The following is a 53,499-nucleotide window of genomic DNA, read 5'->3' as shown; positions in this document are numbered from 1 at the left end:
AGGCGGGGGCCGCAGTCAGCCTTGCGTTACATCGATAGCGGCCCCGCCTTCGCGGGGGCGACGATCTCTACCCGGCCGGCTCGTCAACCGCTCGCCCCGCCGCCCAGCGTTCCTTTATCATCGCGCTCGTCGCGCGGCTGCCGTCGTGGCTCCAGCCGGGCTCGCGCCACATATAGGAGAGCTTGTGCTTCCACGGCGCGTGCCAGACGTCCTTGGCGATCCCGACCCACTCATGGACCGCGGCCCAGAGGATGTTGAAGCTGCCGAGTTGCTTGACGATCCCGTAACGCACCGGCTCATCGTCGCGTTCGGGAACGAAGCTGCCGAACATCTTGTCCCAGATGATGAAAACCCCGGCATAATTGGCGTCGAGATAGCGCGGGTTCACCCCGTGATGGACACGATGATGCGACGGGGTGTTCATCACCGCCTCGAACCATTTGGGCAGCCGCCCGATCGCCTCGGTATGGATCCAGAACTGATAGATCAGGTTCAGGCCCGCGCAGAAGAACACCATCGCGGGCGGAAAGCCGATCAGGAACAAGGGCAGGCGGAACAGGAAGGTCAGGCTGAAGAAGCCCGTCCATGTCTGCCGGAGCGCGGTCGACAGATTATAATGCTGGCTCGAATGATGGATGACATGGCTCGCCCAGAACCAGCGCACGCGGTGTGCGCTGCGGTGAAAGGCGTAATAGGCGAGATCGTCGAGGAAGAAGCAGAGGATCCACGCCCACCACCAGGTGCGGAATGCGATGCCGATGTCGAACAGCCGGAACTGATAGACCCACACCGACATGCCGATCACCGCCGCGCCGACGAATGCGCCCGCGACCTGGCTGCCGGTGCCGAGCATCAGCGAGGTCAGCGTGTCGCGCGCCTCGTAGCGGCTCCTGTCGCGGCGCAGCGAGACGATCATCTCGACGATCAGCAGCAGGATGAAACCCGGCACCGCATAGACGACGGGATCGGGCAGCTCAGCCACGAACAATCTCCCGCATTCGCGATGCCCACATCCCCGCATCCTTCCCCAGCTGCAACGTCACCGCGCCGAACGTCTTCTCCGGCATCGTCAATGTCAGGAATTCCTTGTCGAGCCGGCCGATCACGCTGGCATCGACCGGCCGCGCCGCGAAATGATTGCCGTGCGCGCGCACCAGCAGCATCCGCCCCTCGGCATTGCGGACGATCGCGGCAAAGCCCGCGCGGTCGCGCCCGACCTCGATCCCGCGAAACCCCGCCTCGGCCTCTTCGGCGAGCCGGATTGCCTGGGCGTCGTCCGCGATCCGCGGATCGGCGCCGAGCCCCATCCGGCCGACCAGCCAGGCGACGAACAGCACCGCGGCGAGCGACGCGCCCGTCTGGACGAGCACCGCCGTCATCTTTCCCCCGAAAGCGCGTCCAGCATCGGCCGCAGCCCCGTCAGGTCATAGCCCGCCTTCGCCGCCGCCTCGACGATCCCGCCGACATCGTCGCCCGCGCGCGCGCGGGCCAGCGCCCATAGATGCGTCGAGCGCGTGCCCGAGCGGCAATAGGCGAGGATCGGCCCCGTTGCGCCCGCCAGCAATTTGTCGAGCGCGTCGATCTGCGCATGGCTGAACCCCGCATGGCCGATCGGGATCGCGGCATAGGCGAGCCCTTCGGCGGCGCAGGCGGTGGAGATATGCTCGCCCTGCGGCGCCCCCGGTTCCTCGCCGTCGGGCCGGTTGTTCACCACCATCGCAAAGCCCTGCGCCTTGGCCTCGGCGACATCTTCGATGCCGATCTGCGGCGCGACGCTGAACTGGGCGGACAGGGGACGAAAATCGCTCATACCGACGATCTACTCCCGACGCCCGCTTGCTGACAAGCGTGAAGGTGCGAATGCGGCCGGGGATGGCGGCTTTGGGGTGGGGAGCGGCCGTTGGGATTCATCAAGCCCCTCCCCTTCAGGGGAGGGGTTGGGGTGGGGGGTGGGGGCTATCGGCCTTGCGCGAGGCCGATAGCCCCCACCCCACTGCGACTAGGCAGCAAGCTGCCAAGTCTTCGTTGCCCCTCCCCTGAAGGGGAGGGGCTTGACTAGGAGACGTCCGCTTCCAGCCGAAACCGGACCATCAATACTGCCGGATCACGTTCAGAAACGCATCGCCCCACGCCTCGAGCTTCTTGCCGCCAACGCCCGGAATATCCGCGAGCGCGCTTCGCGTCGCGGGCCGGTCGCTCGCCATCGCGCGCAGCACCGCGTCGTGGAAGATCACATAGGGCGGCACCCCGGCCTCGGCCGCAAGCTCGCGCCGCATCGCGCGCAGCGCCTCGAACAGCGGATCGCCGACCGGGTTCGCCGCCGCGCGATCGGCGCGACTCGCCCGCTGCGTCCGCTTCACGGGCGGCTCGGCCATCAGCACCGGCACCTCGCCCTTCATCACCGCGCGCGCCGCGGGACCGAACATCAGCCCGCCATGCTCGGTCGTCTCGAGCGCCTCGCGCGCGACGAGCGTGCGGACGAGCGGCCGGAGCAGCCGCGCCTCCTCGCCCCCGACGATCCCGAACACCGACAATTTGTCGTGGCCGCGGCTTTCGATGCGCGCGTCGCTCCGCCCCGTCAGCACCGCCTCGACATGCCCGGCGCCGAAGCTCTGCCCGGTGCGATAGACCGCGCTCAGCAATTTCTGCGCCAGCACGCTCGCATCGACCTGCTTCGGCGGTTCGAGGCAGGTGTCGCAATTGCCGCAGCGTCCGGGCGGGTTTTCCCCGAAATGCCGCAGCAGCAAGGCGCGGCGGCACTCGACCGTCTCGACCAGCGCCGCGAGCGCGTTGAGCCGCGCGCGTTCGCTCGCTTGCCGGCCCTCGGGCAGCTCGCCGAGCCGCATCCGCGCGCGCGCGAAATCCTCCGCGCCCCACAGCATCAGCGCCTCGGCGGGGTCGCCGTCGCGCCCCGCACGCCCCGTCTCCTGATAATAGCTCTCGATCGACTTCGGCAGCCCGGCATGCGCGACGAAGCGCACGTCGGGCTTGTCGATCCCCATGCCGAAGGCGACCGTCGCGGTGACGATGCCGTCCTCCGACGCGACGAAGTCGTGCTGCACCCGCGCGCGCCGCTCGGGATCGAGCCCGGCGTGATAGGCGGCAACGCTGCGCCCCGTTGCCGCGGCGAGCTTTTCCGCCATCCGCTCGGTGCCGTCGCGCGTCGGGCAATAGACGATCCCCGGCCCCGGATTGGCGGCGATGAAATCGGTGAGCTGCTTCGCCGGGCTCACGCGCGGCGTCACCCGGTAACGGATATTCGGCCGGTCGAACCCCGCGAGCACCAATCCCTCGGCCGGAATGCCGAGCTGGAGGAGAATATCCTCGCGCGTATGCTTGTCCGCCGTTGCCGTCAGGGCAAGCCGCGGCACCGAGGGAAAGGCGTCGAGCAAAGGCCGGAGCAAGCGATAGTCGGGCCGGAAATCATGCCCCCATTCGCTGACGCAATGCGCTTCGTCGATCGCGAACAGCGCGGGGCTGCGCGCCTCCATCAGCGCGCGGAAGCCTTCGCCGGTGGCACGTTCGGGCGCGATATAGAGGAGGTCGAGCGCGCCATCGCGATACGCCTGCCGCGTGTCGGCGAAATCGGCGTCGACGCTGGTCAGCGAGGCGGCGCGAATCCCCGCCGCGCGCGCGCCGCGCAGCTGGTCGTGCATCAGCGCGATCAGCGGCGACACGACCACGACGCAGCCGTCGAGCGCCACCGCGGGCAATTGATAGGTCAGCGACTTGCCCGCCCCCGTCGGCATCACCGCCAGCGTGCGCTCGCCCGCCATCACCCGCGCGACGACGTCGCCCTGCTTTCCGCGGAAGGCGTCGAAACCGAAGGTGGACTTGAGCAGCGGGAGGAGCGCGTCGGCGGACATTGGAGAGGGCGATAGGGCGGAATCAGGACAAAACTCAAGCCCTCCCCTTCAGGGGAGGGCAGGGAGACTTGGCAGCTTGCTGCCTAGTCGCAGCGGGTGGGGGCCATCGGCCTTGCACAAGGCCGATGGCCCCCACCCCAACCCCTCCCCTGAAGGGGAGGGGCTTAAGATACCCGCGTCAGCATCGCCCGCTCGGCCATGCGCGACGCGGTCTCGCGCTCGGCCATCACGACATGGTCGGCGCCGCGCCGCACCAGATCGGCGACTTCCTCGTCCGAATGCGCGCGCGCGACGATGACGAGCCTGGGGTTGATCGCGCGCGCGCGCCGCACGATCGCGCCCGCCTCGACCCCTTCGGGAATCGCGATCAGCAGGGTCGATGCCGCATCGAGCCCGGCCTGGCGCAGGATGCTCTCCTTCGTCGCGTCGCCGACGATCACCGTCGCGCCCGCGGCCTCGGCGGCGGCGGCCATGTCCTTCTGGTCCTCGATCACCGTCAGCCCCTCGCCGCGTCCGCAGATCATGCCGCCGATGTGGCTGCCGACGCGGCCATAGCCGATGAGCACGACGCCGGCGTTGCATGGCTCGGGCGTTTCGGCCGCCGCTTCGGCGGGCTGCTCGGCAAGCGGCTCGTCGGAGCGGATGCGTTTCACCGCCAGCGTGAAGAGGATCGGGTTGAATAGGATCGACAGCATCGACCCCGCGAGGATCAGGTCGCGCCCGGTTTCGGGGAGCACCTTCAGCCCCACGCCCAACCCGGCGAGGATGAACGAGAATTCGCCGATCTGCGCAAGGCTGACCGAGATCGTCAGCGCGGTCTGCGACTTGTGGCCGAAGGCACGGACCAGCGCAAAAGCGGCGAGCGACTTGCCGACGACGATGATCGCCACCGTCGCGATCACCGGCCCCGGCTGCTCGGTGAGCACCTCGGGATTGAAGAGCATCCCCACCGACACGAAGAAGAGCACGGCAAAGGCGTCGCGCAGCGGCAGCGTTTCCTCGGCCGCGCGCCGCGACAATTGCGTCTCGCCGAGGATCATGCCCGCGAAGAAGGCGCCGAGCGCAAAGGACACGTCGAAGATCACCGCCGCGCCGAACGCGACCCCGAGCGCGATCGCCAGCACCGCGAGCCGGAACAGCTCGCGCGACCCCGAATGCGCGACCCAGTGGAGCACCGCGGGCAGTACGCGCCGCGCGATCAGGAACATGAAGGCGGCGAAACCGACCACCTTGACGAGCACGATCCCCGCCGAACGCAACACCGCCGCGCCGCCGCCCCCAAGGCCACCCTCGTCGCCGCGGTCGCCGAACATCGCGGGCAGCAGCACCAGCGCGAGCACCATCGCGAGATCCTCGACGATCAGCCAGCCGACCGCGATGCGGCCCCTCTCGGTCTCGATCATGTCGCGCGCCTGCAGCGCGCGCAGCAGCACGACGGTCGAGGCGACCGACAGCGCCAGCCCGAACACGACGCTCCCTTCGACCGGCCAGCCGAGCCCAAGGCCGAGCATCATGCCGAGCGCGGTCGCGACCGCGATCTGCGCGATCGCCCCCGGCACCGCGATCTTGCGCACCGCCAGCAGGTCCTTGAGCGAAAAATGGAGCCCGACCCCGAACATCAGCAGAATGACGCCGATCTCGGCGAGCTGCATCGCCAGCCCCGTGTCGGCGACGAACCCCGGGGTGAAGGGGCCGACAAGGATGCCCGCGAGCAGATAGCCCGCGATCGGCGAGATTTTGAGCCGATGCGCGAGCGCGCCCATCAGGAAGGCGACGCCGAGCCCGGCGACGACGGTCCCGATCAGAGTGGTGTCATGCGGCATGAAGTCCTGCGTAACGGGCGCGGACGCGCGGGGTCAACCCAACCCAAGTATTTTTGTTGCGAATGCCGCGGCACGGCCCCGGTAACCGGCTGTAACCGGAACGCCGGGCCGCACGAACTGCGTTCGACCAAGGCCTTTTCTTCCCCCCGGACAAACCATCGAGGACCGCCGCCGTGACCATCCCCCGCCCGCCCCTCGCCACCGTCGCCGCGATCGCCGCAGCGCCGATCCTGCTGCTGTCCGGTTTCGCCTGGGCCGCGGGCTGGATCGGCCCGCCCCGCATCGGCGGCGGAACGATCGCCAGCGTAATCGAGGCAAATGCGGGCCGGCACGAAGGCTATCGCCGCGCCCATGCGAAGGGGGTCTGCTTCACCGGTTATTTCGAGGCGAGCGGCGGGGCGGGCGCGCTATCGCGGACGCCGCTGCTGCGTTCGGGCCGCCACGCGGCGATCGGCCGCTTCTCGACCGGCGGCGGCGATCCCTTCGCGACCGACGGGCGCAACGTCTTTCGCGCGATGGCGCTGCAACTGACCGGGCCCGATGGCGAGATATGGCGGCTGGCGATGGACCATACCCCGATCTTCCCCGTCGCGACCCCCGAAGCTTTCGTCGCGCTCCAGCGCGCCTCGCGCCCCGATCCCGCGACCGGCAAGCCCGATCCCGCCGCGATGAAGACCTATCTCGCGCGCCATCCCGAAACCCGCGCCTATCAGGACTATATCGCCGCCGCGCCGCTCCCCGACAGTTTCGCCAACAGCATTTATTACAGCATCAACGCCTTTCGCTTCATCGACGGCGCGGGCGCTTCGCACGCGGTCCGCTGGGCCTTCGAGCCCGAGGCCGCGTTCGGCGCGCTCGACAAGGCAAAGCTCGCGGAGCTGCCCACCGACCATCTGTTCACCGATCTCGGCGCCCGCCTCGCCAAGGGGCCGCTGCGCTGGCGCATGACCGTCACCGTCGCCGCGCCCGGCGACGCCACGAACGATGCGACGATCCTGTGGCCCGCGGACCGGCAAAAGCTTCAGGTAGGCACGCTCACCATCACCGCCGCCGAGCCCGAAGAGCGGGGCGCCTGCCGCGACATCACCTTCGACCCGACGATATTGCCCGACGGGGTCGCGCTGTCCGACGACCCGCTGCTGCCCGCGCGGTCGGCGGCCTATTCCTCCTCCTTCCAGCGCCGCGCGCTGGAGGTGCCGGGGCCCAGCGCCGTCGGCAAGACGCTCGCGGTGAAGGAGGCGCGCTGACATGCCCGGCCGCTTCCATCTCGCGATCCGCCTCCTGCACTGGACGATGGCGCTGCTGATTCTCGCGATGCTGTTCATCGGCGCCGCCATGGTCTCGACCGCAGGGCCCGCCTACGCAGCGCTGATCGCGCTGCACCGACCGCTCGGGATCGCGATCCTGCTGCTCGCCGCGCTCCGTCTCGCCATCCGCGTCGCCACCGGCGCGCCGCCGCTCCCCGCCGATCTGCCGCGCGTCCAGCAACGCGCGGCGCGCGGCGCGCATATCCTCCTCTATCTCGCGATGATCGGACTGCCGCTGATCGGCTGGGCGATGCTGTCGGCGGGCGGCTATCCGGTGCGCCTGACGGCCGGTTTCGTACTGCCGCCGATCGTGCCGCAAAACGCGCCCGCCTATGGCCTGCTGCGCCGCGCGCACGGCCTGATCGCCTTCGCCTTCTTCGCGCTGATCCTCGGTCATCTCACCATCGCGCTCATCCACGGCTTCGTGCGCCGCGACGGCGTGCTCGAGACGATGGGCTTTGCGCGCGCACCGGCGTTGAACCCCGAACTCCCGGAGCCGGAGGAAGCCGGCGAGCCGGACACGGACCCCGCCGAAACGCCCCGGCCCTAAACCGTCCCCTCTTCCTTCTCTGCCTGCTGCCGCGCCCACATGTCGGCGTAGAGCCCGCGCATGCCGAGCAGCTGGTCGTGCGTCCCCGTCTCGGCGACGCGGCCCTTCTCGAGCACGATGATGCGGTCTGCGTTGGTCACCGTCGACAGGCGGTGCGCGATCACCAGCGTCGTGCGCCGCGCGGCGATGCGGTCGAGCGTCGACTGGATCGCCGCTTCGGTGCGGCTGTCGAGCGCGCTCGTCGCTTCGTCCAAAATCAGCAACGGCGGATTCTTGAGCAAAGTGCGCGCGATCGCGACGCGCTGCTTCTCGCCTCCCGACAGTTTGAGCCCGCGCTCGCCGACCTCGGTCTCATAGCCCTGCGGCAGCAGCGCGATAAAGCCGTCGATCGCCGCGCCCTCAGCCGCCGCCGCGATCTCCGCGGCGCTCGCGCCTTCGCGGCCATAGGCGATATTGTAGCCGATCGAATCGTTGAACAGCACCGTATCCTGCGGAACGATGCCGATCTCGGCGCGCAGGCTTTTCTGGGTGACCTGCGATATGTCCTGGTCGTCGATCAGGATACGCCCGCCCTGCGGATCATAGAAGCGGAAGAGCAGCCGCGCGATCGTCGACTTGCCCGCGCCCGACGGACCGACGATCGCCAGCGTCTCGCCCGCGCCGACCGCGAAGCTCACACCGTTCAAAATCGTCCGGTCGGGCTCATAGCCGAAGACGACATTGTCGAACGTCACCGCACCGCCGTTCACGACGAGCGGCCAGGCATCGGGCGCATCGGCGATCTCGGGCGGCGTATCGATCAGGCGGAACATCGCCTCCATGTCGATCAGCCCCTGCCGGATCACGCGATAGACCATGCCGAGCATGTCGAGCGGGCGGAAGAGCTGCGCGAGCAAAGTGTTCACCAGCACGACGTCGCCGACCTGGAACTGCCCCTTCGACCAGCCCCACACCGTATAGCCCATCGCGCCCGCGAGCGCGGCGTTGGTGATCAGGCTCTGCCCGATGTTGAGCCAGGCAAGGCTGTTCTCGCTCTTCACCGCCGCGCGGGCATATTGATCGGCGACGTCGCGGTAGCGCGCCTCCTCGCGCTCCTCGGCGCCGAAATATTTGACCGTCTCGTAATTGAGCAGGCTGTCGACGCTGCGCCCGATCGTCAGCGTGTCGAGATCGTTCATCCGCGTCCTGAGCGCGTTGCGCCAGTCGGTCACCTTGCGCGTGAAGATGATGTAGAGAACGACCATCAGCGCGGTCGCGCTCGCGAGGCCGAAGCTGAACTTGGTCCAGAAGATCACCAGCACCGCGGCGAGTTCGACGATCGTCGGCGCGATGTTGAAGAGCAGGAAGTAAAGCATCGTGTCGATGCTCTTGGTGCCGCGCTCGATCACCTTGGTGACCTCGCCCGTCCGCCGCGCGAGGTGGAAGCGCAGGCTCAGCGCGTGGAGATGCGAAAAGGTTGCAATCGCGAGTTCGCGCGTCGCATCCTGTCCGACGCGCTCGAAAACGACGTTGCGGAGATTGTCGAACAGCACCCCGGCAAAGCGCGCGCCGGCATAGGCGAGCACCAGCCCGATCGCGAGCGCGACGCCCTCCTCCATTCCCGGCGCCATGCGGTCGATCGCGGCGCCGTAGAGAAAACCCATCGACAGCTGCACGCCCTTCGACGCGAGCACGATGAGCCCGGCAAGAACGATGCGCAGCTTCGCTTCCGCCTGCCCCGCCGGCCACAGATAGGGGAGAAAGCGCCGCAGCGTCGCAAGGACGGGCGGTTCGCGGCTGGCGTCGGCGGAGGTTGCGGTATCGGGAGGCATGGACGCCCCATGTAGGGGCGCGGGGGCTCAACGCCAAGCTCCGGCTTCCGCTCCGTGGGCGGTCAGGATTTTCTCACACAAATGCACGAAGGCACGAAGCTCCCCTCAAGTCCGTTCGCGCTGAGCTTGTCGAAGCACCGTTCTTCTTTTCGACCTCGCAAACGAAGAACGGCCCTTCGACAAGCTCAGGGCAAACGGGTTTGCAGAGGCCTTCGTGCCTTCGTGTGAGAAATTCTGCCCTAGCGCGACTCGCGCGGCCCCGCATGACGGATGATTCGGTCGATCAGCCGCCGGTCTTCGGAGGTCGGCGCCGGCACGGTCGGGAGGATCGGTTCCCGGCGGCGGCCGAACAGCGGGCGGCGCGGCGGGACGAGGGAGGAAAAGCGCATGGGGGCTGCTTTCGCTTGCGCGGCGTTACCCCCCGGCACCGCTGGGGTCTGGTCCCCGGCACCGATGGTGAAGCCGCATGGTTGCGGCCCGGTAAAGCGGCGTGGTTACTGCTTTCTTTCCGGTACCGTGAAGGTGCCGGTGACGCGCCCCTCGGTGCCGCCCTGCACCGGATTGCCGTCGGGCCCGCGCGCCGCGCCGCGCCCGTCGACCGTCGCGCGCCCGCTGTTCAAGTCGATGACGAGGCGCCCGCCGCGCAGATTGTTGCCGCGCTGGCGCAGCTCGACATTGCCGACCATCGTGATCAGCCGCCGGTCGAGGTCGTATATGGCGACATTGCCTTTCGCCATCTCGTCGCCCTTGGTGACCACTACTCCGCCGGTCGCGTCGATCCGGTTGATGTCGGTGCCGCCGCTGCGCGTATAGGCGATGGTCATCCGCGGCGCGGTCAGCGTCATCCCCGCCTGCGTGACCCGGACATTGCCCGTCACGATGACGCGGTCGGCGCGGTCCTGCACCTCGATGGCGTTCGCGGCCATATCGACCGGGGCATTGCCGTTGTGGTTGGCGAGCGCCTGCGCCTGCGCGCGGTCGCCGCCGCCGGCCGACAGGAAGGCCAGGCTGGTCAGGGCAAAGCTCGCGCCCGCAAGCGCCATGCTCCGCATGGTCCAAAGCCGGTTCATTCGAGCACTCCCTGATTGATCCTGAGCCGCGCATTGCCCTCAAGGCGCACGATCCGCCTGTCGAGGTCGGCCGACAGCTGATTGGCCGAAAAATGGCCGATGTTCAACGTGCCGTCGACGCCGCCCTCGCCCAAGAGCGTACGGGTGTTGAGGTCGACCGCGACATTGCTCGCGTCGATGCGATAGCCGTTCGCGCTCTTGACCTGCACCGTTCCCGGCACCGCGACCTTTTCGGTCTCCATATTATAGGCGCCCGTCTTCGCGACGATCGTCGCGGGGCCGTCGGCGAGCTTGATCGCGCCCGACAGGTCGGTCATCCGCACGATCGGCTCGGCCGAGCTTTTCTGCACCGCGCTGCCCGCGAGCAGCGCGAAGGGCTGCCCCTTCGCATCCTGCCCGCGATATTCGGCGCGCGTCACCTTCATCCGCTCGCTCGCCATGTCGACCTTGTCCTTGGCGAGCAGAAAGCTGATCTCGGCGCGCTGGGTGAAGGGCGAGAAGACGAGCACCGCCGCGACGACGCCGATGACGAGCGGCAGGCCGAAGCGCAGGATGCGCACCACCCGGTCGTGGCTCGACCCGCTCGCCGCCCACATGCGGCGCATCGTGCGATCGAGATCGGCGCGTTCGGACATAGTCAGATCAAATCCCGATCCGTATCCCCGAGCGAAGACGAGGGGCTCGTTCGAGCGCAGCGAGAACAGCAACACCGCAGCCTCGACTTCGCTCGGCATAGTCCCTCGTCTTCGCTCGGGAAAACGGATTCTCAAAAAAACGCATCGGAGGACCGACGAATCGCTCGTCAGCTATGCGCGAAAATATCGACTTCGGGCCAGCCCGCAAGGTCGAGCGCGGCGCGCGTTGGCAGGAAATCGAAACAGGCCTGCGCAAGCGCCGTGCGTCCCTCGCGCGCCAGCCGCGCGTCGAGCACGTCCTTCATCGCGTGCAGGAAGCGCACGTCGCTCGCCGCATAGTCGCGCTGCGCGTCGCTGAGCTCGGCGGCGCCCCAGTCGCTCGACTGCTGCTGCTTCGACACCTCCTGCCCGAGCAGTTCGCGCACCAGTTCCTTGAGCCCGTGGCGATCGGTATAGGTGCGCACCAGCTTCGAGGCGATCTTGGTGCAATAGACGGGCGCGGTCACCACGCCGAGCGCCTGCTGCAGCGCCGCGATGTCGAAACGCGCGAAATGGAACAGCTTCAGCCGCGCGGGATCGGTCAGGATCGCCTTCAGCACCGGCGCGTCATAGGCGCTGCCGGGCTTGAAGCGCACCAGATGCTCGTCGCCCGACCCGTCGCTGATCTGGACGAGGCAGAGCCGGTCGCGCAGCGGGTTCAGACCCATGGTCTCGGTATCGATCGCGACCGGGCCCGGGCGCAGCACGCCCTCGGGCAGGTCTTCTTCGTGGAAATGGACTGTCATAGGCCCCCGCCTTAGGCCAAGCGGCCCTGCCGCTCAATGGCTGGTTTGCGGACCCGCCCCGACGCCCCCCAAGCCCGCGGCAAAGCGTGCGATATTCGGCACCATCTTTCTGAAATTTTCTGTTCGCAGCCTGTGGATAATTAGGCTATATCTTGCGCTCTTGGAGGCATGGGGCGAGTCCGTGCCCGTGGTGAACTGCGTCCCCGTCCGGCGCAAGGAGCCGGTTGAATGGGGTGTGGACGACCGAAAGCGACTACTAAGCAATGAGTTTCAACAAGGATCGCCGCGGCCATCGCGGGCGCGGCAAGCGCGATGATTTCGGCAATTTCGACAGCTTCGAACCGGCCCCCTACGGCGGCGACAGCTATGGCGGCGGTCGTGGCGGTTTCGGCGATCGTGATCGCGGCGGCTTCGGCGGCGGCGATCGCGGCGGCTTCGGTGGCGGCGACCGCGGTGGCGGCTTCGGCGGCGGACGCGGCGGCGGCATGCCGGCGCAGGTCGTCGGCGAGGGCCAGGGCACGGTGAAATTCTTCAACGCATCGAAGGGCTTCGGCTTCGTCGCCCGCGACGATGGCGGCGAAGACGTGTTCGTCCACATCAGTGCGGTCGAACAGGCGGGCCTCCAGGGCCTCGCCTCGGGCCAGCCGCTCGGCTTCACGCTCGTCGAGCGCAACGGCAAGGTGTCGGCGATCGACCTCAAGATCGAGGGCGAGCCGCTCCCGATCGAGGAATTCGCTCCGCGCCAGCGCGACGGCGACCGTCCGGGCGGCGCGCGCGGCCGGCGCCAGCTGACCGGTGAGCGGACCTCGGGCACCGTCAAATTCTTCAACACGACGAAGGGCTTCGGCTTCATCGCGCGCGACGACGGACAGGCCGACGCCTTCGTCCACATCAGCGCGGTGCAGCGCGCCGGCATGGCGGGCCTCGACGAAGGCGACCGCGTCGCTTTCGACATCGAAGTCGACGACCGCGGCAAGTTCGCCGCGGTGAACCTCCAGCCGCATCAGGACTGATCGGCGGGACAGGCAAACGGAAAGGGCGGCCGCGGGGCCGCCCTTTTTGCTTGTGAGGAAGAGCGTCTGCTTTCGACCGATTGCTGCCGTCTCTTTATTCGTCACCCCGGACTTGATCCGGGGTCCCGCTTGATGCCGAAGACCGGTCGATGCCCCAAAAAGCGGGATCCCGGGTCAAGCCCGGGATGACGAAGGGCTGAAACCGACCGGCAGCTGCCATGATCCTCCCTGTCGCGCAGCGATGGGGAGGTGGCAGCGCGAAGCGCTGACGGAGGGGCTATGACGCAACGTCGCTGCCCCTCCACCATTCGCTTCGCGAACGGTCCCCCTCCCCATGGCTTCGCCACAGGGAGGATCGGGAATGGCGGCTCGCCACCCCAAAACCGTCGCTGCCGGAATCGCCGGCCTCAATAACCCAGCGTCGCTTCCAGAAACCAGATGCGCTGCTGCGTCTCGTCGGCCCAGCCGTCGACAAGCCCGCTGGTCGCGATGTCGCCGCCCGCTTCGGCGGCGGCCTTCACCTCCTTGAGCTGGCCGAGCAGCAGCTTGTTGTCGTCGGCCAGATTGCGGATCATCGCTTCGGCATCGACCCCGGCGGCGTCATCGTCGCGAATCGACGCGCGGCGGCCGACATCGCCGATCGAGCGCAGCGTCGGCGCGCCATTCTTGCGCACCCGCTCGGCGATCAGATCGGTCGTCGCGAAGATCTGCGCCGCCTGCTCGTCGAACAGCAGGTGCAGTTCGCGAAAGCGCGGGCCCTGGATGTGCCAATGATAATTTTTGGTCTTGAGATAAAGCGCGAAACTGTCGGCGAGAAGCGCGTTGAGCGCGTCGGCGACGGCGGGAGTGTTGCCGTTTTTATCGGACATGGGAGCATCCTTTCTGTTGTCCCGCCGATATAGCGAAGGAGCACGACATTTTCCCATTGAAGCTTTGGCTAAGCATCATCGATAAAAACGATGAAGCGCATTCCAATCCGTCAATCAGCCGATCAATCCGAACGCGCCGAACGCGGTGCGCAGCCCCCATATCACGAGGATCGCGGCGGCCGCCCAGCGCAGATTTCGCGCCGCGCGCCGCCCGGCCAGCGCGGGACCGAATGCGAGGAACGGCAGCATCGACAGCGTCCAGCCGACCAGTCCGCCCGCCGCCGCCCATTGCCCGGCGCCGCTGGTCGCGGCGAGCGCCCCGATCAGGAAATGGCTGCGGTCGCCGAACTGGTTCGCGAGCATCCGGCCCGCCAGCGCGGCGGGCGGCGCATCCTCGGGGCAGGCGCCGGCTTCGACCTTCATCGGCCACAGCAACGCGACCGCCGCCGACAGCATCGCGAGCGTGACGAGCAGGGCGGCGACGCCCTGCCCGATCATCCGGTTCGCGATTGCCCCGGCGATCGCGGCGACGACCGCATGGACGATGAAGGCGCCGAAAAAAATGCCGATCGTGACGCGCCGGTCGCGGCGCGCGCCGATGAGCCGCGACAGCGCGATCCCGCTGCGCCCGTCGGCATTGGCGAGCAGCACCGCCACCAGCGCGAGCATGATTGCATCCATGATGCCGGACCTGAAGGCTTAGCTCGCCCAGGTCAATGCCCGAGCCGGCTCGCCACCGACGCCAGCCACGCCTCGTGCGCGGCCGCCGGCATCGGCCCGCGCGGCGCCTGCACCGCGTCGCTCATCGCGTCGAGATAGGTCAGGATCGCGGCGCGGTAGCCGCCGCCCGCCACCGCCGATTCGAGCCGGCTCGCCAGCGTCTCGACCGCGGCAAAGCCATTGTCGCGCGCGAGGCAGCGAATATCGTCGATCCCCCGCACGATCTCGGCGAACGCACAGCGCGGCAACGCCTCGGCGAGCGCGCCGATCTGGCCGATGATCCGGTTCTGCACGTCGAGATATGGGTCGGTCTGGTCTCGCATCGTCCACCCCCTGTTCCTGCCGGAGACGATGCGCCTCTTTGGTTAATGCGCGGTTAGCGGTGTCCGGGAAGCCCGCCGAGGCTCTGCTTGCTGCGATACATATCGCGGTCGGCGGCCGCCAATATGTCCGATTCGTTCATTCCCGTCTGGAGCATCGCGACCCCGAAACAGGCCGACAGGGCGATCTCGTGCCCGTCATAATGCGCGGGCGCCGCAGCCAGCACGTCGCCCAGCCGCTTCACCTGCACGCGCGCGCCCTCCTCGCTCGACTGGTCGAGGATCAGCCCGAACTCGTCGCCGCCGATACGCGCCGCGACGTCGGTCGCGCGGATCGAGCCCGCAAGCCGCTTGGCGATTTCCATCAGCGCGAAATCGCCCGCGGCATGGCCGAAGCTGTCGTTGATATATTTGAGCTGATTGACATCGACGAACACGACCGCGGCGCGCTCGGCATGACGCTCGAACCGTGCCATGCGGTGGTGGATCGCGGTCAGGAAATAACGGCGGTTGAACAGCGGGGTCAGCGTGTCGCGCTCGGACACGCGTTCCAGCTCGGCGACGGCGATCTTCAATACGCGGTTCTCGCGGCGCAAGGCGTCGCGTTCCCGGCGTATCTCCCGCAGCTGGTCCTCGATGGAGTCAACGGAAACGGCGGCGAACTGGTCGACCGCGATTCGTGCCCCCCCTATGCTATCCATGCCTCGTCCCCGGCGCGCCCTACCCTCCGCCGGCCGGATGCCAGCGGATATGTTGCGGCAACCCTAGCCGCGACTTGATACCAATCGGTAAACGCGGAAGACATCAATTGCGCGACGTTGCCCGCGCGCCAAGCAGTCGCTAGGGGGAGGGCGGCGGCGATTCATCGGCGTCCGCAGGAGGGATAGGGTGATGGGCGACAGCGCGCCGCAGATCGGTGTCATCATGGGCAGCCAGTCGGACTGGCCGACGATGGCGCACGCGGTCCAGATCCTCGAGGAATTCAGCATCGCGCACGAGGTGCAGATCGTCTCGGCGCACCGCACCCCCGACCGCCTCGTCGCCTATGCCAAGAGCGCGGCGGAGCGCGGGCTCAAGGCGATCATCGCGGGCGCCGGCGGCGCGGCGCACCTGCCCGGCATGGTCGCCTCGATGACGCGCGTCCCCGTGCTCGGCGTCCCCGTCCAGTCGGCCGCCCTCTCCGGCGTCGACAGCCTCTATTCGATCGTCCAGATGCCCGGCGGCATTCCCGTCGCGACCTTCGCGATCGGCAGGGCGGGCGCGACCAACGCCGCCCTCTTCGCCGCGGCGCTGCTCGCGAACGAGGACGCGGTCCTCGCCGACAAGCTCATGGCGTGGCGCGAGACGCAGACGAACAGCGTCGCCCCCGTTCCCGTTCGCGAAGGCTGACCTTCTTGCTCCCTCCCGGTTCGACGATCGGCATATTGGGCGGCGGCCAGCTCGGCCGCATGCTCGGCCTCGCTGCCGCGCAGCTCGGTTACAAGGTCCATATCTACGCCCCCGACGCCGAAAGCGTCGCGGCCGAGGTCACCGCGCACCACAGCCAGGCGGCGTGGGACGACGAACCGCGCCTCGCCGCCTTCGCCGCGGCCTGCGACGTCGTGACCTATGAATTCGAAAATGTGCCGGTCGACACGGTGCGCTTCCTGTCGGGCCATGTCGCGGTGCGCCCTGGCGCGGCGGGGCTCGAGATTGCGCAGGACCGGCTCGCCGAAAAGACTTTCGTCGCCGGGCTCGGCGGCCGCCCCGCCCCCTTCGCCGCGGTGTCCGACCGCGCCGCGCTCGATGTCGCGATCGAGCAGATGGGCGCCCCCGCGATCCTCAAAACGGTGCGCATGGGTTATGACGGCAAGGGGCAGGCGCGGCTCGCCTCGCCCGCCGACGCCGATGCGGCATGGGATGCGATCGGCCGCCACGCGGCAGTGCTCGAAGGCTTCGTGACCTTCGCCCACGAATTTTCGGTGATCCTCGTGCGCGGCATCGACGGCGAGGTCCGCTTCTGGGATTCGCCGGTCAATGTCCACGAGGGCGGCATTCTCGCGACCTCCAGCCTGCCGCCGCCGCAGATCGTCACCGACCAGCAGGACGAAGCGCGCGCGCTGATGGCGAAGATCGCCGCCGAGCTCGACTATGCCGGCGTCCTCACCGGCGAATTTTTTGCGACGGATAATGGTCCGGTGTTCAACGAGATGGCGCCGCGCGTTCACAACAGCGGCCACTGGACGATCGAGGGCGCGGCGACCAGCCAGTTCGAAAATCATATCCGCGCGGTCGCGGGCCTGCCGCTCGGCAGCACCGCTTGCGGGCCGCTGCCCGTCACGATGCGCAACCTGATCGGCGCCGGCATCGCCGACGTCCCCGCGCTGCTCGCCGACGAAAATTGCCACGTCCATCACTACAGCAAGACCGAGGTGCGCGAGGGGCGCAAGCTCGGTCACGCGACCTGGGCCGGAGCCTCCCCCGCATGAATCGTCCTGAAATCACGCTGATCCTCGCGCGTGCGGCCAATGGCGTGATCGGCGCCGGCGGCAAGATGGCGTGGCACCTCCCCGCCGACCTCCGCCGCTTCAAGCAGCTCACCATGGGCCGCCCGATGATCATGGGGCGCAAGACCTTCGACAGCCTGCCCGCGATCCTCGAAGGCCGCCGCCACATCGTGCTGACGCGCGATCCCGACTGGCAGGACGAGGGCGCCGAGCCGGTGGCGACGGTCGAGGAGGCGCTGCGCCTCGCCAACGCGCCGCACGTGATGGTGATCGGCGGCGCCGAAATCTACCGCCTGTTCCTCCCCATCGCCGACCGCATCGAGCTCACCGAAGTCGCGCTCGAACCTGCGGGCGACGCGGCGATCGACTATCCCGCCGCCGCCGAATGGCGCGAGGTCGCGCGCGAGGACCATCCCGCCGACGAGGCCGGCCGCCCGGCCTACAGCTTCGTCACGCTGACAAGGAAATAGGCTGATGCGCCGCTGGATCCTGAGTATCCTGATCATCGTCGCGCTCGCCGCGGGCGCTTTCTTCGCGCTCGCCCCGGCGATGATCGAGAACGACCTCAACAAGATCGACGGCAAGCCGCTACCCAAGGTCTCGGCGCGCGCCGAGGCGCTCCACAAGACGCTGACGATCGTCGATCTGCACAGCGACACCCTGCTCTGGAAACGCAGCATCCTCGACCGCGCCGATCGCGGTCATATGGACCTCCCGCGGCTCGAGGACGGCCATGTCGCGTTGCAAGTGCTCGCCAGCACGACCAAGTCGCCCAAGGGGCAAAATTACGACGCGAACAGCGGCGACACCGACAATATCACCGGCCTCGTGATCGCGCAGCTCCAGCCGGTGCGGACGTGGAACTCGCTGCTCGAACGCTCGCTCTGGCACGCCGAAAAGCTGCACCGCGCCGTCGCCAGTTCGGCCGGCAAGCTGCGCGCGGTCGCGGCGCCCGGGGACATCGACACATTGCTCGCCGCGCGCCGGGGCAAGGCGGCGCCCGTCGGCGCGATGCTCAGCATCGAAGGGCTGCATGGCCTCGAAGGCAAGCTCGCCAACCTCGACAAGCTCTATGCCGCGGGCTTCCGCATGGCGGGGCTCACCCATTTCTTCGACAACGACCTCGCGGGATCGATGCACGGGCTCAAAAAGGGCGGCCTCACCCCGCTCGGGCGGCAGGTCGTCTCCGAGATGGAGGCGAAGGGCATGATCGTCGACATCGCGCATTGCTCGGCCGCCTGCGTCGCCGACATCCTCAAGATCGCCCGCCGCCCCGTCGTCTCCAGCCACGGCGGGGTGCAGGCGACGTGCAAGGTCAACCGCAACCTTTCCGACGAGCAAATTCGCGGCGTCGCCGCGACCGGCGGGCTGATCGGCATCGGCTATTGGGATGCCGCCGTCTGCGATACCTCGCCCGCGAGCATCGCGAAGGCGATGAAACATGTCCGCGACCTCGTCGGGGTCCGGCATGTGGCGCTCGGCAGCGACTATGACGGTGCCACCACCGTGCGCTTCGACACGTCGAAGCTCGTGCAGGTCACGCAGGCATTGATCGACGCGGGCTTTTCCGACGACGAAATCCGCGCCGTCATGGGCGGCAACGCGATCCGCGTGCTCAAGGCGGGGCTCGTCCCGCTGACGCCGCCGCCCTCGATTTCGGCGCCATGATCCGCCTCGACGGCCACGACCGCATCGAAGGGCGCTTGCGCGGCGGGGTGATCGCGCTCGGCAATTTCGACGGCTTTCACGCCGGGCATCAGGCGGTCGTCGGCCGCGCGGTCCATCATGCGAAGGACGAGGGATTGCCCGCGATCGTCGCGACCTTCGATCCGCATCCGGTGCGCTTCTTCAAGCCCGACGTCCCGCCCTTCCGCCTCACCACGCTCGATCAGCGGCAGGAACTCTTTGCCGAAGCGGGCGCCGACGCGATGCTCGTCCTCCCCTTCGACGCGGCGCTCGCGGGCACGACGGCGGAAGATTTCATCACCGCGCTCCTGCTCGATCGCTACGGCGCCGCGGGGGTCGTCACCGGCGCCGACTTCGTCTTCGGCAAGGGCCGCGGCGGCGATGTCGTGACGCTCGCCGACCATGCGCGGCGCCTCGGCTTCTTCACCGAGATGGTCGCCCCCGTCGACGATGCCGCGGAAGTCATCTCGTCGAGCCGCATCCGCGAGGCGCTGCAAGCGGGCGATTGCGCCACCGCGACGCGCCTCCTCACGCGGCCTTTCACCGTGCGCGGGCGGGTCCAGCACGGCGACAAGAACGGCCGCCTCCTCGGCTTTCCGACCGCGAACCTCGAAATGGGCCAATATCTCCGCCCGCGCTACGGCATCTACGCCGTCACCGGAAAGCTGCCCGACGGCCGCATCCTGAAGGGCGCCGCCAACCTCGGCATCCGCCCCAGCTTCGACCCGCCGAAAGAGCTGCTCGAACCGCATTTCTTCGACTTCGAGGGCGATCTCTACGGCCAGCTAATCGACGTCGCCTTCCACGCCTTCCTCCGCGCGGAAGCGAAGTTCGACAGCATGGACGCCCTGATGGCGCAGATCGCGGCCGACTGCGACGAGGCGCGCAGGCTATTGGCCGACATCTGACATCTTCGTCACCCCGGACTTGATCCGGGGTCCCGCTCGTCAACGTCGCTGGACCCCGGATCAAGTCCGGGGTGACGAGGTGGGTATCTCCTGCTCCCAAATTCTTTGCGCTGCCGCAAATCTGCGCTAAGCGCCGCGACCATGACCGACAGCGCACCAGACTATCGCGACACCGTCTTCCTGCCCAAGACCGACTTCCCGATGAAGGCCGGCCTGCCGCAGAAGGAGCCGCTGATTCTCGCCAAATGGCTCGAAGGCGATCTCGAGGGGCAGATTCGCGAAAGCCGCAAGGGCCGTGACCAATTCATCCTCCACGACGGCCCGCCCTACGCCAATGGCGACATGCACATCGGCCATGCGCTCAACCATATCCTGAAGGACATGGTCGTCCGCACCCAGACGCTGAAGGGCAAGGATGCTCCTTATGTGCCCGGCTGGGACTGCCACGGCCTCCCCATCGAGTGGAAGGTCGAGGAGCAATATCGCAAGAAAAAGCTCAACAAGGACGAGGTTCCGGTCGAGGAATTCCGGGCCGAATGCCGCGCCTATGCGCAGCATTGGGTCGACACCCAAAGGGAGCAGCTGAAGCGCCTCGGCATCGGCGGCGACTGGGACCATCCCTACCTCACGATGGATTATGCGGCCGAGGCCACGATCGTGCGCGAACTGCTCAAATTCGCCGCCAACGACATGCTCTATCGCGGCGCCAAGCCGGTGATGTGGTCGCCGGTCGAAAAGACCGCGCTCGCCGAGGCCGAGGTCGAATATGAGGATATCGTCTCGACCCAGATCGACGTGGCATTCAAGATCGTCGAGAGTCCGATTGCCGAGCTAGTCGGCGCGCATGCGGTGATCTGGACGACCACGCCGTGGACGATCCCGGTCAACCAGGCTTTGGCCTATGGGCCGGCGGTGGAGTATGAGCTTGTTAAGCTACAGTGTCGCAATAGCGAAAAGGGCTGGCCACTTTCGAGCATGAAGTGTCTGGTTGCCGTTCCGCTTGTGGAAGCCTTTACGGCGAGAGTACGAACCGCAGGCATATCCAGCTCTAATCTCGACACATATTGGGACGTTGAGCGGAAAAATCAGCAGACGATCAAAGGCTCCGACCTCGCCGGCACCATCGCCCGTCACCCGATGCACGCGCTCGGCGGCTTCTTCGCGCGCCCGCGCCCGTTCCTCGCGGGCGATTTCGTCACCACCGACAGCGGCACCGGGCTCGTCCATATGTCGCCCGACCATGGCGAGGACGACTTCGACCTCTGCAAGGCGAACGGGCTCGACCCCGTGTTCGCGGTCGAGGGCGACGGCAAATATCGCGCCGACTGGGCCTGGCTCGGCGGTCAGGGCAGCGTCATCAACCCCAAGTTCAACGCGCCCGACGGCCCGATCTGCTCGGACCTGCGCGAAGCGGGCGCATTGCTCGCCGCGTCGGCCGATTACCAGCACAGCTATCCGCATAGCTGGCGCTCGAAAGCCAAGGTCATCTTCCGCTGCACGCCGCAATGGTTCGTGCCGATGGACAAGGTGATGACGCATATCGAGCCCAAGACCCCGCGCGAGAAGCGCTGGGAGAATGAGGGCGGCGCGCTCAACCCGCATGAAGAGGATCTTTGCGACGCCCCGACCTTGCGGCAGGCGGCGATGCAGGCGATCGACGACACGCGCTTCGTCCCCGCCAAGGGCCGCAACCGCATCGGATCGATGGTCGAGGGGCGTCCCGACTGGGTGCTGAGTCGCCAGCGCGCATGGGGTGTGCCGATCACGCTCTTCGTCGACCGCAAGACCGGCCACTATCTCAACGACCCGGTCGTCAACGACCGCATCGTCGCCGCGGTGCGCAAGGGCGGCGTCGATGCGTGGAGCGACGCGCGCGCGCAGGACTATCTCGGCGATCAGTACGACGCAGCCGACTACGAGCGCATCACCGACATTCTCGACGTCTGGTTCGATTCGGGCTGCACCCACGCCTTCGTGCTCGAAAGTGGCAAATGGCCCGCGCTGATCCGCCACGACGGCTCGACGCACAGCGCCGACCTCTATCTCGAAGGCAGCGACCAGCATCGCGGCTGGTTCCAGTCGTCGCTGCTCGAGTCGTGCGGGACGCGCGGACAGGCGCCGTACAAGGCGGTGCTGACGCACGGCTTCACGATGGACGCCAAGGGCTTCAAAATGTCGAAGTCGCTCGGCAACACGATCAGCCCGATCGACCTGATGCGCGATTATGGCGCCGACATCCTGCGTCTCTGGGCGCTGTCAGTCGATTTCACCGAGGATCACCGCATCGGCAAGGAAATCCTGACCGGGGTCGCCGACCAGTATCGCAAGCTGCGCAACACCTTCCGCTACCTGCTCGGCGCGCTCGACGGGTTTACGGAGGAAGAACGCGTCACCGACGTCGCGGCGATGCCCGAGCTCGAACGCTATATGCTCTCGCTGCTCGCCGATCTCGACGCGAAGATGGCGCAGGCGGTCGATGATTTCGACTACAACACATACACCCGCCTGCTCGCCGATTTCTGCAACGAGGATCTGTCGGCCTTCTATTTCGACATCCGCAAGGACGTCCTCTACTGCGACCTCGGCCCCGCCGCCCCGCTCGGCACCGACACGCGCCGCGCATACCGCAGCGTGCTCGATGTGCTGTTCCACGCGCTCGTCCGCTACGCGGCGCCGGTGCTGGTGTTCACCAGCGAGGAAGTGTGGGGCACGCGCTATCCGGAAGCCGGCAGCGTCCACCTCCTCGAATGGCCCAACCTCCCCCCGCTCACCAACCTTCGTCATCCCCGCGAAAGCGGGGACCCAGAGCGTGCGTCGGCTGATCCCACACTGGGTTCCCGCGTCCGCGGGAATGACGAGTTGGTGAAGCGTTGGGATCGTCTGCGCGAAGTCCGTTCGCAAGTCACCGAAGCGATCGAACCCTATCGCCGTGAGAAGACGGTTCGCTCCTCGCTGGAAGCCGAAGTTTCGGTTCGCACCAAGGACGCGGCGTTGGCGAACATTCTCGCCGACGTGGGGGCCGAAGAGCTCGCCGAACTGCTCATCGTATCGGCGGCAAGCACGACGGGGTTCACCGACGATACAGTTGCCGACATCACAATGGTGGACGTGACCCCGACCCAGAACCACAAATGCGGCCGCTGCTGGCGCCACCTGCCCGAGGTCGAGACCGACGGCAGCTTGTGCAATCGCTGCGACGCGCTATTGACCTCGGCATGACCAGCGCCCGTTCCCCCTATCTGCGCTTCGGCCTGATTTTCGCGGCCGCCGCCTTCATCCTCGACCAGATCGTCAAATGGGTCGTCACCGTCCCCCTGTCGCTCGAGCCCAAGGGGCAGATCGAGATCACGAGCTTCTTCAACCTGACCTGGGCGGAGAATTGCGGCATTTCGCTGTCGATGTTCGCGAGCTGCACCGACACGACGCGCTGGACGCTCGTCGCGGTCACCGGGATCGTCGCCGCCGCGGTCGCCTTCTGGATGACGCGCGAACAGGCGAAGGGCGACGTGATCGCGCTCGCGATGATCCTCGGCGGCGCGCTCGGCAATATCGTCGACCGCGTGCGTTTCGGCTATGTCGTCGATTTCGCCGACCTGCATTTCGGCGATTTCCGCCCCTTCATGATCTTCAACGTCGCCGATGCGTGCATCACGCTCGGCGTGCTTTTGCTGGTTGCGCGCGCGCTGCTCTTGGGCGAAAAGACCCCAGCCGCGGACGCCCGACCGTCCGCCGAGTAAACGGGGCGCATAGGAGTTTTTTGACGTGAACCGGACCACCGCCATCCTGGCAGCCTCGATATTTGCCACCACCCTGTCGGCCTGCGGGTCGAACAGCCTGTTCAGCCGCGACCGGCCCGACGAGATGATGGTGTCGCGTCAGGCGCCGCTCGTCGTGCCGCCCGACTTCTCGCTCACCCCGCCCGCGCCCGGCACTGCGCGCCCCGGCGGCGAATCGACCGCCGAACAGACGCTGCGCGCGCTCTTCGGCGGCGCGTCGCAGCGCAGCGCGAGCGAGACGCAGATCATCGGCGCCGCCGACGGCCAGCGCGCCGACCCTGGCATCCGCAGCGCGGTCGGCAGCCCCGGCACGCAGGTCGTCGACAAGGGGCTTGTCGTCCGCGACATCCTGGCCGCCCCCGAAGGCGACGGCCGCGACGCACAGGCTTCGATTCCGGGGGCGTAATCCCTCAATCCTGCAAGGGAATCGGGCGGCTTCGGCCGCCCTTTTTCATGCCCTGCGCGTGACCGGCACGCGGCGATGCCGCATGGCCGCGCCCTCTTTGCGTCTTCGTGCGAGAAACCTGGGGCAGCGCTTCCCTCGCAATCTCACACAAAGACACAAAGCGGGCAGCTTCCTTCTTCGCGCCTTTGCGTGAGATTATTTCAGCCTCAGGCCCGCGCGCCCGCCTCCTCGACCCCCGCGCTGTTGTGGCGCAGGGCCTTCAGCACGGTATCGACGATCTGCGGCGCGTTGAGCCCCGCGGCGTCATATTGCAGTTCGGGTTTGTCCTGATCCTGGAAGACGTCGGGCAGACGCATCGTGCGCAGCTTGAGCCCCGCGTCGATCAGCCCCTCGTCGCTCGCGAGCGTCAGCACATGCGCGCCGAGCCCGCCGATGCTGCCTTCCTCGATCGTCACGCAGACCTCGTGGCTCGCCAGCGTCTTGCGGATCAGCTCCTCGTCGAGCGGTTTCGCGAAGCGGAGGTCGATCACGCTCGTCGAAAGCCCGCGCGCTTCGAGCGTGTCGGCGGCCTTGAGCGCCTCGGCGAGCCGCGTGCCGAGCGACAGGATCGCGACGGTCTTGCCGCTGCGCACGACGCGGCCCTTGCCGATCGGAAGCTTCTCGGGAACCGCGGGCAGCGCCACCCCGGTGCCGCCCCCGCGCGGATAGCGGAAGGCGATCGGGCCGGCGTCATATTCGGCCGCGGTATAGGTCATATGGACGAGCTCGGCCTCGTCGGCCGCCGCCATCACCACCATGTTCGGCAAGGTCGCGAGATAGGTGACGTCGAACGAGCCCGCGTGCGTCGAGCCGTCGGCGCCCACAAGCCCCGCGCGGTCGATCGCGAAGCGCACCGGCAGATTCTGGATCGCGACGTCGTGGACGACCTGATCGTAAGCGCGCTGGAGGAAAGTCGAATAGATCGCCGCGAACGGCCGCATTCCCTGCGCCGCGAGCCCCGCGGCGAAGGTCACCGCATGCTGCTCGGCGATCCCGACGTCAAAGCTGCGCTCGGGATGCGCCTTCGCGAATTTGTCGACCCCGGTGCCCGACGGCATCGCGGCGGTGATCGCGACGATCCGCTTGTCGCGCTCGGCGAGCTTGGCGAGCGTTTCGCCGAAGACATTCTGGTAGGCGGGCGGGCCCGGCGGCGCCTTCGCCTGCTCGCCAGTGATGACGTCGAATTTCTGCACGCCATGATATTTGTCGGCGGCGGCCTCGGCGGGCGCATAGCCCTTGCCCTTCTTGGTCACCGCGTGGATCAGCACCGGGCCATGCTCGCTGTCGCGGACATTTTCGAGCACCGGGATCAGATGCTCGAGATTATGCCCGTCGATCGGCCCGACATAGTAAAAGCCGAGTTCCTCGAACAAGGTCCCGCCCATCGCCATGCCGCGCGCGAATTCGTCGGTCTTTCTCGCCGCCTTGTGCAGCGGCTCGGGCAATTTGCGCGCGAAGCGCCGCGCGATCTCGCGCAGCTCGACGAAGGGGCGCGACGACACGAGCTTCGCCAGATAGGCAGAAAGTCCGCCCACCGGCGGCGCGATCGACATGTCGTTGTCGTTGAGGATCACGATCAGCCGGTTGCCCGCCTGCTGGGCATTGTTCATCGCCTCATAGGCCATGCCCGCCGACATCGATCCGTCGCCGATCACCGCAATCGCGCGCCCGGGTTCGTCCTTGAGCTTGTTGGCGATCGCAAAGCCCAGCGCCGCGCTGATCGAGGTCGACGAATGCGCCGCACCGAACGGATCATATTCGCTTTCGCTGCGCTTGGTGAAGCCCGAAAGCCCGCCGCCGGTCCTGAGCGTGCGGATGCGGTCGCGGCGCCCGGTGATGATCTTGTGCGGATAGCATTGGTGGCCGACGTCCCACACGATCTTGTCGCGCGGCGTGTCGAACACATAATGGAGCGCGGTCGTCAGCTCGACGACGCCGAGCCCCGAGCCGAGATGCCCGCCCGTCGTCCCCACCGCCGAAATCATCTCGGCGCGCAGTTCGTCGGCGAACTGGCGGAGGTCTTCGGGCTTCAGCTTGCGGAGGTCGGCGGGGACATCCACCGTGTCGAGCAGCGGCGTATGCGGACGATCGGTCATCGCGCGGTCATACTGCCAAGCGGATAGGGTGTCGAACGAAAAGGGATCAGTCGCCGCCCTCTTCCTCGCGCCGCTTCGCCGCATCGATCTGCGCGTAAAGCCCGCGCACCATCAGGTCGGTGAATACCAGCATCACCCCGACCATGCCGAGGAACAGCGCGACCGCGATGGCGGGCAGCGGCCCGATCGTCTCGACGCCTTCCTTCTTCATCACCGCGGCCAGCAGCGCCGCCGCCGCCATGAAGCCATAGCCGATCAGGCGCGGAATTCGGGTCATGCGCGCCGACGCCGGGGTAGCCCAGTGGAACCAATGGCGCTTCGGGGGCATATGAAAGCGGCGAAGGAGCGTCGTGACATGAAAGCCACATGCGGCGAAATGCGTCCCTCCGCAAGACGAAGACGTTGCAAAGGCGCGTTGTTTACTTACACCCCCGTAAAGAGGGGTATAGACAAAGAAAATATAGGCGGATGTTTATGCCCGATTTGACCTTGTTGTTCCGCTTGGCCCGTCCGGTTCGCTCGCTCCCTCTTCTTGCCGTCTTCACTGTCGCCGGCCTCGCCGCGCCCGCCGCCGCCGAGGATGCCGCGCTTCCCTATGACCTGCCGGCGATCGGCGACGCCATGCTCGCCACCGGCGACGACGAACAGGCGGTCGCCTATTTCCAGAACACCGAGATAGACGAGACTATCCTGCTGCCTCCCGCGCGGCCGCAGGACGACGATCCCGAACGCAAATGGTCGCGCGACTATTTCGCGGTCGCTGTGGGGGTTTTGAACACGCCGAAATATAACGGCTCGGACGATCGGCGCACCCTGCCGGCCTTTTATTTCCGCGGGCGGGTCAGCGGCTTTTCCTTTTCGACGCGCGGCACCAATTTGGTGGTCGACCTGATCCGCCAGCGGCGGGGGCAAAGGACCGACTTCAAATTCGGCCCGACGATCAGCCTGCGCGGCGACCGCAGCGGCAAGATCGACGATCCGCAGGTCGCGGCGCTCGGCAAGCGCAAGGTCGCGGTCGAGCTCGGGCTGTTCGCCGGGGTCACCCAGACCGGCGTTCTGACCAGCAAATATGACCAACTCGGCTTTCGCATGTCGGCGTCGAAGGATGTCTCGGGCCGCCACGGCAGCTGGACCGCTTCGCCGACGATCGATTATGGCACGCCGCTGTCGAAACGCGCCTATATCGGTGTCTCGGCCTCGGTGAACTTCTACGGCAAGGGTTTCGGCCGCTATTATTACGACATCGACGCCGAAGACAGCGCCGCGAGCGGGCTGCCCGTCTATGACGGCGCGGGGCGCAAGGCGACCGCGGGCAAATATACGCTGGGCATCGCGGGCGCCTATTCGCTGTCGGGCGACCTTCGAAAGGGGTTCACGCTGATCGGCGGCGCGCAATATGGCCGCATCGCCTCGCGCTTCGCCAGATCGCCGATCGTGGCCGACGCCGGCAGCGCCGACCAATGGCTTTTCGGCGCCGGGCTGGCTTATCAATTCTGAGGGGGTTTCGGCCGAAACTAGCCGTCGCCCCCGCGAAGGCGGGGGCCGCTGTCGGTTTACGCGGGCGCCGCTGATTAAGGCCGCTGGCGGCCCCCGCCTTCGCGGGGGCGACGGTTATAGGCAACGGCGGTTCACCACCCCAAAGCCGCCCATGCCGAGCACGCAAAAAAGGGCGGCACGCGGCCGCCCTGGATCCCCGCCTTCGCGGGGATGACGCATTCCTTACCCACGCGCTTTCAGCGCGTGGAGAAATGCGTCACTTGATCTTGGCTTCCTTGAACTCGACATGCTTGCGCGCACGCGGGTCATATTTGCGCACCGACATTTTCTCGGTCATCGTGCGCGGGTTCTTCTTGGTGACATAGAAAAAGCCCGTGTCGGCGGTGCTCACCAGCTTGATCTTGACGGTCGTCGGCTTAGCCATGGCCCTATTCCTCGAAGTAACTGCACATCCGCCGGAGATCCGATGGATGCGGCGGGACTAGGGGCCCCGACGTTGGTGTGAAAAACATGAAAGGGCCGCGCGACGCCGCGCCGCCCTCCAATATCCGGGCGCCTTTGGCGGGATTCGGCCTTTCTGTCAAGCGAAAGCGAAGGGCGGGCGGCAAGATCGGCCGCCCGCCCAGGAGGGGTCTGCTCGCGCCCTCAGGCGTTCTCTATCTCGAAGCGGACGGTCATCACCTTCCAGCTTTCCTCGGGCACTCCGCCGCGCGTCGCGGGCTTGAAACGCCATCTGGCGAGCGCGCGGCGTTTCGTCGCCTCGAAAAAGGCCGGGCTGTCGGCGCTGATCAGCTCGACCGCCTTGACGCGCCCGTCGGTGCCGATGAGCACGCGGACCTTCGCCGCGCCTTCGATCCCGCCGCGCTGCTCGCGCGCCGGATATTCGGGCTGGAAGGCATCGGCGAAGCGCGGATCGATGTCGGCGAGCACGAGCTTCGGCTTGGGCGGCGCGACGGGCGGATCGAGCGGGACCGATGGCCCGCTGCCCGTCCCCGCGGGCGGGACATAGGGCGGAAGCGGCGGCGCCTCGGGCGGGTCCTGCGCCACCGGCGGCAGCGGGCTCGGCGGCGCCGTAACCCGTTGCTGCGGCGGCTGCGTCTGCGGCTTGGGGTCGGGCTGCGGTTCGGGCGGTTTCGGTTTGGGCAGAAGGATGCTTTTCCACGGCGGCGTGGCGGTCACGGGTTCGTCGACGATAATCATCGGCGACAGCGCCACCGCGGTCACCAGTGCTGCGGGGAGCCCTATCGCCAGCAGCGCGGCAACGGGCCGGTGGCGGTTGCCCGCGCCATAGCTGTTGCGGGGTTGAAGCGCCGGGGCGCCCGTAGGAACCGCCGCCCTCTCGGGCGCGGCTACAATCGCCGAAATCAGGGGTATCAGGGTCATGGCATCTCTCCTTGCCTGTCGACCCGGCCCCGGCGGCTGTCGACCGCCGCCATCAGCCCGGTCACGCAACAATGATGTTATAACATAACCTATTTGTCAAGCTGATCGCTTGGGTCTGCTTCCCGCTGCGCCCCTGCGAAGGCAGGGGCCCATCACCCGGGTTTGCGGCCAAGAAACCGCTCTAGAGCGCGTTCGGTTTTGATCGAATCAAAACCGGCACTCTAGATTCTTGTTTTACCGCGTTTTCCGAGTCGTCAGGTGATTCCACCTGACTTGAAAACGCTCTAAAGGTCGGCGGCAGGAGGTGGGCCCCTGCCTTCGCAGGGGCGCTACGGCGGCTTTCGTTATGAGCCCCCGGCCGCCGCCAGCCGCGCGACCGCCTCGCCCTTGTCGATCAGCGGCAGCAGTTCCGCCATGTCGGGGCCATGATCACGCGCCGTGAGCGCGCGGCGCAGCGGCAGGAAGAGCGCGCGGCCCTTGGCCCCCGTCGCCTCCTTCGCCGCGCCGGTCAGCGCGTGCCACGGGTCGCCCGCCCAGTCGATGCCCGGCGCGGCGGCGGCGGCGGCGGCGAGCACGGCGCGGTCGGCGTCCTCGACGGGCGGCGGCGCAAAGGGCCCGTCGAACACCGCCACCCACTCGGCCGCCTCGGCGACCGTCGCCAGGTTCGGGCGAATCGCGTTCCAGCGCGCTTCGCCGATCGCGGCGGGCAGGCGGTCGGCGACCGCGGCGTGGGGCGTGTGATGCAGGATTTTCTGGTTGAGCAGCGCGAGCTCCGCCTCGTCGAAGCGCGCGGGGGCGCGTCCGAAACGCGCGAAATCAATGCTTTCGATCAACGGCACCGCATCGGTCACCGGCTCGACCGGATCGCTGGTGCCGAGCCGCGCGAGCAGCGCGACGAGCGCGATCGGTTCGATCCCTTCCTCGCGCAGGCGCTCCATGCCGAGCGAGCCCAGCCGCTTCGACAATTTGCCCTCGGTCCCGACGAGCAAGGCTTCGTGCGCGAACTGAGGCGGCCGCGCCCCGAGCGCATCGAACATCTGGATCTGCGCCGCGGTGTTCGACACATGATCCTCGCCGCGCACGACGTGGGAAATGCCCATCGCGATGTCGTCGATCACGCTCGGCAGCAGATAGAGCCAGCTGCCGTCGGCGCGCCGTACGACGGGGTCGGACATCGTCTTCGGCTCGAAATGCTGCGGACCGCGGACCATGTCGGTCCATTCGATCGCGGCGTCATGGTCGAGCCGGAAACGCCAGTGCGGCGCCACGCCCTCGGGCACCGGCGCCCCCTCGGGCTTGCGCTCGTAAACCGGGGGCAGCCCGCGCGAGAGCAGCACCTTGCGGCGAATCTCGAGTTCCTCGGGCGTCTCGTAACAGGCATAGACGCGCCCCGCCGCCTTCAATTTCTCGAACTCACCCTCGTAAAGCGCAAAGCGCGCCGACTGCCGCTCCTCGCCGTCGACGTCGAGCCCGAGCCACGCGAGGTCGGCGCGAATGCCCTCGACATATTCCTCCTTCGACCGCTCGAGGTCGGTATCATCGATGCGCAGCAGGAAGCGCCCACCATGCTTGCGCGCCCACAGCCAGTTATGGAGCGCGGTGCGGACATTGCCGACATGAAGGCTGCCGGTCGGCGAAGGAGCGAAGCGGGTAACAACGGTCATAGGCGGCGCCTATAGCCTGTTTCGCACGCGACGCGAGTCCGGCGGATGTCAGGCAGTGCGAAAACCATGCGTGATCGGATAGCGCCGGTCGCGGCCGAAATTGCGCGTCGACAGCTTGACCCCCGGGGGCGCTTGGCGGCGCTTATATTCGGCGAGCATCAGCAGCCGCTCGATCCGCGCCACCGCGTCGCGATCGAAGCCGTAACGCGCGACGACATCGTCGACGCTCGCTTCCTCCTCGACCAGCATGTGGAGCATGCGGTCAAGATCGGCATAGGGCGGCAGGCTGTCTTCGTCCTTCTGGTCGGGGCGCAGTTCGGCGCTCGGCGGCTTGGTGACGATATTGTCGGGCATCACCGGGGTCACCGGGTTGCGCGACAGGCGCGGGACATTTTCGTTGCGCCATTTGGCGATCGCAAAGACCGTCATCTTGTACGCGTCCTTCAGCGGATTATAGCCGCCCGCCATATCGCCATAGATGGTCGCATAGCCGACGCTCATCTCGCTCTTGTTGCCCGTCGTCAGCAGCATCGGCCCGAACTTGTTGCTGAGCGCCATCAAGGTGACGCCGCGGATGCGCGACTGAACATTCTCCTCGGTGATGTCGACGTCGCGGTCGGCGAAGCTGTCCGCGAGCATCTGGTCGAAGGCCTCGACCGCGGGGACGATCGGGATCGTGTCGAGCCGGCAGCCGATCATCTTCGCGCAGTCCGCGGCGTCGGACAGGCTCTCCTCGCTGGTGAAGCGGCTCGGCAGCATCACGCACCAGACCTTGTCCGGCCCGAGCGCGTCGGCGGCGATCGCGGCGCAGATCGCCGAATCGATCCCGCCCGACAGGCCGAGCACGACGCCGGGGAAGCGGTTGCGTGTCACATAGTCGCGCAAGCTGAGGATCATCGCGCTATAGATGTCGGCGGGGTGCGCCTCCCATTCGGCGATCGCGCCGGGCTCGCAGACCCAGCGCCCGTCGTCCGCCTTCGTCCAGCGCGTGACGCGCTCCTCGGCCTCCCAGTCGGTCAACCGGTGCGCGGTCGTCCCATCGTCATTGAGGACGAACGAACAGCCGTCGAACACCAGCTCGTCCTGCCCGCCGATACGGTTGAGGAAGATCAGCGGCAATTTCGTTTCGGCGACGCGGCTTCGGAACACCTGCGTCAGCCGCCGCTCGTCCTTGTCGATTTCATAGGGGCTGCCGTTGACCGAGATCAGCAGTTCGGCGCCCTGCGCGGCAAGATGCCGGCACACCGTCGGCAGCCAGCCGTCCTCGCAGATCGGCAGCCCGAGCTTGACCCCGCGCCATTCGACGATGTCCGGCAGCGGGCCGGGCGCGAAGATGCGCTTCTCGTCGAAAGTGCCGTAATTGGGCAGTTCGTGCTTGCGCCGCGTCGCGACGATTTTCCCGCCGTCGAGCAGCGCGACGATATTATAGAGATCCGCGCCCTCCCGTTCGACCGACCCAACGAGCATCGCCGGACCGCCGTCGGCGGTTTCGGCCGCAAGCTCGGCGAGCAGCGTCGCCGCGCGCTCGGCGAGCGCGGGCTTCAGCACCAGATCCTCGGGCGGATAACCGATCAGCTGGAACTCGGGGTAGAGGATGAGGTCGGCGTCGCGGTGGCGGGCGCGAACCCTACGCATCGCATCGGCGTTGGCCGCGAGGTCACCGACCGCCTGGGTCATCTGTGAAAGGACGATGGAGAGCGTTTCGGTCATGTCAGCGGTTTAGGCGCAAGTCGGGCGATTTCAACCGAAGACCGATGCCCGGGACGGCTTTGGGGTGGGGAACGGGCGTTCGAGCTGCAAACTATTCTCCCCTCCCGCAGGCGGGAGGGGCAGCGAGACTTACGAACTTTGTTCGTTAGTCGCAGCGGGGTGGGCCATCGCAACGCTGCTGGCCCACCCCCGGCCCCTCCCGCCTGCGGGAGGGGAGAAAATGGCCTCTGTCAGCCGCTCTCCGCCCGTCCTTCCTTCGCCCTTCGTGTTCCCTCCCCTTTGCGCAAAACCAAAGGACGCGCCGCGGCGCCTTTACCCCTTCCCCTTCGCGCCCGCGCTGGCTAAGGGGGCGCGCAATCCCACCCCGCGCGAAAGGGCTTCGCAACCCATGAAACTCATCTCCGGCAACAGCAACCTGCCGCTGGCCCGCGCGATCGCGGACTATCTCGAACTGCCGCTCACCGATACGAGCGTGCGCCGCTTCGCCGACGAGGAAGTTTTCGTCGAGATCCACGAGAATGTCCGCGGGCAGGATGTGTTCGTCGTCCAGCCGACGAATTTCCCCGCGAACGACAATCTGATGGAACTGCTGATCATCAACGACGCGCTGCGCCGCGCGTCGGCAAAGCGCATCACCGCGGTCGTTCCCTATTTCGGCTATGCCCGCCAGGACCGCAAGCCCGGCCCGCGCACGCCGATCTCGGCCAAGCTTGTCGCGAACCTGATCACCACCTCGGGCGCCGACCGCGTGCTCGCGATCGACCTCCACGCGGGGCAGATCCAGGGCTTTTTCGACATCCCGACCGACAATCTCTATGCCGCGCCGGTGATGAGCGCCGACATCCAGGCGCGCTTCGGCGGCAAGAATCTGATGGTCGTGTCGCCCGACGTCGGCGGCGTCGTGCGCGCGCGCGCGCTCGCCAAGCGGCTCGACAACGCTCCGCTCGCGATCGTCGACAAGCGCCGCGAGCGCGCCGGCGAATCGGAGGTGATGAACATCATCGGCGATGTTTCGGGCCGCTTCTGCATCCTGATCGACGACATCGTCGATTCGGCGGGCACGCTCTGCAACGCCGCCGCGGCATTGAAGGCCGCGGGCGCCGAGGGCGTCGTCGCCTATTGCACGCATGGCGTGCTGTCGGGCGGCGCGGTCGCGCGCGTCGATGCGAGCGAGCTCACCGAACTCGTCATCACCGATTCGATCATGCCGACCGACGCGGTGAACGACAGCAGCAAGGTCCGCGCGCTCACCGTCGCGCCTTTGCTCGGCGAAGCGATCAAACGCATCGCCGACGAAACCAGCGTCTCGAGCCTGTTCGATTGAGCATAATCCCCTTTGGTTAAAGCCGTGTGCTCCCGCGAAGGCGGGAGCCCATCTCGGATCGGTGCTATTTCGAGCCGACAGGAGATGGACCCCCGCCTTCGCGGGGGCACGCCAATTTTCGCAAGTACCTCATCCAAGTCGACCACGCTTTAAGTCAGGTCAGCGCGCGACGAGCGCGCCGACGATATGGTCGAGCTGGCGCCGGAAGGCGGCATGATCGGGCACCGCATGGACCAGCCCGCGCGTCGTCCAGCATAAGGCCTGCGCCATGCTCCCCGCGCGCGACACCGCCGAGCCGGGGCCGCTGAGGCGGATCGCCTCGGCCATCGCCGCGACCAGCCGCCGTTCCGCCGCACGCGCTGCCTCGGGCGGATCGCGCTGAAGCATCGCGATGATTTCCGCCCCATGCGGCGAAGCATGAAGCGCCCCCATATGCCGGCCCACCCACGCATCGAGCGCGTCGGCCAGCCGCTCGGCGAGCGTCTTCGCGGGCTGCTCGATACCGGCAAGCGCGGCCGTGAGCGACGTATCGACCACGCCCTCGGTCGCCCATTCGACCAGCGCGCCCTTCGATCCGAAGCGCATATAAAGCGCCTGCCGCGACACGCCGAGCGCCGCCGCGACATCCTCCATCGACGCCTTGCGCAGCCCGTAGCGCGCGAAGGTCGCGACGATCGGATCGAGAGGAAAATCGCCCGGCATGACGCTGATTTTACAATTTAGATCATATTTGTAAAATCGATAAAATCGGGCTGTTCGGGATGCAATAGCTTTGCATGGACTGGCGGCGCAGCCCGGGCTGGGCTAGCGCGAAGCCATGTCGATCACCTCTGACCTCGCCCTCGCCAACCGCCTCGCCGACGCCGCCGGCGAAGCGATCCGTCCGCTCTTTCGTTCGAACTGGGTCCACGAGGCCAAGGCCGATGCCTCGCCCGTGACCGAAGCCGACCGCGCCGCCGAAGCCGCGATGCGCCGCCTGCTCGACGCCGAGGCGCCGCGCGACGGCATCATCGGCGAGGAATATGGCGCCGAGCGCCCCGAAGCGTCGCGCCAGTGGGTGCTCGACCCGATCGACGGCACCGTCAGCTTCATGGCCGGCCGCCCGATCTTCGGCACGCTGATCGCGCTGCTCCAGGACGGCTGGCCCGTCCTCGGCATCATCGACCAGCCGGTCGCCGGCGAACGCTGGGTCGGCGCGCTGGGGCAACCGACCCTGTTCAACGGCGCCCCGGCGCGCGCGCGCGCCTGCCGAAACCTCGCCGACGCCGTGCTCGCGACGACCGGGCCGCAATATTTCAGCGATCACGACGGCGAGCATTTCATGGCGCTCGCCGCGAAAACGTCGCACAAGCGGATGGTCTTCGGCGGCGATTGCTATAATTACGGCCTGCTCGCGAGCGGGCATATCGACCTGGTGGTCGAGGCGGGGCTCAAGCTCCACGACTTCGCCGCGCTCGCGCCGATCGTCGAGGGCGCCGGCGGCACGATGTGCGACTGGAACGGCGATCCGCTGAGCGCCGACAGTGCAGGGCATGTCATTGCGCTCGGCGATCCGGCGCGGCTGGAAGATGTGATCGAGGGGCTCGCCTGCCACCACTGAGAAGGAGAGGAACGGACATGGCTTATGAAGGAAGCTGTCACTGCGGCGCGGTGACCTACAGCGTCGAAGGCGACATTCCCGACACGGCGATGAGCTGCAACTGCTCGCACTGCCGACGTAAGGGTTTTTTACTCAGCTTCGTCCCCATCGACCAGTTCCGGCTCGAGAGCGGCGCCGAGCGGCTGACGTCGTACAAGTTCAACAAGCATAATATCGACCATCAATTCTGCGACGCCTGCGGGTGCCAGAGCTTTTCGGTGGGCACTGGCCCCGATGGATCGAAGATGGCGGCGGTGAACCTGCGCTGCGTTCCGGGCGCCGACCTCGACGCGCTGAATATCCAGAAGGTCGACGGCGCGAGTTTTTGATCCCACAACGCTTGCATTTCCGGGCGAATCCACCTAAGCGCGCCGCTTCCGATTGTGTCGGCTGGCTGAAAGGGCTGCCAGGCCGACACCAAACGGACTTCAAAGGAGACCAAAATGCCCAAGATGAAGACCAAGAGCGGTGTGAAGAAACGCTTCAAATTCACCGCTTCGGGCAAGGTGAAGCACGGCGTCGCCGGCAAGCGCCACCGCCTGATTTCGCACAACTCGAAATATATCCGCACCAACCGCGGCACCAGCGTGCTCAGCGATTCGGACGCGGCCCATGTGCGCCTCTGGGCGCCCTACGGCCTGAAGTAAGGAGCGCTAGACGATGTCACGCATCAAACGCGGCACGACCACGCACGCCAAGCACAAGCGGATTCTGGATCAGGCGAAGGGCTATTATGGTCGTCGCAAGAATACGATCCGTATCGCCAAGCAGGCGGTCGAAAAGGCCGGCCAGTACGCCTATCGCGACCGCAAGGTCAAGAAGCGGAGCTTCCGCGCCCTGTGGATCCAGCGCATCAACGCCGCCGTCCGCGCCGAAGGCCTGACCTATTCGCAGTTCATGCACGGCGTGAAGCTCGCCGGCATCGAACTCGACCGCAAGGTCATGGCCGACCTGGCGATGAACGAAGGTGGCGTGTTCACCGCGATCATCGCGCAGGCGAAGGCGGCGCTGCCCAAGGCGGCCTGACGCTTTTCAGTCAAGGCGAACGAAATCAAGGGCGGTCCCGATGGGGCCGCCCTTTTTCGTTGGGGTGTCCGCAATCGGCCGATTGCTGCCCTCTCCTAGTCAAGCCCCTCCCCTTCAGGGGAGGGGAAACGAAGACTTGGCAGCTTGCTGCCTAGTCGCAGTGGGGTGGGGGCTATCGGCCTCGCGCAAGGCCGATAGCCCCCACCCCAACCCCTCCCCTGAAGGGGAGGGGATTATTATTAGAACCCGACGGCCGCTCACCACCCAAAACCGCCCTCCGCCCCCTCAATCCAACCCCGCCATCCGCATCCGCGCCTTCATCGCGGCGACGAAGGACCGCACCGACGGCAAGCCCGCGCGCGACGGGTCGAACAGCAGGTGGACCGGCAGCGGCGGCGGCGCTTCATCGGACAGCAGCGCGATCAACCGCCCGGCGTCGACCGCCTCGGCGAGCTGATAGCTCAACAGATTGGCGATCCCCAGCCCCGCCTCGGCCGCCGCGAGCACGCTATCGACGGTGTTGAGCACGAGCCGCGGCGGAACGTCGAGCCGCCAGCGCCGCGACGCGAATTGCCATTCGGCCGTCCAGCGCGGCCCCATCGTGCCGATCAGTTCGTGGTTCGCCAGGTCACCGACCGTCGCCGGCGGCCCGCGCCGCGCGAGATAGGCGGGGCTCGCGACGAGCATCTGGCGCACCCGGCCGATCCGTACCGCTTTGAGCGCCGAATCGGCGAGCGGTCCGATCCGCACCGCGACGTCGATCCCTTCCTCGACGATGCGGACATTGCGGTCGATCAGCATCATCCGCACCGTCAACTCGCGATGCTGCGCCATCAGCGCGCCGACGACCGGCAGCACATGCAGCCGCCCGAACATCACCGGCGCGGTCAAGTGCAGTTGCCCGCGCGGCTCGGCCCCGGCGCCGCGCAGCTCGCGCTCGGCCCCCGCGAGTTCGGCGAGAATGCGCCGCGCCTGCTCCAGAAAGGCCGCGCCCGCGTCGGTCAGCGCGACCGCACGCGTCGAGCGGAGGAACAGGCGCGTCCCCAGCCGCGCCTCGAGCGCCGCGATCCCGCGCGTCACCGCGGGCGGCGAGCTGCTCAGCTTGCGCGCCGCCGCGGCGAAACCACCCTCGCTCGCGACCGCGACGAACATTTCGAGCGTTGTGAGGCGGTCCATGATTATTCCATTTATCGGAATTAACTTGTTCGATCTTCGCCGATTAACACTCGCTCTGCAACGCCCTAGCTATCGGTCCGAAAGGAGCGGCCGATGGCGCGAAATTACCGGCACATTTTGTTCAACGACACGGTGAAGGCGCTGCAGGAACGCCATGGCTCGCGCGCCGCCTATATCAAGATGGACGCCGGCGCCGACGGCACCCCCGACGCGCTGACCGCGAAGGAACTGGGCTATATCGCGCTCCGCGACAGCTTCTATATGGCGAGCGTCACCGCCGACGGCTGGCCCTATATGCAGCATCGCGGCGGCCCCGCCGGGTTCCTCCGCCATATCGCGGGCAATCGCATCGGCTTCGCCGACTATCGCGGCAACAGACAATATATCAGCACCGCGAACCTGACGGGCAACGACCGCGTCTCGCTCTTCCTGATGGATTATCCGAACCGCGAGCGGCTGAAGCTCGTCGGCCATGCGGCGATCGTCGAACTCGCCGACGATCCCGCCACGGTCACCGCGCTGATGCCCGAAGGCTATCGCGCAACGCCCGAGCGCGCCTTCCTCATCGACGTGATCGGCTGGGAATGGAATTGCTCGCAGCATATCACCCCGCGCTTCACCGAGGCCGAGATTTCCGCCGCGGTCCGCCCGATGGCGGCCGAGCTCAACCAGCTGCGCGCCGAGCTTGCCGCGCTTCGTTCAATACCGCACCAGCCCGCTCCCCCACCCGACCTCCCATGAGCATAAACTGTTTGGGAGGCCGGGCGGGGGAGCGGGCTGGTGCGGGTTCGTCAAAATTTGCCCAAAAAGGAGACTGAACATGATCCGCCTCTATGCGTCCGAACTATCGGGCAATGCCCACAAGGTGCGGATGGCGCTCGCCTTCCTCGGCCTCGATTGGGACGAGCGGGCGACCGACGCGGCCGCGCGCCGGACCGACGCCTTCCGCGCGCTCAACCCGATGGCGCAGATTCCCGTCTATGTCGAAGGCGATTTCATCTTGCGCGACAGCCAGGCGATCCTCGCCTATCTCGCTGCGCGGCACCGGCCCGGCGAGTGGGACGGGCGCACACCCCAGGAGCGCGGCGCGATCATGGTCTGGCTTTCGCACGCGGCGAACGAGATTTTCAACGGCCCCGCGCTGCTGCGCGCCGAGCGCCTGTTCGGCTGGTCGGTCGACCGCGAGCGCGCGGCTGCGGTCGCGATGCGCATCCTGCCGGTCGTCGAGGCGCATCTCGCGGGGCGGGACTGGCTCGTCGGCGGCCGCCTGACCATCGCCGACCTCGCGGCGAGCCCCTATCTGGCGCTGATCGGCGACGCCGGGCTCGACCTTGACGACTGGCCGGCGATCCGCGACTGGACGCGCCGGATCGCCGCGCTGCCGGATTTTCCCGCGATGCCGGGCTGGCCGGCCGAAGGAGGTGAATGATGCCCTACGTCAATATCCGGATCACCCGCGAAGGCGCGACGGCGGAGCAGAAGGCCGAGCTGATCGCCGGCGTCACCGACCTGCTCCAGCGCGTCCTCGCCAAGAATCCCGCGACCACCGTCGTCACCATCGACGAGGTCGAGTTCGAAAATTGGGGGATCGGCGGGCTGCCCGTCCTCGACTATCGCGCCGCGCAGGCCGCGAAGGCGCAAAAGCCATGACCGCGAACAACGCCGCCCCCGCCTTTGCGACGATCATGTTCCTGACCGGGGTCGGCATCCCGATCCTCGCGGCATTGAACGGCGGCCTCGGCGCGCGGCTCGGCAGCCCGATGGCGGCGTCGATGATCCTCTTCGGCCTCGCTTTCCTGATCGCCACCGCCGGCGCGCTGATGACCGCCTCGATCGGCCAGATCCGCTTCACGTCGGACATTCCGGCCCCATTCTACTTCGGCGGGCTGTTCGTCGCCTTCTACGTCATCGCGGTGACCTTCATCGCGCCGAAATTCGGCGTCGGCAACGCGATCTTCTTCGTGCTCGTCGGCCAGTTGATCAGCGCCGCGACGATCGACCATTTCGGTCTGTTCGGCGCGATGCGCTCGGCGATCGACCTCAAGCGCGTCGCAGGCATCGCGCTGATGATCGCCGGCGTCTGGCTCGCGCGCCGCACGGGCTGAGGGCCGGGATGCGCGCCCGGCGTCAGCGCCGCCGATAGGTCCAGCGCCGCGCCTTCGTCCCGTCGATCGCCGAAATCGTCGCGGTCAGCACGTCGCCGTCGCGGACATATTCGATGCGCTGCGGATAATCGTGCGCCACATTCTCGAAGATCGCGCGCGTCCGCTCCCGCCGCACCAGCGCGAACGCCACCGGCGCCCCGCCTTGCGGCATCGCGATATAGGAAATCGCGCCATCGCCGCCGCGCGCGATGCGGATGAACTCATATTCGCGCAGTTCCTCACCGCGCCCCGAGCGGCTCACCCCCAGCATCACCCCGCCGCGCGGAGGCGTCCAGCTCTCCTCGGTCCAGCGCCCGTCGGCCTCGCCGACCCACGCGCCCGCGAGCCAGCCGAGATCGTCGACGCGCGCCGCAGGGCTCGCCGCCACCAGCACCGCCAAAGCCACCGCGATCATCCGCATGAGCCCCTCCCTCTCGCCGTCCTTTACCACCGCACCGACCCTATCGCCAATGGACAGCCCCCATCCCGCCCCCTATAACCCCTCCATCCCCGGGGAGCCTGTGTGCAGAAACAGGTTGAGAGCGGAACAAGCCGCGACCCGTTGAACCTGATCCGGGTAATACCGGCGGAGGGAGGGTCGGTATTCCATATGCGGAATCCCCATTCTCGCTCCGATAACTGGAGCGACTGCACATGGCCGACATCGATTCCCGCCTCGACAAACGCGCCGCCGAACCGATCGGCGTCACCACCGGCCCGATCCGCGGCAGCCGCAAGGTCCACATCGCCTCGCCCACCGGCAGCGGCATCCGCGTCGCGATGCGCGAGATCGACCTCGACCCGCACTCGGGCGAACCCAGCGTCCGTGTCTACGACACCTCGGGTCCCTACACCGACCCCAACGCCCGCATCGACATCGCGCAGGGCCTCCCCGAACTTCGCGCAGCCTGGATCCGCGCGCGCGGCGACGTCGAGGACGTCACCCAGCGCGAGGTCCGCCCCGAGGATAACGGCCAGCTCGGCCCCGACCGCAGCGGCGGCGTCCCCGCCTTCCCCAACGTCCGCAAGACCGTGCTTCGCGCCAAACCCGGCGCGAACGTCAGCCAGATGCACTATGCCCGCCGCGGCATCATCACCCCCGAGATGGAATATGTCGCGACCCGCGAGAATCTCGGCCGCGAACGCCTCGCAGACTATGTCCGCGACGGGCAGGACTGGGGCGCGAGCATCCCCGATTACGTCACCCCCGAATTCGTCCGCGAAGAGGTCGCGCGCGGCCGCGCGATCATCCCCAGCAACATCAACCACCCCGAAAGCGAGCCGATGGCGATCGGCCGCAATTTCCTCGTCAAGATCAACGCCAATATCGGCAACAGCGCGGTCGCGTCCGACGTCGCCAGCGAAGTCGACAAGATGGTCTGGTCGATTCGCTGGGGCGCCGACACCGTCATGGACCTCTCGACGGGGCGCAACATCCACGACACGCGCGAATGGATCATCCGCAACTCGCCCGTCCCGATCGGCACCGTCCCCATCTATCAGGCGCTCGAAAAGGTCGGCGGCATCGCCGAGGAACTGACGTGGGAGATTTTCCGCGACACGCTGATCGAACAGGCCGAGCAGGGCGTCGACTATTTCACCATCCATGCGGGCGTCCGCCTGCCCTACGTCCCGCTCGCCGCAAAGCGCGTCACCGGCATCGTCAGCCGCGGCGGCAGCATCATGGCGAAATGGTGCCTCGCGCATCACAAGGAATCGTTCCTCTACGAACGCTTCGACGAGATTACCGAGATCATGAAGGCCTATGACATCGCCTACAGCCTCGGCGACGGCCTCCGCCCCGGCAGCATCGCCGACGCGAACGACGAGGCGCAGTTCGCCGAGCTCTACACGCTGGGCGAGCTGACCAAGCGTGCGTGGGAGCAGGATGTGCAGGTGATGATCGAGGGCCCGGGCCACGTCCCGATGCACAAGATCAAGGAGAATATGGACAAGCAGCTCGAGGCATGCGGCGAGGCGCCCTTCTATACCTTGGGGCCGCTCACCACCGACATCGCGCCGGGCTACGACCATATCACCAGCGGCATCGGCGCCGCGATGATCGGCTGGTACGGCACCGCGATGCTCTGCTACGTCACGCCCAAGGAGCATCTGGGACTGCCCGACCGCGACGATGTGAAGGTCGGCGTCGTCACCTACAAGCTCGCCGCGCACGCCGCCGACCTTGCCAAGGGTCATCCCGCCGCCAAGGTCCGCGACGACGCGCTATCGAAAGCGCGCTTCGAATTCCGCTGGGACGACCAGTTCAACTTGGCCAAGTCCGCCGCGTGCGCGGCGATTTGGGACAACGCGCTGTCGAAGGCGCGCTTCGAATTCCGCTGGCGCGACCAGTTCAACCTGAGCCTCGACCCCGACACGGCCGAGCAGTACCACGACCAGACGCTCCCGGCCGAGGGCGCCAAATCGGCGCATTTCTGCAGCATGTGCGGCCCCAAATTCTGCTCGATGAAGATCAGCCAGGAAGTCCGCGAGTTCGCGAAGCTGCAAAATCAGGACAGCGCCGGCTTCCTCGCCGCCGAAGAGGCCGAAAAGGGCATGGCGAAAATGAGCGAGGTTTATGAGGAAACCGGGCGCGAGCTGTATATGGGCGCGGGTGGCCGGGAGCATGATTGATCCTACAAGTAGCCAGCAAACAGATTATTGACCTGCCGTCCGCGATTTGGGTTTCAAGGATGCTCAACCCACTGGAACTTCTTGACCTCGTTGAGGAGGGAATACGCCATCGCTCGGGCGCGGTATTTTATTCCGGCAGGGCGGCTTTTTCGCGCCCGTCACCTTTGTATGTGCTTGGACTGAATCCGGGCGGCTCTCCGACCAAACAGGCCGACGAGACAATTCAACGTGACATCAATTCCTATAGCGATCCGTCGAAGGAGTATTGGTCACGATATGCCGATGAAAGCTGGCGGGGGCGTGCACCCGGTACATATGGAATGCAGCCGCGCGTGCTGCATCTTCTCTCAAGTCTGGGCTTTGATCCTCGGACCGTTCCCGCGAGCAATGTGGTATTTGTCCGCACCCCTAGAGAAGCTTCGCTTGAGGGAGAGAAGCTAGCACTACTGGAGGCCTGCTGGCCCGTTCATCACGCTGTAATCCAACACCTTCGTATCAACACATTACTATGTTTCGGCGGCACGTCCGGGCGCTGGGTACGCGAAGCTCTTGGTGCGCACGAACTAGTAGACATTTTCACCGAAGAAAACTCCCGTCGCTGGACCTCTTCCGCACACCTGAATAGCACAGGCCTTTGCGTCATAACAGCAACGCATCCCAGCATTGCAAACTGGCGAAATCCAGCCGCCGACCCAACCTCGCTTGTCAGGCGTATGCTCTTACGAAGGTGGTGAGGCTGGTTATTGCGGTCCTAGTTGCCCTTCCGCTCCGGATCGGAAAACAGCCGTACACGGAGTGCATATTGGTGCGCTCGATGCCTCCCCTGCTCGGTGAGCTCGACCCAATAGTCAGGGGAATTTGGTAAATGCGCAACATCTCCGATTGGATTTAAGGATTGCTCCACCTATCAAAGCAATCGGTATTTCTCCGGTATCAGGAGCGGCCGAACTTTCGAGGAATTGGCGTGTCTACAGGCCAATATCCCTTTTTCTCAATATGCTGGAATTGTCCAGATCGCCAAAGGTTTGTGCCCAGCACCTTTGACTTATCGCCGCCGTCTATGACGTATCCCTCTGCCTCCAAGCGCTGGAGAAGCTCACTTCGCGTCAGCGGTCGTCCGTCTGACAAAATTTGTCGCCTCGCTGCTGCCATCATCTCGGCGACATAGGCAGACCGCGCGCGCCTCGAGCGACTCCCTTTCCACAAATCAAGCTGCGGTAATTCCTGCTCCTTTTCTAGCATAGAAAGCTGTCGGTATGTCTCGATCAATTTTTCGAGTGCCTCGGACTCCAAACGTAACTCTTCACGTCTTTTCAGTAGTTTGGACAAAAGTTCCCGGATCGATTCATCTGCCATTTCCGCCTCCGAGTCATCGTTTTGCGCAAAATAACACACCAAAGCCACTCAGAGAACCAAAAAGGGGTTGCGCTCCGATTTAAGAGTTCCTATGCAAGATTCGCGAAGCCGTATCTGCGAGTCTCGCAGCAGGCGGAGCAACAAGCGAAGGGTGAATCAGATGGGGGCCACCCCAAAGGATGACCCCCCAGCAAGCTGAGTGACGATGCACTCGGGCCTACCTAGCAGTTGCCTGCTCGCATGCATCGCCACTTGGGTCAACCTGAAGTCCGACGATTTCGGGGAAGGACCGGTGGGTAAGATGTTTGCAAGCTGTGGAAAACCGCACGCGATCACGCTTATTTACTCGCGCCCAACCTGACTTCGTTCGGGCTTCATCGATCACAACGATGAATGTTCGAAAGGTAAAATAGATGTCTAAGGTTGCTGCATATCATTCGATCAAGCCCGGCACGCGTGTCCATCACAACGACAACAAGTGCACCGAGGGCAACAATATCGAAAGCTACAACCGCCGCAGCGGCACTGGTGGTCATCCGCTCTGTGACCACTGTAAGCGGCTGTAAAAAACAGGGGGTGCGGCGCCGATGGCGTCGCCCCCACACCATGCTACACTCCCACCCGTGCGCGCCCGGAACCCCCTCTACGTCATGGCCAAGCCGCCGCCGGAGGTGCAAGCGGTGATCGCCGCACTGCCGCGCAACGACCCCGGACGCGGCCCCGACCTGCTCCATGTCACGCTGATCTCGCTCTACGACCTCCATTATGCCCCGCCCGAGTGGCTGCCCGCGACCATCGCCGCGCTGGACGGCTTCGCCGCACCGCCCTTCCCGCTCCGCTTCGACAGACAAGAGAACCACAAGGCGGTGACGCTGCGCACGCGCGAACCGCTGGCCGAGGCGCGGGCGTTCCAGAAGGCGCTGGTCGACCATCTGCTGCGCGAGAAGGCGCCGATCATGGACGGCACCACCCCCGAACCGCATATCACGATCAACTATCGCGGCGACCGGCTGGGTTCGCAGACGTTCGGCGCGCTGAAACTGCCGCCGATCGAATGGACGGTGCGGGACATATTGCTGATGGAAAGCGTTGTCGGAAAGACGACGCATATCGAGCACGGCCGCTGGGCGCTGACGCCGCCCGGCGACTGAGCGCGGCGCGGCCACGACAACAGGCGGCACGAGAGAGGAGAGCAGCCATGGCGACGATCACGATCGGCACACCCGCGGACAAGGCGCGGCTGCTCCACACCCTCGTGCTCGGCTTTGCCGCCGACCCGGTGGCGCGCTGGGCCTCGCCCGACGCCGCCACCTATATGAGCCGCCGCCACGAATTTTTCGGCGCCTTCGGCGGCGCGGCGTTCGAGCATGGGACGGCGTTCGTCGCCGACGACGGCGCCGCACTCGCGACCTGGCTGCCGCCGGGGGTCCAGCCCGACGGCGAGGTCATGGGCGCGATCATGGACGAACAGACCCCCGCGCACCGCAAGGCCGAACTCGACGCGCTCGTCGACCAGATGGACCGTTTTCCACCCGGCCGACCCGGTCTGGTACCTGCCGCTGATCGCCGCCGATCCCGCGCATCAGGGCCGCGGGCTCGGCACCGCGCTGATGGAGGCGGCGATCGCGGTGATCGACGCCGACGGCCGCCCCGCCTATCTCGAAAGCTCGAACCCGCGCAACATCCCGCTCTACCGCCGCTTCGGCTTCGAAAGCATCGGCGAGATCCGCACCCGAACTTCGCCGGTCCTGACCCCGATGTTGCGGCCGGGGCGGGGGTAGGCGCGCGGCCCGATCCTATTTCGCACACCGTCGCCCCAAAACCTCTTTCCTATAATATCCGCATCTGGTTCATCCTTCCCGATGAAGCAGGAAAAATTCCCCCCTCGCCCCGCCGCGCCGCACGACGATGCCGCCCCGGCCCCCTTCACCCCCGTGCCGCTGCGCGCGCGCCACGACGGCTGGACGCCCGAGCGGCAGGTCGGCTTTATCGAGGCGCTCGCCGAAACGGCCTGCGTCGTCCAGGCGGCGGCCGCGGTCGGGCTCTCGGCGACCGCCGCCTATAACCTCCGCCGCCGGCCCGAGGCGCAGGCGTTCCGCCTCGCGTGGGACGCCGCGCTCGACATGGGCGTGCGGCGGCTCGCCGATGCGGCGCTGTCGCGCGCGGTGCACGGCGTCGCGCGCCCCGTCTTCTATCAGGGCGAGCAGATCGGCGAGCGACGCTATTATGACGAGCGGCTGACCCAGTTCATCCTTCGCCGCCGCGATCCGGTGCGCTTCGGCGACTGGCGCGACGGGCGCGAGGCAGTGCAGCATTTCGACGGCCCCGCGCTGATCCTCGCGCGGCTGCTCAGCCTGACCGAGGACGCCGCCTATATGGGCGAGGACGAGGGCACCCCGGCGGCGCCCGACCCCGCGCTGCTCGCCGCCGCGCTCGGCATCGACCCGCGCGTCCTCCGCCCCGAAGACGCGGACGAGGAGGATGATTATTGAGCGACGGGTATCATTTTACCGGAGGGGAATGACAAGTTTGACAACTTCCGCCCTGCCGAACGAAAAAATCTCTCCCTTTTCGTCATTCCCGCGGAGGCGCAGACGGCGCGCAGCGCCTCCGCGGGGATGACGAGGGGTGGTCGGTCGCTCCACCCGTTTCGGCCCGCCGCACCCGCCTCGACTCGTCCCCGCGTCCCCGATAGGCTGACAGCGGTTACCAATACAGGGAGAACAAGGATGCGTGGACAGGTCTGGATGATCGCGGGTGCGATGCTGGCGTTTGCTGGGTGTGGCAAGGCCGAGGCGCCCGCGCCGCCCGAAAGTGCGGCGCCCGAAAAGTCGGTGCTCGCCGAGGGCCCCGCGGCGCGGATCAGCGAGGTCGCCGCCGCCGACCTGCCGCCCGGCGTGCGCGACGCGGTGCTCGCGCGCATCCCCGGCATGAAAATCGCCGAGGCCGAGCGCAAGGAACGCGGCGGCAAGCTCTTCTACGATGTCGAGGGGACGCGCCCCGACGGCAGCGAAGTCGAGCTCGACCTGATCGAGGAAGCGGGCGCCTGGCGCGTCGTCGAGATGCAGCGCGACATCGCCTGGGCGGACGCCCCCGCGCCGGTGCGCGCCGTCGCCGGCGCCGCCGCCGACGCCTTCACCCCCGCGCGCGTCATCGAAAGCACGCAGGAGGACGGCACGATCGTCTACGAACTCTTCGCCCCCGGCAAGACCGACGAACCCGCCGCCGAGGTGAACTGGAAGGATGGCAAGGCGGTGCTGCGCGCCGAGCGCAACGAATATTGATGGCCGGCGCTGCTCCCACCGGGCCCGATGCGGGCGCGACCTTCTACCACGGCACGCGCGCCGACCTTGCCGTCGGCGACCTGCTCGCGCCCGGCTGGACGAGCAATTACTCCGCCGACAAGCCGCTCTCGTGGATCTATTTCTCCGCCGCATTGGAATCGGCGATCTGGGGCTGTGAGCTCGCGGCGGGAGAGGGGCGCGAGCGCATCTATATCGTCGAGCCCACCGGCGACTGGTTCGACGACCCCAACCTCACCGACAAGAAATTTCCCGGCAACCCGACCCGCAGCTACCGCAGCCGCGCCCCGCTGCGCGTCATCGGCGAGGTCGAAAGCTGGACTCCGCACGCGCCCGAAGTGCTCGCGGCGATGAAGGACGGGCTCGCGAAGCTGAAGGCGGAAGGGAAGGACGTAATCATCGACTGAAGCGCCCCGATTATCTCGTCATTCCCGCGAAAGCGGGAACCCAGCGAGCCAAGGTTGCCACTGGGTTCCCGCTTTCGCGGGAATGACGAGAATTTGCAGATAGAAATGGAGAATAGCCCATGCCCTCCCCCATCCGCATCCTTGCCCTCGCCGCGCTGCTCGCGCCGCTGCTCGCTCTGGCGCCCGCCGCCGCAGCCGCGCCCCCGGCCGCACCCGCCCCGCTGCAACAGCTGCGCATCTACGAAATTCCGCGCGCCAACGAAGGCGTGTTCCACGACCGTTTCCGCGATCATGCGCTGCGCATCATGGCGCGCCACGGCTTCGCGGTGCGCTCGATCTGGCGCAGCGAGCATGAAGGCAAGGTCGAATTCGTCTATCTGCTCGACTGGCCCGACGCCGCCACGATGAAGGCCGCATGGGCCGCCTTCATGGCCGACGAGGAATGGGCGGCGATCAAGAAGGAAACGGGCGCGCGCCACGGCAGCTTCGTCGACGCGATTTCGGACCGCACGCTCGAACCCGTGCCCTATTCGCCCGACCGCGCGGGCGGGGATGGGTAGGGCGACAGGGAACCCGGCAAGGCGTTCGGGGGTCTTTCTTTGCGAGAGGGGCCATCCGCATGCCCCGCCCGCTTGGCCCGGCACGCGATCCGAACGGAGTGAAGCCGATGAACAAGCTGATGATCCTGCCCTTCGCCGCCGCGACCGCGACGCTCGGCGCCTGCGCTTCGACCGGCGGCTATGGCTATGACGACGGCGGCTACGGCTATTACGACCGCAGCTATTACGACCAGTACGGCCGCTACGACTATGACCGGCCCGACCCGCGCCACGGCGGCTATTATGCCGATAATTATTACCGGAGCGATCGCCGTTACCGCGAACGCCGCCTGTCGAACGACGACCGCATCTATCGCGGGCGCGACGGCAAATATTATTGCCGCCGCAACGACGGCTCGACCGGGCTGATCGTCGGCGGCGTGATCGGCGGCATCGCGGGCAACGTCATCGCGCCGGGCGATTCGAAGACGCTCGGCACCGTGCTCGGCGCGGTCGGCGGCGCGGTCGCCGGGCGCGCGATCGAACGCAGCGGCAACGACGAGGTGCGCTGCCGCTGAGCATCGCGCGACGGCGGCGGCTTGCGAAGGTTCACCGGTGTCATTAGCCTGCGCCCGATATTGTCGGGAGAGGCAGAATGATCACCATCGCCAAGCTCGCTGTCGTCGCGCTGCCGCTGATGCTCGGGGCCGCACAGGCGGCACCCGATCCGCGGCGCCCGGCGCCGACGTTCGACCGCGTGCCGCCCGAACTGCCCGCGCTCACCCGTCCCGCGGTGCTGATCGTCAGCAAGACCAACGGCTATCGCCACGACAGCATCGCGGAAGCCGTGCCGGCGATCGAGGCGCTGGTGAAGGCGCGCGGATGGAGCAGCTTCGCGACCGAAAATGCCGCCGTCTTCAACCGCCGCGACCTCGCCGGATTCGATGTCATCGTCTTCGCCAATGCTAGCGGCGACATTTACACCCCCGACCAGCGCGATGCCTTCCAGGCGTGGATCGCTGGCGGCGGCGGCTTCGTCGGCCTCCACAGCGCGGGCGACGGCAGCCACCCCGACTGGTTCGTGAAGCTGCGCGGCAATGGCCGTTTCACCGGCCACCCGGGCGGCGCCCACCAGTTCCAGGCGGCCGACCTCACGATCGCCGACCGCAGTCACCCTGCGACGCGCCACCTTCCCGCCCGCTGGCGCTGGACCGACGAATATTACAGCTGGGACGTCGCGCCCGCCGCCGACGCGCACATCCTCGCATCGCTCGACGAACGCACGCTGCACCTCGACCCCAAATACCGCATGGGCGCGGACCACGCGCTGATCTGGTGGCGCTGCGAGGGCCGCGCGCGCATCTTCTACTCGGCGCTCGGTCACAAGGCCGAAGCGTGGCGCGACCCCGCGCACCTCAGGATGCTGGACGGCGCGATCGGCTGGGCCGCGCGCGCCGAAGGAACGGGCTGCGACTAGGCCTTTTTGACCCGCGCCGGCTTTTCGAGGTTCGCCTCGACCGCGGCGCGGACCAGCGCCTCGAACGCCGCTTCGTCGATGCTGTCGCCCTCGAACAGGTCGATCGCGCGCCGCGTGTTGCCGTCGAGGCTCGAATTGAACAGCTTCTTCGGATCGGCGAGCGCCGCGCCCTTGGCGAAGGTCAGCTTGACCTTGTCCTTGTATATCTCGCCCGTGCAGAGGATGCCGGCATGGTCCCACACCGGAACTCCCGCCGGGTTCGACGGCTTCTGCCACTTCACGGTCTCTTCGACTTGCGCGTCGGCGGCATGGATCAACGCGCGCAGCTTCGCCAGCATGTCGCCGCGCCAGTCGCCGAGCGCCGCGATCTTCGCATCGATCAGGTCCGCCGCCATAACCTCTTCCTCACATCTTCTCACCGGGCAGTGCCGCGGCCTGTTTGACCCAGTCGGCGAACGCCGCTTCGTCGACCTTCTCATCCTCATGGATATGGAAATAGCGCGTGTCGCCGCTTTTCGACGCCACCGGCGGCACCGGATCGAGCAAGCGGCCGCGAAAGAAGGCGACCTTGATGTAACGGTCGAAGCAATGGATGCTCAGGAACCAGTGCGTCGGCTCCTCACCCTGCCCCGGCGCGCCATAGAGCGGCGAGTTCCACTTGACCGCCTTTGCGACCCCCGGAACCGTCTTTTCGATCAGTCTGTCGAGCCGCGCCCAGGCGGCCGACTTCCACCCCGGCATCGCCGCGATATAAGCCTGCACCGGCGCGTCGCCATAGCCTTTGGCGATCTGCGGATTGCCGCCCGACAGCAGCACGACTTTCTTCCCGGTCACTCCGCCCTCAGCGTTCGTCGCGATAGAAGGGCCGGTCGCCCGCGATTGTCACTCGCTCCATCCGCCGCACCGCGGGGAAATAGTCCGACGCCGCATAATGCTGCGCGGCGCGATTGTCCCAGAAGACGATCGACCCCGCGCGCCAGCGGAAACGGCACTGGATTTCGGGAACCGCGGCCTGCGCATAGAGATGCGCGAGCAGCCACTCGCTCTCCTTTGCCGACAATCCCTCGATATGGCTCGTGAAAGCGGTGTTGACGTAAAGCGCCTGTTCGCCCGTCTCGGGATGGGTGCGCACCACGGGGTGGAGCTGCGGCGGATATTGTTCGTGCAGTTCGTGCGCACTCTTGCCCAGCCTTTTGGCAAAGACCCGCGCGATGTCATGCACGGCGCTCAGCGAGCGGCACCAATCCTGCATCGCGGGCGACAGGCCGCGGAACGCCGCCGCCATGTCGGCGAACAGCGTGTCGCCGCCTTCCTCGGGCACCTCGATCGCGCGCAGGATCGATCCCAGCGAGGGTTCGGCGCGCCAAGTGACATCCGAATGCCAGAAATTCTCGCGCCCCCGCGAATCGGGCCCGTGCGCGATGTGCAGCACCTCGCGGTTCGGCTGATCCTGCGGCGTCGCGGGATGGATTTCGAGCGGGCCGAAGCGCCGCGCAAAGGCGATATGCTGTTCGGGCGTGATGAACTGGTCGCGAAAGAAGACGACCTTGTAGGCCAGCAGCGCGGCGCGGATTTCGGCGATCGTCGCGTCATCCTGTTCGCAGGCGAGGTCGATGCCCGAGATTTCTGCGCCGATACCGGGCGTCAACGGCGCGACCTTCAGCCGCTCGAAAACCCGCTGCGACGTTGCGAGGGTCATGGCTTTCCGCTCCTGCTATTATGTTGTCGAAGCATGAGAAAGCCACAGCGCCGGCGAGTCAAGCCACGGTGCGACTATCCGGCAATCTCCGCCGTCGCCGCGCGCTCGATTGCCGGGCGCCAGTGGCGCTGCACCGGCAGCAGAAAGATTTCGGACAAGGCGCGCTCGATCTCGTCGGCGGTCAGGTAGCGGCGGTCGGATCGCCCGTCGATCAGCCGCGTCGTCAGCCGGTTGTCGCGCAGCCCATAGCGCGCCTCGGCCGTCGTCCGCGCCGCGATCAGCTGATGGCGGAAATGCGAATCGGGATGCGCCGAGGTGTACCAGTTGCCGAGTTCGTAATCGATCGCCGGCGGCGGGACATTCTCGATCCGGTAGAGCGTCCGCCACCCGCCCTCGATCAGCGCGGCGACTTGCCATTCATCGCCTTGCCGGACGACGCGATAGCTTTCGTGCCGCGTCGGCTGCGGATCCTCGCGATCCATCGCCAGCGGCTGCGGCGGCACCGCGGCGCCGAAGCCGACGTCGGCCAGCCACGGCCGCCCGTCGATCGTCACGCGCACGACCATATGCGAGCGGGGCGTCGGCGGGGCATCGTCGGGCAGCATCCAGCGCACGCGCCCGATCAGCCCCTCGGCCGCGAAGCCGATCGCCTGCAGGACGCGGAGGAACAGGCCGTTCTGCTCGAAACAATATCCGCCGCGCCGCTGGCCGACCAGCTTCGCGTCGATCGCGGCGGCGCCAATATCGATTCCGGCGCCGGTCAGCGCGTCGATCGCCTCGAACGGGATCGCCGCGATATGCGCGGCCTGGAGCGCGGCGAGCACCTCCCACGTCGGCGCCACCGGGCCGCTATAGCCGATGCGCGCGAAATAGCGCGGCAGGAACGCGTCGGCCGGATCAGAAGCCGGCATATCGGAATCGGCCGGATCGGAGGGGGCAGGGGGGTAGTGCAACATCGACAGACGCTCCGTTCGCTAATCATCTGCGTGCCTTATGAAAGCTCAACCATGGTTGAGATCAAGCGCGAATATCGCCGGCAGGACGGCGCAATCGAATTGAACAGGTCCGACGACGATTGACCGGGCGCGCCCTGGCGGGAATGATGGGCGAATGAAGACCTCCCTTTTCCGGGCAACGATGCTCGCCCTGGCCCTGTCCGCCAGCGCGGCGGCCGAGGCGCCGCAAAGCGACATCGCCGACCTCACCGCCTTCGCCGACGCCTTCGACGCGGCGCAGATCGCGCAGGATCGCGCCGCGCTCGATCGCATGGTCGCCGACGACCTCGTCTTCATCGACGGAAGCGGCAAGCGTTATGGCAAGGCTTTCTTCATCGAGGGCTGGACCGGGCCCGACGATGATTATGACCCGGTGACGCTGAAGGACCGGGCCGTCCTGCCGCTCGGCAGGGACACGGGCCTTGCGAGCGCCGAGACGATCCTGTCGGGCCGCGCGGCGGGCAAGCCCTTCCGCGTCCGCATCCGCTTCACCGACATTTTCCGGCGTCATGGCGATAGCTGGCAGGCGAGCTACATCCACGTCACCCGGATGCCGATCGACGACGAATAGCGGAAGGATTCGACTCCAGCGGCCAGTGAGAACATAATGGGAACATTGATCCGATTCGGAGGAATGGATGATGAGCCCAATGTTCCGCTATTTCCTTGGCTTTCAGCTCGCCGCCGATCGCGCAGGCTGGCTTGCGCGTCAATTGCCGCCCGTTTCGGGCGATCTCTTCGCGGGGCTGAAGCCGCAAAATTATCACCTCACTCTCTGCACGATCGACGAGACGTCGGTGCCCCACCCCTTCCTGCGGCAACGCGTCGCCAGCGCATTCGAAAGCGGCGTGCCCGCCGCCGCTTCGATTCCCTTTGGCCGGATCGTCAGCCGGGATGCCGGCGCCGAACTGGTCACGGTCGGGAGCACCGCGGCTATTCGCCAGCTTTACGACGACCTTGTCGCACGGCTCGCACCATATGGAATCGCGCCCTGGTATCGCCAGTCGGGACTCCGCCCGCACATCACGCTCGGCTATGGCAGACATGCGTTCGATCCGGTTCCGGTCGCGTGGAACTGGACGCCGCGCGAGCTCGTCCTGATCGAAAGCCATGTCGGCCACAGCCGCCACCGCGTCCTCCAGCGCTGGCAGCTGCCCGCGCCCGCGCAGGGCGCCTTCGACTTCATGGACGACGCACTGCCGCCGCCGCTGCGTTACGCGGCTTAGCTTTCGAGCTTGTGCTCGAGCGTGATCTCGCAGTCGAGCAGCTTCGACACCGGGCAATTCTTCTCGGCTTCTTCGGCGATCTTCGCGAATTCGTCGGCAGCGATCCCCGGCACCTTGCCGGTCAGCGTCAGCGCC

At 66.8% G+C, this 53,499-nt stretch carries 62 protein-coding genes and 1 riboswitch (1 of these 63 only partly in view); of the genes, 33 read left to right on the top strand and 29 right to left on the bottom strand.

Features of this window, described 5'->3' with window-relative positions; translation table 11 throughout:
• Positions 1 to 67: 67 nt before the first annotated feature.
• The 5 genes from QZL87_RS18800 to ybaL all read right to left on the bottom strand — a co-directional run bounded on the left by QZL87_RS18800 (position 68) and on the right by ybaL (position 5,689).
• Positions 68 to 982 (bottom strand): sterol desaturase family protein, encoded by a 915-nt coding sequence (locus QZL87_RS18800; protein WP_295322108.1) that lies wholly within the window; start codon positions 980 to 982, stop codon positions 68 to 70.
• The gene (locus QZL87_RS18795) at positions 975 to 1,379 is read right to left on the bottom strand and encodes a hypothetical protein (protein ID WP_295322106.1); all 405 of its coding nucleotides are present in this window, start codon (positions 1,377 to 1,379) and stop codon (positions 975 to 977) included. The genes QZL87_RS18800 and QZL87_RS18795 overlap by 8 nt, the downstream gene beginning before the upstream one ends.
• A complete protein-coding gene (locus tag QZL87_RS18790) occupies positions 1,376 to 1,810 on the bottom strand; it encodes a TIGR01244 family sulfur transferase (protein WP_295322104.1) in 435 nt (144 codons plus the stop codon). The genes QZL87_RS18795 and QZL87_RS18790 overlap by 4 nt, the downstream gene beginning before the upstream one ends.
• A 280-nt stretch (positions 1,811 to 2,090) precedes the next feature.
• Complete coding sequence (recQ, locus tag QZL87_RS18785; protein WP_295322102.1) at positions 2,091 to 3,866, bottom strand: DNA helicase RecQ; 1,776 nt, start codon at positions 3,864 to 3,866, stop codon at positions 2,091 to 2,093.
• 164 nt (positions 3,867 to 4,030) lie between these two features.
• Positions 4,031 to 5,689: a YbaL family putative K(+) efflux transporter gene (gene ybaL / locus QZL87_RS18780; RefSeq protein ID WP_295322100.1), complete on the bottom strand. Its 1,659-nt coding sequence runs from the start codon at positions 5,687 to 5,689 to the stop codon at positions 4,031 to 4,033.
• A 173-nt stretch (positions 5,690 to 5,862) separates the two neighbouring features.
• Between ybaL and QZL87_RS18775 the strand changes: the two genes are divergently transcribed.
• Positions 5,863 to 6,936: a catalase family peroxidase gene (locus tag QZL87_RS18775; RefSeq protein ID WP_295322098.1), complete on the top strand. Its 1,074-nt coding sequence runs from the start codon at positions 5,863 to 5,865 to the stop codon at positions 6,934 to 6,936.
• 1 nt (position 6,937) lies between these two features.
• A complete protein-coding gene (locus tag QZL87_RS18770; RefSeq protein WP_295322096.1) occupies positions 6,938 to 7,546 on the top strand; it encodes a cytochrome b in 609 nt (202 codons plus the stop codon).
• On the opposite strand, the gene QZL87_RS18765 is transcribed toward QZL87_RS18770, so the two are convergent.
• The 5 genes from QZL87_RS18765 to QZL87_RS18745 form a co-directional block, all read right to left on the bottom strand.
• The gene (locus QZL87_RS18765; protein WP_295322094.1) at positions 7,543 to 9,357 is read right to left on the bottom strand and encodes an ABC transporter ATP-binding protein/permease; all 1,815 of its coding nucleotides are present in this window, start codon (positions 9,355 to 9,357) and stop codon (positions 7,543 to 7,545) included. The two genes, QZL87_RS18770 and QZL87_RS18765, sit on opposite strands and share 4 nt — an antisense overlap.
• 239 nt (positions 9,358 to 9,596) lie before the next feature.
• A complete protein-coding gene (locus QZL87_RS18760) occupies positions 9,597 to 9,746 on the bottom strand; it encodes a hypothetical protein (RefSeq protein WP_295322091.1) in 150 nt (49 codons plus the stop codon).
• A gap of 105 nt (positions 9,747 to 9,851) precedes the next feature.
• Positions 9,852 to 10,427 (bottom strand): LptA/OstA family protein, encoded by a 576-nt coding sequence (locus QZL87_RS18755; RefSeq protein ID WP_295322089.1) that lies wholly within the window; start codon positions 10,425 to 10,427, stop codon positions 9,852 to 9,854.
• A complete protein-coding gene (lptC, locus tag QZL87_RS18750) occupies positions 10,424 to 11,062 on the bottom strand; it encodes an LPS export ABC transporter periplasmic protein LptC (RefSeq protein ID WP_295327048.1) in 639 nt (212 codons plus the stop codon). Before lptC ends, QZL87_RS18755 begins: the two co-directional genes overlap by 4 nt.
• A gap of 167 nt (positions 11,063 to 11,229) precedes the next feature.
• Positions 11,230 to 11,847: a ribonuclease H-like domain-containing protein gene (locus QZL87_RS18745; protein ID WP_295322087.1), complete on the bottom strand. Its 618-nt coding sequence runs from the start codon at positions 11,845 to 11,847 to the stop codon at positions 11,230 to 11,232.
• 263 nt (positions 11,848 to 12,110) lie between these two features.
• On the opposite strand from QZL87_RS18745, the gene QZL87_RS18740 reads away from it, so the two are divergent.
• Complete coding sequence (locus QZL87_RS18740) at positions 12,111 to 12,860, top strand: cold-shock protein (RefSeq protein WP_295322085.1); 750 nt, start codon at positions 12,111 to 12,113, stop codon at positions 12,858 to 12,860.
• A 407-nt stretch (positions 12,861 to 13,267) separates the two neighbouring features.
• On the opposite strand, the gene QZL87_RS18735 is transcribed toward QZL87_RS18740, so the two are convergent.
• The 4 genes from QZL87_RS18735 to QZL87_RS18720 all read right to left on the bottom strand — a co-directional run bounded on the left by QZL87_RS18735 (position 13,268) and on the right by QZL87_RS18720 (position 15,470).
• The gene (locus QZL87_RS18735) at positions 13,268 to 13,729 is read right to left on the bottom strand and encodes a DNA starvation/stationary phase protection protein (protein ID WP_295322083.1); all 462 of its coding nucleotides are present in this window, start codon (positions 13,727 to 13,729) and stop codon (positions 13,268 to 13,270) included.
• A 114-nt stretch (positions 13,730 to 13,843) separates the two neighbouring features.
• A complete protein-coding gene (locus QZL87_RS18730) occupies positions 13,844 to 14,410 on the bottom strand; it encodes a hypothetical protein (protein WP_295322081.1) in 567 nt (188 codons plus the stop codon).
• 32 nt (positions 14,411 to 14,442) lie between these two features.
• Positions 14,443 to 14,772 (bottom strand): hypothetical protein, encoded by a 330-nt coding sequence (locus tag QZL87_RS18725; protein WP_295322079.1) that lies wholly within the window; start codon positions 14,770 to 14,772, stop codon positions 14,443 to 14,445.
• Between the two features lie 53 nt (positions 14,773 to 14,825).
• On the bottom strand, positions 14,826 to 15,470 hold the full coding sequence (locus tag QZL87_RS18720; RefSeq protein WP_295322076.1) for a GGDEF domain-containing protein: 645 nt from the start codon (positions 15,468 to 15,470) through the stop codon (positions 14,826 to 14,828).
• A gap of 190 nt (positions 15,471 to 15,660) precedes the next feature.
• Between QZL87_RS18720 and purE the strand changes: the two genes are divergently transcribed.
• The 8 genes from purE (at position 15,661) to QZL87_RS18680 (ending at position 24,031) form a co-directional block, all read left to right on the top strand.
• Entirely contained in the window at positions 15,661 to 16,158 is a 498-nt protein-coding gene (purE, locus tag QZL87_RS18715) for a 5-(carboxyamino)imidazole ribonucleotide mutase (RefSeq protein WP_295322074.1), read from the top strand.
• A 5-nt stretch (positions 16,159 to 16,163) separates the two neighbouring features.
• Entirely contained in the window at positions 16,164 to 17,237 is a 1,074-nt protein-coding gene (locus tag QZL87_RS18710) for a 5-(carboxyamino)imidazole ribonucleotide synthase (RefSeq protein ID WP_295322072.1), read from the top strand.
• Positions 17,234 to 17,725, top strand: a complete 492-nt coding sequence (locus QZL87_RS18705; RefSeq protein WP_295322070.1) for a dihydrofolate reductase — start codon at positions 17,234 to 17,236, stop codon at positions 17,723 to 17,725. The genes QZL87_RS18710 and QZL87_RS18705 overlap by 4 nt, the downstream gene beginning before the upstream one ends.
• A gap of 4 nt (positions 17,726 to 17,729) precedes the next feature.
• On the top strand, positions 17,730 to 18,923 hold the full coding sequence (locus QZL87_RS18700) for a dipeptidase (protein WP_295322067.1): 1,194 nt from the start codon (positions 17,730 to 17,732) through the stop codon (positions 18,921 to 18,923).
• Complete coding sequence (locus QZL87_RS18695) at positions 18,920 to 19,849, top strand: bifunctional riboflavin kinase/FAD synthetase (RefSeq protein ID WP_295322065.1); 930 nt, start codon at positions 18,920 to 18,922, stop codon at positions 19,847 to 19,849. The genes QZL87_RS18700 and QZL87_RS18695 overlap by 4 nt, the downstream gene beginning before the upstream one ends.
• Positions 19,850 to 19,990: 141 nt before the next feature.
• Positions 19,991 to 23,068, top strand: a complete 3,078-nt coding sequence (ileS, locus tag QZL87_RS18690) for an isoleucine--tRNA ligase (RefSeq protein WP_295322063.1) — start codon at positions 19,991 to 19,993, stop codon at positions 23,066 to 23,068.
• Entirely contained in the window at positions 23,065 to 23,586 is a 522-nt protein-coding gene (gene lspA, locus QZL87_RS18685; protein WP_295322060.1) for a signal peptidase II, read from the top strand. The genes ileS and lspA overlap by 4 nt, the downstream gene beginning before the upstream one ends.
• A 25-nt stretch (positions 23,587 to 23,611) precedes the next feature.
• A complete protein-coding gene (locus QZL87_RS18680; RefSeq protein ID WP_295322058.1) occupies positions 23,612 to 24,031 on the top strand; it encodes a DUF3035 domain-containing protein in 420 nt (139 codons plus the stop codon).
• A 206-nt stretch (positions 24,032 to 24,237) separates the two neighbouring features.
• On the opposite strand, the gene dxs is transcribed toward QZL87_RS18680, so the two are convergent.
• Both dxs and QZL87_RS18670 read right to left on the bottom strand, forming a co-directional pair.
• A complete protein-coding gene (dxs, locus tag QZL87_RS18675) occupies positions 24,238 to 26,166 on the bottom strand; it encodes a 1-deoxy-D-xylulose-5-phosphate synthase (RefSeq protein WP_295322055.1) in 1,929 nt (642 codons plus the stop codon).
• Positions 26,167 to 26,212: 46 nt separating this feature from the next.
• Positions 26,213 to 26,443 carry a hypothetical protein gene (locus QZL87_RS18670; protein ID WP_295322054.1) on the bottom strand — a complete coding sequence of 77 codons (231 nt, stop codon included), beginning with the start codon at positions 26,441 to 26,443 and terminating at the stop codon, positions 26,213 to 26,215.
• A gap of 224 nt (positions 26,444 to 26,667) precedes the next feature.
• Here QZL87_RS18670 and QZL87_RS18665 point away from each other — a divergent pair, with 224 nt between their 5' ends.
• The gene (locus tag QZL87_RS18665) at positions 26,668 to 27,663 is read left to right on the top strand and encodes a MipA/OmpV family protein (protein ID WP_295322053.1); all 996 of its coding nucleotides are present in this window, start codon (positions 26,668 to 26,670) and stop codon (positions 27,661 to 27,663) included.
• 256 nt (positions 27,664 to 27,919) lie between these two features.
• Here QZL87_RS18665 and rpmG read toward each other — a convergent pair whose 3' ends face one another.
• From rpmG to QZL87_RS18645, 4 genes are all read right to left on the bottom strand, one after another.
• Positions 27,920 to 28,087 carry a 50S ribosomal protein L33 gene (gene rpmG, locus QZL87_RS18660; protein ID WP_003042331.1) on the bottom strand — a complete coding sequence of 56 codons (168 nt, stop codon included), beginning with the start codon at positions 28,085 to 28,087 and terminating at the stop codon, positions 27,920 to 27,922.
• 221 nt (positions 28,088 to 28,308) lie between these two features.
• On the bottom strand, positions 28,309 to 29,046 hold the full coding sequence (locus QZL87_RS18655) for an energy transducer TonB (protein WP_295322052.1): 738 nt from the start codon (positions 29,044 to 29,046) through the stop codon (positions 28,309 to 28,311).
• Between the two features lie 344 nt (positions 29,047 to 29,390).
• A complete protein-coding gene (gene gltX, locus QZL87_RS18650) occupies positions 29,391 to 30,710 on the bottom strand; it encodes a glutamate--tRNA ligase (RefSeq protein ID WP_295322051.1) in 1,320 nt (439 codons plus the stop codon).
• Positions 30,711 to 30,758: 48 nt separating this feature from the next.
• Positions 30,759 to 32,420, bottom strand: a complete 1,662-nt coding sequence (locus QZL87_RS18645) for an NAD+ synthase (RefSeq protein WP_295322050.1) — start codon at positions 32,418 to 32,420, stop codon at positions 30,759 to 30,761.
• 388 nt (positions 32,421 to 32,808) lie between these two features.
• Between QZL87_RS18645 and QZL87_RS18640 the strand changes: the two genes are divergently transcribed.
• Complete coding sequence (locus tag QZL87_RS18640) at positions 32,809 to 33,744, top strand: ribose-phosphate pyrophosphokinase (protein WP_295322049.1); 936 nt, start codon at positions 32,809 to 32,811, stop codon at positions 33,742 to 33,744.
• 159 nt (positions 33,745 to 33,903) lie between these two features.
• Here the strand turns inward: QZL87_RS18640 and QZL87_RS18635 are convergent, their stop codons facing one another.
• Positions 33,904 to 34,446, bottom strand: coding sequence for a TetR/AcrR family transcriptional regulator (locus QZL87_RS18635; RefSeq protein WP_295322048.1), 543 nt, complete (start codon positions 34,444 to 34,446; stop codon positions 33,904 to 33,906).
• 115 nt (positions 34,447 to 34,561) lie between these two features.
• Here QZL87_RS18635 and hisN point away from each other — a divergent pair, with 115 nt between their 5' ends.
• From hisN to rplT, 4 genes are all read left to right on the top strand, one after another.
• Entirely contained in the window at positions 34,562 to 35,344 is a 783-nt protein-coding gene (gene hisN / locus QZL87_RS18630) for a histidinol-phosphatase (protein WP_295322047.1), read from the top strand.
• Positions 35,345 to 35,361: 17 nt separating this feature from the next.
• Positions 35,362 to 35,712 carry a GFA family protein gene (locus QZL87_RS18625; protein WP_295322046.1) on the top strand — a complete coding sequence of 117 codons (351 nt, stop codon included), beginning with the start codon at positions 35,362 to 35,364 and terminating at the stop codon, positions 35,710 to 35,712.
• Positions 35,713 to 35,826: 114 nt separating this feature from the next.
• Positions 35,827 to 36,030 (top strand): 50S ribosomal protein L35, encoded by a 204-nt coding sequence (gene rpmI, locus QZL87_RS18620; RefSeq protein WP_037555449.1) that lies wholly within the window; start codon positions 35,827 to 35,829, stop codon positions 36,028 to 36,030.
• Positions 36,031 to 36,043: 13 nt separating this feature from the next.
• Positions 36,044 to 36,409, top strand: a complete 366-nt coding sequence (gene rplT, locus QZL87_RS18615) for a 50S ribosomal protein L20 (protein WP_295322045.1) — start codon at positions 36,044 to 36,046, stop codon at positions 36,407 to 36,409.
• 285 nt (positions 36,410 to 36,694) lie between these two features.
• On the opposite strand, the gene QZL87_RS18610 is transcribed toward rplT, so the two are convergent.
• Complete coding sequence (locus QZL87_RS18610) at positions 36,695 to 37,585, bottom strand: LysR substrate-binding domain-containing protein (RefSeq protein ID WP_295322043.1); 891 nt, start codon at positions 37,583 to 37,585, stop codon at positions 36,695 to 36,697.
• A 93-nt stretch (positions 37,586 to 37,678) separates the two neighbouring features.
• On the opposite strand from QZL87_RS18610, the gene QZL87_RS18605 reads away from it, so the two are divergent.
• From QZL87_RS18605 to QZL87_RS18590, 4 genes are all read left to right on the top strand, one after another.
• Positions 37,679 to 38,326 (top strand): pyridoxamine 5'-phosphate oxidase family protein, encoded by a 648-nt coding sequence (locus QZL87_RS18605; RefSeq protein ID WP_295322040.1) that lies wholly within the window; start codon positions 37,679 to 37,681, stop codon positions 38,324 to 38,326.
• A gap of 79 nt (positions 38,327 to 38,405) precedes the next feature.
• Positions 38,406 to 39,014, top strand: a complete 609-nt coding sequence (locus QZL87_RS18600) for a glutathione S-transferase N-terminal domain-containing protein (protein ID WP_295322038.1) — start codon at positions 38,406 to 38,408, stop codon at positions 39,012 to 39,014.
• A complete protein-coding gene (locus tag QZL87_RS18595; RefSeq protein WP_362988041.1) occupies positions 39,011 to 39,235 on the top strand; it encodes a 4-oxalocrotonate tautomerase family protein in 225 nt (74 codons plus the stop codon). Before QZL87_RS18600 ends, QZL87_RS18595 begins: the two co-directional genes overlap by 4 nt.
• Positions 39,232 to 39,690 carry a DMT family transporter gene (locus tag QZL87_RS18590; RefSeq protein ID WP_295322035.1) on the top strand — a complete coding sequence of 153 codons (459 nt, stop codon included), beginning with the start codon at positions 39,232 to 39,234 and terminating at the stop codon, positions 39,688 to 39,690. Before QZL87_RS18595 ends, QZL87_RS18590 begins: the two co-directional genes overlap by 4 nt.
• 22 nt (positions 39,691 to 39,712) lie before the next feature.
• Here the strand turns inward: QZL87_RS18590 and QZL87_RS18585 are convergent, their stop codons facing one another.
• The gene (locus QZL87_RS18585; RefSeq protein WP_295322032.1) at positions 39,713 to 40,150 is read right to left on the bottom strand and encodes a DUF6265 family protein; all 438 of its coding nucleotides are present in this window, start codon (positions 40,148 to 40,150) and stop codon (positions 39,713 to 39,715) included.
• 80 nt (positions 40,151 to 40,230) lie between these two features.
• A riboswitch (TPP riboswitch) is annotated at positions 40,231 to 40,341 on the top strand.
• 42 nt (positions 40,342 to 40,383) lie between these two features.
• Here QZL87_RS18585 and thiC point away from each other — a divergent pair.
• Positions 40,384 to 42,363 carry a phosphomethylpyrimidine synthase ThiC gene (gene thiC / locus QZL87_RS18580; protein ID WP_295322029.1) on the top strand — a complete coding sequence of 660 codons (1,980 nt, stop codon included), beginning with the start codon at positions 40,384 to 40,386 and terminating at the stop codon, positions 42,361 to 42,363.
• On the top strand, positions 42,360 to 43,097 hold the full coding sequence (locus tag QZL87_RS18575) for a hypothetical protein (RefSeq protein WP_295322027.1): 738 nt from the start codon (positions 42,360 to 42,362) through the stop codon (positions 43,095 to 43,097). Before thiC ends, QZL87_RS18575 begins: the two co-directional genes overlap by 4 nt.
• A 199-nt stretch (positions 43,098 to 43,296) precedes the next feature.
• Here QZL87_RS18575 and QZL87_RS18570 read toward each other — a convergent pair whose 3' ends face one another.
• Positions 43,297 to 43,719, bottom strand: a complete 423-nt coding sequence (locus QZL87_RS18570) for a hypothetical protein (RefSeq protein ID WP_295322024.1) — start codon at positions 43,717 to 43,719, stop codon at positions 43,297 to 43,299.
• 650 nt (positions 43,720 to 44,369) lie between these two features.
• Between QZL87_RS18570 and QZL87_RS18565 the strand changes: the two genes are divergently transcribed.
• From QZL87_RS18565 to QZL87_RS18530, 8 genes are all read left to right on the top strand, one after another.
• Positions 44,370 to 44,870: a 2'-5' RNA ligase family protein gene (locus QZL87_RS18565; RefSeq protein ID WP_295322021.1), complete on the top strand. Its 501-nt coding sequence runs from the start codon at positions 44,370 to 44,372 to the stop codon at positions 44,868 to 44,870.
• Between the two features lie 216 nt (positions 44,871 to 45,086).
• A complete protein-coding gene (locus QZL87_RS18560; RefSeq protein WP_295322018.1) occupies positions 45,087 to 45,500 on the top strand; it encodes an N-acetyltransferase in 414 nt (137 codons plus the stop codon).
• A gap of 81 nt (positions 45,501 to 45,581) precedes the next feature.
• Positions 45,582 to 46,211 (top strand): hypothetical protein, encoded by a 630-nt coding sequence (locus tag QZL87_RS18555; protein ID WP_295322015.1) that lies wholly within the window; start codon positions 45,582 to 45,584, stop codon positions 46,209 to 46,211.
• Between the two features lie 237 nt (positions 46,212 to 46,448).
• The gene (locus QZL87_RS18550; RefSeq protein ID WP_295322012.1) at positions 46,449 to 47,003 is read left to right on the top strand and encodes a hypothetical protein; all 555 of its coding nucleotides are present in this window, start codon (positions 46,449 to 46,451) and stop codon (positions 47,001 to 47,003) included.
• Positions 47,003 to 47,428, top strand: coding sequence for an NAD(+)--rifampin ADP-ribosyltransferase (gene arr / locus QZL87_RS18545; RefSeq protein ID WP_295322010.1), 426 nt, complete (start codon positions 47,003 to 47,005; stop codon positions 47,426 to 47,428). Before QZL87_RS18550 ends, arr begins: the two co-directional genes overlap by 1 nt.
• A 119-nt stretch (positions 47,429 to 47,547) precedes the next feature.
• Positions 47,548 to 47,988 carry an NIPSNAP family protein gene (locus QZL87_RS18540; protein ID WP_295322008.1) on the top strand — a complete coding sequence of 147 codons (441 nt, stop codon included), beginning with the start codon at positions 47,548 to 47,550 and terminating at the stop codon, positions 47,986 to 47,988.
• 59 nt (positions 47,989 to 48,047) lie between these two features.
• A complete protein-coding gene (locus QZL87_RS18535) occupies positions 48,048 to 48,545 on the top strand; it encodes a glycine zipper 2TM domain-containing protein (protein ID WP_362988034.1) in 498 nt (165 codons plus the stop codon).
• A gap of 77 nt (positions 48,546 to 48,622) precedes the next feature.
• Positions 48,623 to 49,444 (top strand): ThuA domain-containing protein, encoded by an 822-nt coding sequence (locus QZL87_RS18530; RefSeq protein ID WP_295322005.1) that lies wholly within the window; start codon positions 48,623 to 48,625, stop codon positions 49,442 to 49,444.
• On the opposite strand, the gene QZL87_RS18525 is transcribed toward QZL87_RS18530, so the two are convergent.
• From QZL87_RS18525 to QZL87_RS18510, 4 genes are all read right to left on the bottom strand, one after another.
• A complete protein-coding gene (locus QZL87_RS18525; RefSeq protein WP_295322001.1) occupies positions 49,441 to 49,839 on the bottom strand; it encodes a DUF1801 domain-containing protein in 399 nt (132 codons plus the stop codon). The genes QZL87_RS18530 and QZL87_RS18525 overlap by 4 nt on opposite strands.
• 10 nt (positions 49,840 to 49,849) lie before the next feature.
• Entirely contained in the window at positions 49,850 to 50,278 is a 429-nt protein-coding gene (locus QZL87_RS18520) for a DUF1801 domain-containing protein (protein ID WP_295321999.1), read from the bottom strand.
• Positions 50,279 to 50,285: 7 nt separating this feature from the next.
• Positions 50,286 to 51,143: a TauD/TfdA family dioxygenase gene (locus tag QZL87_RS18515; protein ID WP_295321996.1), complete on the bottom strand. Its 858-nt coding sequence runs from the start codon at positions 51,141 to 51,143 to the stop codon at positions 50,286 to 50,288.
• A 74-nt stretch (positions 51,144 to 51,217) separates the two neighbouring features.
• A complete protein-coding gene (locus QZL87_RS18510; protein ID WP_295321993.1) occupies positions 51,218 to 52,054 on the bottom strand; it encodes an arylamine N-acetyltransferase in 837 nt (278 codons plus the stop codon).
• A gap of 199 nt (positions 52,055 to 52,253) precedes the next feature.
• Here QZL87_RS18510 and QZL87_RS18505 point away from each other — a divergent pair, with 199 nt between their 5' ends.
• Positions 52,254 to 52,709: a nuclear transport factor 2 family protein gene (locus tag QZL87_RS18505; protein ID WP_295321991.1), complete on the top strand. Its 456-nt coding sequence runs from the start codon at positions 52,254 to 52,256 to the stop codon at positions 52,707 to 52,709.
• Between the two features lie 70 nt (positions 52,710 to 52,779).
• The gene (locus tag QZL87_RS18500) at positions 52,780 to 53,364 is read left to right on the top strand and encodes a hypothetical protein (RefSeq protein ID WP_295321989.1); all 585 of its coding nucleotides are present in this window, start codon (positions 52,780 to 52,782) and stop codon (positions 53,362 to 53,364) included.
• On the opposite strand, the gene QZL87_RS18495 is transcribed toward QZL87_RS18500, so the two are convergent.
• Positions 53,361 to 53,499, bottom strand: the end of a protein-coding gene (locus tag QZL87_RS18495; RefSeq protein ID WP_295321986.1) for an OsmC family protein. The gene runs 290 nt beyond the window's last position; the window shows 139 of its 429 coding nt (coding positions 291-429); its start codon lies off the right edge, out of view; the stop codon is at positions 53,361 to 53,363. The genes QZL87_RS18500 and QZL87_RS18495 overlap by 4 nt on opposite strands.

It is taken from the genome of uncultured Sphingopyxis sp., assembly GCF_900078365.1.
Lineage (GTDB): Bacteria > Pseudomonadota > Alphaproteobacteria > Sphingomonadales > Sphingomonadaceae > Sphingopyxis.
The sequence above is the reverse complement of the archived record's forward strand: the minus strand, read 5'-3'. Positions and strand labels throughout refer to the sequence as shown.

What these genes read in the sequence shown, in the direction of transcription:
- ileS (WP_295322063.1), top strand. Translation starts at nt 19,991, where the DNA reads ATGACCGACAGCGCACCAGACTATCGCGACACCGTCTTCCTGCCCAAG.
- dxs (WP_295322055.1), bottom strand. Translation starts at nt 26,166, where the DNA reads ATGACCGATCGTCCGCATACGCCGCTGCTCGACACGGTGGATGTCCCC.
- QZL87_RS18510 (WP_295321993.1), bottom strand. Translation starts at nt 52,054, where the DNA reads ATGCCGGCTTCTGATCCGGCCGACGCGTTCCTGCCGCGCTATTTCGCG.
- QZL87_RS18745 (WP_295322087.1), bottom strand. Translation starts at nt 11,847, where the DNA reads ATGACAGTCCATTTCCACGAAGAAGACCTGCCCGAGGGCGTGCTGCGC.
- QZL87_RS18540 (WP_295322008.1), top strand. Translation starts at nt 47,548, where the DNA reads ATGCCCTCCCCCATCCGCATCCTTGCCCTCGCCGCGCTGCTCGCGCCG.
- QZL87_RS18695 (WP_295322065.1), top strand. Translation starts at nt 18,920, where the DNA reads ATGATCCGCCTCGACGGCCACGACCGCATCGAAGGGCGCTTGCGCGGC.
- QZL87_RS18700 (WP_295322067.1), top strand. Translation starts at nt 17,730, where the DNA reads ATGCGCCGCTGGATCCTGAGTATCCTGATCATCGTCGCGCTCGCCGCG.
- QZL87_RS18530 (WP_295322005.1), top strand. Translation starts at nt 48,623, where the DNA reads ATGATCACCATCGCCAAGCTCGCTGTCGTCGCGCTGCCGCTGATGCTC.
- QZL87_RS18500 (WP_295321989.1), top strand. Translation starts at nt 52,780, where the DNA reads ATGAGCCCAATGTTCCGCTATTTCCTTGGCTTTCAGCTCGCCGCCGAT.
- lspA (WP_295322060.1), top strand. Translation starts at nt 23,065, where the DNA reads ATGACCAGCGCCCGTTCCCCCTATCTGCGCTTCGGCCTGATTTTCGCG.
- thiC (WP_295322029.1), top strand. Translation starts at nt 40,384, where the DNA reads ATGGCCGACATCGATTCCCGCCTCGACAAACGCGCCGCCGAACCGATC.
- QZL87_RS18590 (WP_295322035.1), top strand. Translation starts at nt 39,232, where the DNA reads ATGACCGCGAACAACGCCGCCCCCGCCTTTGCGACGATCATGTTCCTG.
- QZL87_RS18560 (WP_295322018.1), top strand. Translation starts at nt 45,087, where the DNA reads ATGGGACGGCGTTCGTCGCCGACGACGGCGCCGCACTCGCGACCTGGC.
- gltX (WP_295322051.1), bottom strand. Translation starts at nt 30,710, where the DNA reads ATGACCGTTGTTACCCGCTTCGCTCCTTCGCCGACCGGCAGCCTTCAT.
- QZL87_RS18720 (WP_295322076.1), bottom strand. Translation starts at nt 15,470, where the DNA reads ATGGATAGCATAGGGGGGGCACGAATCGCGGTCGACCAGTTCGCCGCC.
- QZL87_RS18610 (WP_295322043.1), bottom strand. Translation starts at nt 37,585, where the DNA reads ATGGACCGCCTCACAACGCTCGAAATGTTCGTCGCGGTCGCGAGCGAG.
- QZL87_RS18595 (WP_362988041.1), top strand. Translation starts at nt 39,011, where the DNA reads ATGATGCCCTACGTCAATATCCGGATCACCCGCGAAGGCGCGACGGCG.
- QZL87_RS18635 (WP_295322048.1), bottom strand. Translation starts at nt 34,446, where the DNA reads ATGCCGGGCGATTTTCCTCTCGATCCGATCGTCGCGACCTTCGCGCGC.
- arr (WP_295322010.1), top strand. Translation starts at nt 47,003, where the DNA reads ATGGCCGGCGCTGCTCCCACCGGGCCCGATGCGGGCGCGACCTTCTAC.
- rpmI (WP_037555449.1), top strand. Translation starts at nt 35,827, where the DNA reads ATGCCCAAGATGAAGACCAAGAGCGGTGTGAAGAAACGCTTCAAATTC.
- QZL87_RS18735 (WP_295322083.1), bottom strand. Translation starts at nt 13,729, where the DNA reads ATGTCCGATAAAAACGGCAACACTCCCGCCGTCGCCGACGCGCTCAAC.
- QZL87_RS18740 (WP_295322085.1), top strand. Translation starts at nt 12,111, where the DNA reads ATGAGTTTCAACAAGGATCGCCGCGGCCATCGCGGGCGCGGCAAGCGC.
- QZL87_RS18640 (WP_295322049.1), top strand. Translation starts at nt 32,809, where the DNA reads ATGAAACTCATCTCCGGCAACAGCAACCTGCCGCTGGCCCGCGCGATC.
- hisN (WP_295322047.1), top strand. Translation starts at nt 34,562, where the DNA reads ATGTCGATCACCTCTGACCTCGCCCTCGCCAACCGCCTCGCCGACGCC.
- QZL87_RS18725 (WP_295322079.1), bottom strand. Translation starts at nt 14,772, where the DNA reads ATGCGAGACCAGACCGACCCATATCTCGACGTGCAGAACCGGATCATC.
- QZL87_RS18525 (WP_295322001.1), bottom strand. Translation starts at nt 49,839, where the DNA reads ATGGCGGCGGACCTGATCGATGCGAAGATCGCGGCGCTCGGCGACTGG.
- QZL87_RS18795 (WP_295322106.1), bottom strand. Translation starts at nt 1,379, where the DNA reads ATGACGGCGGTGCTCGTCCAGACGGGCGCGTCGCTCGCCGCGGTGCTG.
- QZL87_RS18760 (WP_295322091.1), bottom strand. Translation starts at nt 9,746, where the DNA reads ATGCGCTTTTCCTCCCTCGTCCCGCCGCGCCGCCCGCTGTTCGGCCGC.
- QZL87_RS18585 (WP_295322032.1), bottom strand. Translation starts at nt 40,150, where the DNA reads ATGCGGATGATCGCGGTGGCTTTGGCGGTGCTGGTGGCGGCGAGCCCT.
- lptC (WP_295327048.1), bottom strand. Translation starts at nt 11,062, where the DNA reads ATGTCCGAACGCGCCGATCTCGATCGCACGATGCGCCGCATGTGGGCG.
- QZL87_RS18550 (WP_295322012.1), top strand. Translation starts at nt 46,449, where the DNA reads ATGCGTGGACAGGTCTGGATGATCGCGGGTGCGATGCTGGCGTTTGCT.
- recQ (WP_295322102.1), bottom strand. Translation starts at nt 3,866, where the DNA reads ATGTCCGCCGACGCGCTCCTCCCGCTGCTCAAGTCCACCTTCGGTTTC.
- QZL87_RS18670 (WP_295322054.1), bottom strand. Translation starts at nt 26,443, where the DNA reads ATGACCCGAATTCCGCGCCTGATCGGCTATGGCTTCATGGCGGCGGCG.
- QZL87_RS18755 (WP_295322089.1), bottom strand. Translation starts at nt 10,427, where the DNA reads ATGAACCGGCTTTGGACCATGCGGAGCATGGCGCTTGCGGGCGCGAGC.
- QZL87_RS18790 (WP_295322104.1), bottom strand. Translation starts at nt 1,810, where the DNA reads ATGAGCGATTTTCGTCCCCTGTCCGCCCAGTTCAGCGTCGCGCCGCAG.
- QZL87_RS18605 (WP_295322040.1), top strand. Translation starts at nt 37,679, where the DNA reads ATGGCGCGAAATTACCGGCACATTTTGTTCAACGACACGGTGAAGGCG.
- ybaL (WP_295322100.1), bottom strand. Translation starts at nt 5,689, where the DNA reads ATGCCGCATGACACCACTCTGATCGGGACCGTCGTCGCCGGGCTCGGC.
- QZL87_RS18570 (WP_295322024.1), bottom strand. Translation starts at nt 43,719, where the DNA reads ATGGCAGATGAATCGATCCGGGAACTTTTGTCCAAACTACTGAAAAGA.
- QZL87_RS18600 (WP_295322038.1), top strand. Translation starts at nt 38,406, where the DNA reads ATGATCCGCCTCTATGCGTCCGAACTATCGGGCAATGCCCACAAGGTG.
- rplT (WP_295322045.1), top strand. Translation starts at nt 36,044, where the DNA reads ATGTCACGCATCAAACGCGGCACGACCACGCACGCCAAGCACAAGCGG.
- QZL87_RS18535 (WP_362988034.1), top strand. Translation starts at nt 48,048, where the DNA reads ATGCCCCGCCCGCTTGGCCCGGCACGCGATCCGAACGGAGTGAAGCCG.
- QZL87_RS18705 (WP_295322070.1), top strand. Translation starts at nt 17,234, where the DNA reads ATGAATCGTCCTGAAATCACGCTGATCCTCGCGCGTGCGGCCAATGGC.
- QZL87_RS18625 (WP_295322046.1), top strand. Translation starts at nt 35,362, where the DNA reads ATGGCTTATGAAGGAAGCTGTCACTGCGGCGCGGTGACCTACAGCGTC.
- QZL87_RS18645 (WP_295322050.1), bottom strand. Translation starts at nt 32,420, where the DNA reads ATGACCGAAACGCTCTCCATCGTCCTTTCACAGATGACCCAGGCGGTC.
- QZL87_RS18770 (WP_295322096.1), top strand. Translation starts at nt 6,938, where the DNA reads ATGCCCGGCCGCTTCCATCTCGCGATCCGCCTCCTGCACTGGACGATG.
- QZL87_RS18505 (WP_295321991.1), top strand. Translation starts at nt 52,254, where the DNA reads ATGAAGACCTCCCTTTTCCGGGCAACGATGCTCGCCCTGGCCCTGTCC.
- QZL87_RS18655 (WP_295322052.1), bottom strand. Translation starts at nt 29,046, where the DNA reads ATGACCCTGATACCCCTGATTTCGGCGATTGTAGCCGCGCCCGAGAGG.
- QZL87_RS18765 (WP_295322094.1), bottom strand. Translation starts at nt 9,357, where the DNA reads ATGCCTCCCGATACCGCAACCTCCGCCGACGCCAGCCGCGAACCGCCC.
- QZL87_RS18555 (WP_295322015.1), top strand. Translation starts at nt 45,582, where the DNA reads ATGAAGCAGGAAAAATTCCCCCCTCGCCCCGCCGCGCCGCACGACGAT.
- rpmG (WP_003042331.1), bottom strand. Translation starts at nt 28,087, where the DNA reads ATGGCTAAGCCGACGACCGTCAAGATCAAGCTGGTGAGCACCGCCGAC.
- QZL87_RS18730 (WP_295322081.1), bottom strand. Translation starts at nt 14,410, where the DNA reads ATGGATGCAATCATGCTCGCGCTGGTGGCGGTGCTGCTCGCCAATGCC.
- QZL87_RS18565 (WP_295322021.1), top strand. Translation starts at nt 44,370, where the DNA reads ATGGCCAAGCCGCCGCCGGAGGTGCAAGCGGTGATCGCCGCACTGCCG.
- purE (WP_295322074.1), top strand. Translation starts at nt 15,661, where the DNA reads ATGGGCGACAGCGCGCCGCAGATCGGTGTCATCATGGGCAGCCAGTCG.
- QZL87_RS18515 (WP_295321996.1), bottom strand. Translation starts at nt 51,143, where the DNA reads ATGACCCTCGCAACGTCGCAGCGGGTTTTCGAGCGGCTGAAGGTCGCG.